This is a genomic window from Streptomyces sp. NPDC002825, assembly GCF_040295385.1.
Lineage (GTDB): Bacteria > Actinomycetota > Actinomycetes > Streptomycetales > Streptomycetaceae > Streptomyces.
The window spans coordinates 1-56198 of the sequence record NZ_JBEOVH010000021.1 but is presented as its reverse complement, the minus strand read 5'-3'; the positions used below and the strand labels follow the sequence as shown (position 1 = coordinate 56198).

Genomic DNA, 56198 nt, shown 5'->3' with positions numbered 1-56198 from the left:
GCACCGGTGCTCCCCGCAACGGGCGAGCTGTGCGGGCACCTTGGCCTCGCGGTAGGTGCGGTAGACGTCGCCGTTGAACCACAGCTGTGCGGTGGAGGTGAGCTCCTTGCCGGTGGCGTCCTTGTAGTCCTCCTTGACGCCCTTGCCGAGCGGGCTCGCGAGGATCAGCTCCAGGGCCTCGCGCAGCTCCTCGGGGTGGGCGGAGGGCTGGACGCCGCGCTGCGTGCCGGACTTCTCGACCTTGCCGGTGTCGAGGTTGACGGTCTTGGTGATGAGCTCGTCGCGCGCGTAGTCGTACTGGCGCACCTCGGCGCGGCGGGACGGGTCGCCCGGCACGGGGTCGGCGAGCCGGGTGCCGAGGCGCTGCGGGCCGCGGCCGCCGTCGACGTTCTGCTGGGCGGCGGCGGCCGGCGGGGTCTGCGCCAGGGCCTCGGCCCGTGCGAGCTCGTCGTCGGTGAGCGGGTCGCTGCCGACGCCCTTCTTCCCCTCGGCCGCGGCCGGGACCACGGTGGCCGGCGGCGGCGCGGTGCCCGGGGCCTGTGCCCCCGTCTCCCCCTGCTGGGAGGCGCTGCCCGAGCCGCCTCCCGCGGTCGTACCGGCCGCTCCCGCGATGCCGGTGGATCCCCCGGTGCCTGCGGCCCCGCTCGCTCCCGCCTGGCCGGGCAGGCTGATCGCGACGGCGACGGCGGTTCCCGTCACCGCCATGGCCGCTCCGGCCACCACCTTCCCCAGGTGGCGGCGCACTATTTCGTACACACTTCCCCCTCTTTCCCCCTCTTGGTCTTCGGTCACCCGGTAGGACGGGGCGAAGTCCTAGGTGGTTGCCCTTCTTTCGGGCAGGATCTGGCCGAAGAACACCCACAAAACCCGGACAGAAGAGGAAGAATCTATATCCATGCAGGTCTGGCCGGGACAGGCGTACCCCTTGGGCGCCACCTATGACGGAGCGGGAACCAACTTCGCGGTCTTCTCGGAGGCCGCCCACAGGATCGAGCTGTGTCTGCTGCACGACGACGGCTCGGAGACGGCGGTGGAGCTGCGCGAGACCGACGCGTTCGTGCGGCACGCCTATCTGCCGGGTGTGATGCCCGGCCAGCGGTACGGGTTCCGGGTGCACGGCCCGTACGCGCCGGAGCGGGGGCTGCGCTGCAATGCGGCGAAGCTGCTGCTCGACCCGTACGCGCGCGCGGTGTCGGGGCAGGTGAAGTGGGGCGAGGCGGTGTACGGCTACCCGTTCGGGCGGCCGGACGCGCGCAACGACCTCGACTCGGGCCCGCACACGATGACCTCGGTGGTCGTGAACCCGTACTTCGACTGGGGCGACGACCGGCGTCCGCGCACCGAGTACCACCACACGGTGATCTACGAGGCCCATGTGAAGGGCCTGACGATGCTGCATCCGGACCTTCCGGAGGAGCTGCGCGGGACGTACGCGGGGCTCGCGCACCCGTCGGTCATCGGCCATCTGAGGGAACTCGGTGTCACGGCCCTCGAACTGATGCCCGTTCACCAGTTCGTGAACGACCACCGTCTGGTGGACGCGGGGCTCGCCAACTACTGGGGCTACAACACGATCGGCTTCTTCGCCCCGCACAACGCCTACGCGTCCTGGGGCGACCGGGGCCAGCAGGTCCTGGAGTTCAAGTCGGCGGTCCGGGCGCTGCACCAGGCGGGCATCGAGGTCATCCTCGACGTGGTCTACAACCACACCGCCGAGGGCAACCACCTGGGCCCGACGCTCTCCTTCCGGGGCCTGGACAACCCCTCGTACTACCGGCTCTCGAACGATCCCCGGTACTACACGGACACCACCGGCACCGGGAACTCGCTGCTCATGCGCTCCCCGCACGTGCTCCAGCTGATCATGGACAGCCTGCGGTACTGGGTGACCGAGATGCACGTGGACGGTTTCCGCTTCGACCTGGCGGCCACCCTGGCCCGCCAGTTCCACGAGGTGGACCGGCTGTCCTCGTTCTTCGACCTGGTCCAGCAGGACCCGGTGGTGAGCCAGGTGAAGCTGATCGCCGAGCCGTGGGACGTCGGCGAGGGCGGCTACCAGGTGGGCAACTTCCCGCCGCTGTGGACCGAGTGGAACGGCAAGTACCGGGACTGCGTGCGGGACCTGTGGCGGGGCGAGCCCCGGACGCTCGCCGAGTTCGCCTCCCGGCTGACCGGCTCCTCCGACCTGTACCAGGACGACGGGCGGCGACCGCTGGCCTCGGTCAACTTCGTGACCTGCCACGACGGTTTCACCCTGCGGGACCTCGTCTCGTACAACGACAAGCACAACGAGGCGAACGGCGAGGGCAACCGGGACGGCGAGAACTACAACCGCTCCTGGAACTGCGGTGCGGAGGGCGAGACCGAGGACGTGGGGATCGCGGAGCTGCGCGCCCGCCAGATGCGCAACTTCCTCGCCACGCTGATGCTGTCGCAGGGCGTGCCGATGCTCAGCCACGGCGACGAGTTCGGGCGGACGCAGGGCGGCAACAACAACGCGTACTGCCAGGACAACGAGGTGTCCTGGGTGCGGTGGCCGAAGGAGAACAGCGAGGCGGAGGGCACGCTGCTGCGCTTCACGCGCGCGATGGTCCGGCTGCGACGGGACCATCCGGTCTTCCGGCGCCGCCGCTTCTTCCACGGCCGGCCGGTGGAGGGCACCCACGACGAGCTGACGGACATCGCCTGGTTCACGCCCGAGGGCGAGGAGATGACCTCCCGCGACTGGCAGGCGGCCAATGCCCAGGCGCTGACGGTCTTCCTCAACGGCAACGCCATCTCGGAGCCGGGCACGCAGGGCGAGCGGATCGCCGACGACTCCTTCCTGCTGATGTTCAACGCCTCGTCGAAGGAGCTGGAGTTCGCGGTCCCGGACAGTCACGGGCGCTGCTGGCGGATGGTCGTGGACACCTCCGACCCGGAGGGCATGCCGCCGCAGGAGGGCCCGGAGCTCGCGGGCGGCGAGCGGGTGACCCTCGCGCCGCTCAGCCTGACCGTTCTGCGCCGGCCGGCCTGAGCGCGCGTGCGGGGCCGTGACCCGCACGGACCAGGAGAGCACCGCGCAGGCCACGGCCGCCCCCACCGCCACCGCGAAGGCGGCGGAGGCGCCCCGGCCTTCGGCGAGCCGCCCGGAGAGGGGTGAGCCCGATCCGGGCGGGCACGGCGGCCATGGAGAGGCCTACGGCGGCGCTCATGACGCCCATCGCGGCGTAGACGAGGCCGGCCTGGGCGGGGGCGCCCAGCTCCTCGGTGAGGGCGGTGATCCCGGCCTGCGAGGCGCCGAACACGGCGCCCTGGAAGACCATCGTGCCGCGCAGGGCGTACGCGGATCCCGGCAGCCGCGTCCGTTCGGCGGCACCCTTACGGGTGGTCCTGACGGGCGCCGGGGCCTCGGCGTCGGCGCCCATGCCGGCGCCAGAGGCTTCCGCGCCTGGAGGTCACCGGCGGTGCAGCGAGCCCCTGGTGCGGGTCAAGGCGCGGAACGCGGAGGCGCCGCTGAGGGCGCGGTCCCGTGTGCCCACCCGTCCCGCCCTGCGGGACGCCTGCCCACACGGAGGGGTGGGCGGGGGCACCGCCGGGCCGGAGAGGGAGTCGCCCCCGCGAGCGCCCCGAGCACCACGAGCGGGCCGGTCGGGGCGTCGGCGAGGGCGGTGGGCAGCCGGCCGAGGAACGAGACGGCCGGCAGGGCCGGTCCGAGCAGGGACAGCGTGTCGCGATACATCCGGAGCCTCACGCGAACGTAACGCGATGCACTCGAACGGGTGCATGGGGCGATGACACAGAAGCCCTCCGACGGGGTACGTACGTTCGCATGACGCCCATTCCACCCACCTCGACCTACCGGCTGCAGCTCCAGCCGGAGTTCCCGTTCGCGGCCGCCGAGCGCGCCGTGCCGCACCTGGCCGGCCTCGGGGTCTCGCACCTCCACCTCTCCCCGGTCCTGGAGGCGGTGCCCGGCTCGACCCACGGCTACGACGTCACCGACCACCGGTCCGTACGGGCCGAACTGGGCGGCGAGGAGGGGCTGCGGGCCCTGGCGGCGACCGCGCGGGCGCACGGCCTCGGGCTCGTCGTGGACCTGGTGCCCAACCACATGGCGGCCTCCCCGCGCCACAACCACGCGCTGCGCTCCGTGCTCCGCGAGGGCCCGGACTCGCCGTACGCCCGCTGGTTCGACATCGACTGGCGGGCCGGGGACGGCCGGATGCTGCTCCCGGTGCTGCCCGCACGGCTCCCGGAGGTACGGGACCGGTTCCGGGTCTCGGACGGGTCCCTGCACCTGGACGGCCAGGAGTTCCCGCTCCGCGCGGGCACCGAGGGGATGCCGCTGGACGAGCTGCTCGACGCCCAGTGGTACCGGCTCGGCTGGTGGCGGCTCGCCCGCACCGAGCTCGGCTACCGCCGCTTCTTCACCGTCTCGGAGCTCATCGGGGTGCGGGTGGAGGACCCCGAGGTGTTCGCGGGGAGCCACGCGAAGATCGTGGAGCTGGTCGCCGACGGGGTGATCGAGGGGCTGCGGATCGACCACCCGGACGGACTCGCCGACCCGCAGGGCTATCTGGAGGACCTGGCGGCGGCGACCGGCGGGAACTGCTGGACGGTCGTCGAGAAGATCCTCACGGGCGCCGAGACCCTGCCCGCCGCCTGGCCGGTCGCGGGCACCACCGGGTACGACGCGCTGCGCCGGCTCGACGGCGTCTTCACCGACCCGGTGGGCGCCGACGAACTCGCCGACGTCTACCGGGAGTTCGTCGGGAAGGCCGGGGACAGGGGCGGCCGCTGGGAGGCGACCGAGCGCCGCGCCGCGTACGAGGTGGTCACCCATGACCTGGCGTCCGAGACGGCCGCGCTGACCCGGATCGCGGGGCGGATCTGCGCCGCCGACCCCGAGCTCCGGGACCACGCCCCCTGGGCGCTGCGCACCGCGATCCGGGAGCTCCTCGTCCGCGTCCCCGTCTACCGCCCCTACCGGACCGGCGGCGAGGAGGTGCTGACCCCGGAGGCGGCGCGCGGCGCGAAGGCCGCGTTCGCGGTGCCGGAGGAGGCGACGGCGGTCGACCTCGTCCGGGACCTGGCGCTCGGCGCGCTCGGGGACGGTCCCGAACACCGGGCGTTCCGGTCGCGGTTCGCGCAGACCTCGTCCGCGCTGCGGGCCAAGTCCGTGGAGGACACCGCCTTCTACCGGTACACGCCGCTGCTCTCGGCGAACGAGGTGGGCGGCGACGCGGGACGCCCGGCGGTACCGGTGGAGGAGTTCCACGCGTACTGCCTGCGGATCGCCCGCGACTGGCCGGCCACGGGCACGGTGCTCTCCACCCACGACACCAAGCGCAGCGCGGACGTCCGGGCCGGGATCGCGGTGCTGTCCCAGTGCCCGGAGGTGTGGGCGGAGCTCCTCGCAGAGGTCGCCGGAGTGCCCGCGCCCGACGCGCACGTGGCGTGGACGGCCTGGCAGACGGCCTTCGGCTTCGGTGCCCCGGACCCGGACCGGCTGACTCCCGCGATCCTCAAGTCCGTACGGGAGGCGGGGCTGCGGACCAGCTGGACCGAGCCCGACGAGGAGTACGAGCGGGCGGTGGCCGAGTTCGCGGCGGCCGGGCCCGGCCGGATCCCGCTCCGGGCGGCCTCGGAGGCGGCCTTCGCCCTGGAGCCGCACATCCGGGCGCACGCGCTGGGCGCCGCGCTCGCACAGCTGACGATGCCGGGGGTGCCGGAGCTGTACCAGAACACGGAGCGGGAGTACCGGGCGCTCGTCGACCCGGACAACCGGGCGCCGTTCACGGTCGGCGAGGACGACGAGCGTACGGCCCTGGTGCGGGCGGCGCTGGGGCTGCGGCGGGCGCACCCGGAGGCCTTCGGGCCGGGCGGCACGTACGTCCCGCTGACGGCGGAGGGCCCGGCCGCCGCGCACTGCCTGGCGTTCGCCCGCTCCGGCCGGGCGATCACGGCCGTGACCCGGCTCTCCCTGCGGCTCGCCCAGGCGGGCGGCTGGCAGGACACGGAGCTGGTGCTGCCCGAGGGCCGTTGGGTCGACGCGCTGGACGGCGTACGGGAGTTCACAGGAGGACCGGCGACGGAGGTCAAGCTCGCGGAGCTGTTCGCGGAGCGGCCGGTGGCGCTGCTGGCCCGGGCGGAGTGAGGAGTCGCGCCACGGCCATGACAAGCTGATGATCATGACCAAAGATCAGACCGGGCGGATCATCGGCGCCGCGTTCGGGCTCGTGTTCGTCCAGGCCAACGCGGGCAGCCTGCCGACGGCGGTCGCCACGCCTCTCCGCCTGCTGGCCCTGGCCGGCTTCCTCTGGGTGACCGTCTTCGGTCGACGCGGGAGCGGGGTGCCGACTGCGGCATCGGAGTCGGGCACGGCCACGGCCTCGTCGGGCGGACCCGGCACCCGGTTCGGCCGGGGCTACTGGTACGTGGTGGCGGCCGAGGCGCTCGGACTGGCGGCCGGGCTCATGGTGATCACCCGCGTGCTGCACGCACCCCAGGCCGCCGTGGGCTGGATCGCCTTCGTCGTCGGCGTGCACTTCTCCGGCCTGGCGGTCGCCTGGCGCAGGCCCGCGCTCCATGGGCTCGGAGCGTCGATCGCGGTCTGCGGCGCGGCGGGCCTGGTGCTCGCGGCCCTCGACGCCCCGGTCGCGGCGATCCGTGGCGTCGCCGGAATCCTCCCCGGGATCCTGCTGCTCGCCTCGGTGCTGCGGCCGGGCCGTTCGGACCCGGCCGCGGCCGAGGCACGCGTCAGGAGCGGGACACTCGGGTGACCTCGCACTTGGTGTACTCGGAGCCGTCGCCGGATCCGGGGTAGGAGGTGGAGAGTTCCTCGGTCTTGGAGGCGCCCGCCGCGACCGCGATGGCGGTCTCCGTCGCGCTCGCCGGGACGACGGTGGCGCCGGCGTCGCCCGTGAACTTCATCGTGACGGTGTAGTCGTAGTCGAGCACGCCGTCGTTCTTGATGGTGACCCGGCCGACGAGGTTCTTCGTCGCCGGGTCGTACTTGCACTCGTCGATGGTCACGTCGCGCAGGGCCTTGTTCGCGCTGCTCGAACCACCGGTCACGGAACCGCCCGTGCTGCTGCTCGACGAGCTGTCGTTGTCGCTGTGGCTGCTGCTGCCGCTGCTGTGACTGCCGGAGCTGCCGCCGCAGCTGCCGCCGTGGGAGCCGCGGGCACCGGTGAGGGCGACGACCGCGATGCCGAAGACAGCGATCGCACGGACATGACGCATCTTCATGTTTGAATCCCCGTTGAAAGTGGTAGAACGAACGCCCGTTGACGAGCGCACGTCACCCTAACAGCGGTCGGGGACCCCTCAGCCGCCCGGGCGGACGACGAGACTCCGGGGGGCCCGCGTGATGAGACCCGTGGGCGCGGGACGGAATCCGTCGGCGAGACGCAGCCGCGGCATGGCCGTGAACAGGGCCCGCAGAGCGTACTCCGCCTCGAATCCGGCGAGCAGGACCGCCGGGCAGAACCCCGGGCCGTACGTGAGCTGGCCCGGGTCGTCCCGGAACGGGTCGAAGCGGTCCGGCTCCCGGAAGCGCTCCGGGTCGCGGCCCGCCGAGCCGACGAGCAGCGCGACGGACGCGCCCGCCGGGACGACCCCGCCGCTCACCGGCACCTCGGCGACCGTGCGGCGCACGGCGATCTGCACGGGCGGGTCCCGGCGCAGCGACTCGGCCCAGGCGCGGGCGACGAGACCGGCGGGCGCGTCACGGAGGGCGGCGACGAGGTCGGGGTCCACGAGGACGTTGCCGAGGAAGGAGGCGAGCGCCTTCTCCCGTACGGCGATCTGGCCTCCGCACTCCCCCGCCAGCGCGCCGGCCGCGCGGCCGCGGACGAGCCGCATCATGTCGCGGTAGGGCACGCCGACGGCTGCGGCGACGGTGCCGGCGGGCAGCCAGTGGCAGAAGTCGGCGACGAGGTCGGCTCGCGGCCGCTCGGCGATCCGGCGGGCCAGGACGTAGGCGGTGCGCTCGGTGACCGCGCGCAGGGCCTCGACGTCGACGTCGACGTGGGCCCGCGCGCAGGGCGGGTCGCCGGGCCGGTGCCCGTGCGTGAAGCGCGCGTCGGTGAGGGCGGCGGCCACGTCCGCGTACCGGCTGAGGACCCAGGCCCGCAGCAGCGGGTCGTAGGTGAGCGGGAACTCCTCGCGCAGGGTCCGGTGGATCCCGTGCGGGTCCCAGGAGGCGCCGGGGTCGAGGGGACTGGGCGCGACGGTCCGCCCACCGGGCGGCACGGCCTCGCCGACGGCCGGGTCGACGAGGGTACGCACGTGCCCGGGGAGGGGGGCAGGTCGGGAGGCACGGGCGGGGGCCCCGGTCGCGGGGGGCGCGGGCACGGATCCGCGGGACGTGGTCACCTCGGAGGCGGCCGCTACGGAGCCGCCGGACCCGGCCGTCCCGGAGGAAGCGGCGGCCACGGAGCCGCCGGACCCGGCCGTCCCGGAGGAGGCGGCGGCCACGGAACCGCCGGACCCCCTCGGCGAGGCGGTCTCAGCCCCCGGTTCAGCCGGCTCGGCCGGTATCGCCGGTGTCATCGACGGCAGGCGGGTCCAGCGGTCCTCCGGGTCCTCCGGTCGCTCGTTCCCTGTGCCCCGGTTCGGCTCGCGGTTCGGCGCGTCGCTCATCTCGCCCCCTGTCGATCGGCGGTCGGTGCCGCGGCCGGCGATCGTGGCCCGCGTCTGCCCAGCCCATCACCGCGCGGGCCCCACCGCCCGCCGCGTACCGCCGAACGGGTGAAGATCGCCGGGAGGGGAGCAGCTCAGTCGACCGACAGCCGGAACGACATCTGGCCGAAGCCGACGACGTCCCCGGCGCGCACCACGACCGCACCGGTGACCCGCCGCCCGTTGACGGTGGTGCCGTTCGTCGAGCCGAGGTCGCGGAGCACCCACAGCCCGCCCTGCAGCGAGAGTTCGGCGTGCAGCCGGGACGCCGTCTCGTGGCTGAGCCGCAGCCCGTTGACCGGGTCGCGCCCGATCCGCAGCGGGTGCGGGCCCGGGAGCGGCAGGAGCAGCTTCGGCAGCCGCTCGGCGCTCCAGGCGCGCCCGATCCGCGCGGTGAACGCGGACATCCGCTCGACCGCGCCGACCACCCGGCGGGTCCAGGTGCCCTCGGTCCGCAGGTCGGCGGTGAGCAGGGCGAGTTCGTCGGGCCGGCGGGCCTGGAGCGCCCGCTCCATCCGGAAGAGGAACGTGTCGTGCGAGAGGCGGCCCTGGGCGGCGCCCTCACGGAGCAGCACCAGCGCGCGGTCCCGCTCGGCGTCGGTCAGCCGAGGGGTGTTCGCCGGAAGCTCGAAAGGGGTCGTCACACCCGAGATTGTCGGTCCGTCGGCCCCGACGTGTCCAGAAGGGCCCCGGGCCTGGGGAAACTCCGTACCGGTCGCGGGGAGACGACTGTTACGGTCTGCCGTCCTCACAGCAGAGATCCCCAGGGAGTAACCCACACGTGACCCCGTCCACCTCGCCCTCCTCGTCCACGGACGACCAGCACGACCCGCAGGACCCGCACGACACGCACGACTCCACGCCGCCGCCCTCTCCCTCCGCCGTCCCCGGCCTCCTCGTCCGTCCGCTCACCGGCCCCGAGGAACTCGACCTGTTCCTCGGCCTCACGTACCAGCTCGACCACGAGCTCGCCGACGACCTCGCGAACGGCCGCCGCCTCCCCGCGTGGATGTGGGTGGCGCTCGACGGCGACCGGCTCGTCGGCCGGCTCTCCTGGTGGACGCACACGGCGGGCGCCGCACCCCAGGCGCTCGACTTCTTCGACCTGGCCCCGGAGCTGTCCGCCGAGGAGCGCGCCGAGGTCGGTCTGCGGCTCCTCGTGACCGCGACGGCCTCGGTGATCCCGAAGGGCGAGCGGCGCCCCGAGTTCGGTCGGTTCCTCCCGGCGGACTGGCGCGAGGTCCCGGAGACCCGGGCCCTCCTGGAGTCCCTGTTCTCGGTCCTGGAGCGCACGGGCGCCCGCCCGCTGGTCGAGCGGCTGCGTCTGGAGTGGCGGCCCGGCGCCCCCGTGCCGGAGGCGAAGGGCCGTCTGGAGTTCCGTCCGGTACGGGACCGGGAGGACCTCCTGGCCCTGATGACGCCGGTGATGGAGGGCACGCTCGACGCACACGGCCAGGCCGATCTGGCTTCGGGGCTTTCGGCGCGGGAGGCAGCCGAGCTGCACTACGACGAGGAGCTCGGGAACTACGCCTCGCCGCGCGAGTGGTGGCGGATCGCCCAGCTGCCGGAGACGGGCGAGCCGGTCGGCTTCGTCATCCCGGCGCGCAACAACTACCACCACACCATCGCGTACATCGGTGTGCTGCCCGCCCACCGCGGGCACGGGTACATCGACGACATCCTGGCGGAGGGGACCCGGGTCCTGTCCGCCGCCGACGTGCCCCGCATCCGGGCGGCGACCGACCTCGGGAACGTCCCGATGGCGGCGGCCTTCGCCCGTGCGGGCTACGCGGCGTTCGAGCACGCGATCAACTACGTGTGGGACGCGCCGGGCGAGTCGGGGTCCTGACTGCCAGGATGGTCGCGGTAGCCGTGCTGGAGTGACGACCGTCGACGAGGGGATTCCCGTGCTCTTCGAGGTGTGGGCGCCGAGCGCCCGTGACCGGGTGACGCTGGAGCTGAACGGCTCCGCCCACGCCCTGGACCGGGACGCGGAGCGGGACGGCTGGTGGTCGGGGGTGGTGCCCGCCGGGGACGGCGACCGGTACGGCTTCTCGCTCGACGGCGGTCCCGTACTTCCCGATCCGCGCTCGCGCCGGCTGCCCGACGGGCCCGACGGGCTGAGCGCGGTCGTCGACCACTCGGCGTACGCCTGGCGGCACGAGTCCCCGCGGCTGCGGCTGCGCGGCGCGGTCCTGTACGAGCTGCACATCGGCACCTTCACGCCGGAGGGCACGCTCGACGCGGCGGCCGCGCGGCTCGGGGAGCTGGCGGGCCTCGGCATCACCCACGTGGAGCTGATGCCGCTGTGCCCCTTCCCCGGGGTGCGGGGCTGGGGGTACGACGGGGTGGCGCCGTGGGCGGTGCACGAGCCGTACGGCGGGCCGGAGGCGCTGAAGCGGTTCACGGACGCGGCGCACGGGCTCGGCATGGGCGTGGTCCTCGACGTGGTGCACAACCACCTGGGCCCGTCGGGGAACCATCTGCCCTCCTTCGGGCCGTACTTCACGGAGACCCACCACACGCCGTGGGGCGCGGCGGTGAACCTGGACGCGCCGGGTTCGGACGAGGTGCGGGCGTACTTCCTGGGCAGCGCGCTGGCCTGGCTGCGGGACTACCGGATCGACGGGCTGCGGCTCGACGCGGTGCACGCCCTCGCCGACACGCGGGCGCTGACGTTCCTGGAGGAACTGTCCGCGGCCGTGGACGAGTTGGCGAAGGAGCAGGGCCGTCAGCACTTCCTGATCGCGGAGTCCGACCTGGCCGATCCGCGCACGACGACGCCGCGCACGCTCGGCGGTCTCGGTGTGCACGCCCAGTGGAACGACGACTTCCACCACGCCCTGCACACCGCGCTGACCGGCGAGTCCCAGGGCTACTACGGGGACTTCGCGCGCGCCCCGATCGCGGCGCTCGCCAAGACGCTGACCCGCGTCTTCTTCCACGACGGCACGTACTCCACGTTCCGGGGCCGTCACCACGGGCGTCCGGTGGACCGGGAGCGCACCCCCGCCCACCGCTTCCTGGGGTACGCGCAGACGCACGACCAGATCGGCAACCGGGCCCTCGGCGACCGCCTGTCGGCCTCCCTCTCCCCCGGTCTCCTCGCCTGCGCGGCGACGCTCGTCCTCACCGGCCCCTCGGTGCCGATGCTGTTCATGGGCGAGGAGTGGGGAGCGAGCACGCCGTGGATGTACTTCACCGACCACACGGACCCGGAGCTCGCGGAGGCCGTACGGCGGGGCCGGAAGCGGGAGTTCGCGGCGCACGGCTGGTCCGAGGACGAGGTCCCGGACCCCCAGGAGCCGGCCACCCGGGACCGCTCGGTCCTTGACCGGACCGAACGCGAGCGGGACCCGCACAAGCGGCTCCTCGCCTGGCACCGCCAGCTCATCGCGCTGCGCCGCACCCTGCCCGACCTGACGGACCCGGACCTGGGGGGCGTGAAGGTGGCCTTCGACGAGGAGGCCCGCTGGCTGGTCTTCCGGCGCGGGGACCTGCGGGTGGCGGTGAACCTGGGCAAGGAGCCGACGGTGATCCCGCTCGGCTCCAACGGCCGCGACCGGGTCCTGGCCTCCTGGGACCCGGTCGAGGCCCCGGCGTCGGACGGCCTCCTCAGCCTCCCCGGCGAGTCGGCGATCGTCCTGACGGACGGCTGACCCGGCGCCTCCCGGCAAGTGGATCGGTCGTCCGGACGGACGGCTGATCCGCTCCCCCTGGGTGGATCCATCGCCCTGACGGACCGCTGATCCGCCCGTCTCAGATGGGTGGATACTCTGCCCGTGACCACCATCTACCGCACCGAGGCGGGCCGGGAGCAGATACGGGGCTGGTGCCTCGACCGGCTCGACTCATGGCCGGTGCCGCACGAGCGGGACGTCTTCAGCGCGGGAGGCGCCGCGACGCACGCGGTGATCGCGGGCTCCCCCGGCCCGTCCGGGACGACGGTCGTCCTCGTCCCCGGCACGAACTTCAACGCCGCCGCGTCCCTGCCCCTGGCCGACGCCCTGCTCACGGCCGGCCACCGGGTCGTCCTGCTCGACGTGCCCGGCCAGCCGGGCCTGAGCTCCGGCGAACGCGGCCTCGCCAAGGGCAGGCTGGGCTGGTACGGGTCCTGGCTGCATGAGGCCGTGGCGGAGACCTGCGAGGGGCGGCCCGTCACCGTCCTCGGGCACTCGTTCGGCGCGGCGATCGCCCTGTCCGCCTCCTCGGCGCCCATCGAGCGCCTGGTCCTCGTCTCGCCCGGCGGCCTGTCCTCACTGCGTCTTCCGCCCGCGCTGCTCGCCGCCTCGGCCGCCTGGTTCCTGCGGCCCACGCCCGCCCGCAGCGCCCGGCTGCTGCGCGCGATGCTCGCGCCCGGTCATGAGCCCCGGGCGGAGCTGGTGGAGTGGATGACGCTCGTGGCCCGGCACGCCCGGTCCAGCGGGGCGCCCGGGCTCGCGGAACCGGGCGCCCGGAAGGTGCCGGTCACGGCCGTGACCGGGGAGCACGACGTGTTCCTGCCGCCGGAGCGGCTTCGGCCCGCCGTCCGCACCCGCCTCGGCGGAGGCGCGGAGCTCGGGGTCGTACCGGACGCGGGTCACCTGGTGGTGGAGGAGTTCCCGGAGCGGATCGCCGCCCTGGTGTCCCCGGGGCGGTGACTACTCGACGACGGCCATCTCGTGCGGGGTGTTGTTGAAGCGGCGGCCCCCGCCGTCCTCCGTCGCCGTGACGATGTCCTCGATGCGGACGCCGAAGCGGCCGGGGAGGTAGACGCCGGGTTCGATGGAGAAGCACATGCCGGGGACGATGGGGAGTTCCTCGCCCTCGATCATGTACGGCGGTTCGTGGGTGGTGACGCCGATGCCGTGGCCGGTGCGGTGGATGAAGTACTCGCCGTAGCCGGCGTCCGTGATGACCTTGCGGGCGGCCCGGTCGACCTCCTGGCAGGCGACGCCGGGGCGTACGGCCTCGAAGCCGGCCTGCTGGGCCTCGCGGACGAGGTCGTGGACGCGCTGCTCCTCGTCGGTGGGCTCGCCGACGTGGACGGTGCGGGTGGTGTCGGAGCCGTAGCCGTGCTTGAGGCCGCCGAAGTCGAGGACGACCATGTCGCCGCGCTCGATGACCCGGTCGCCGGCCTCGTGGTGCGGGTTGGCGCCGTTGGGGCCCGAGCCGACGACGGTGAAGTCGACCTGGGAGTGGCCGAACTCCATGAGGAGCCGGGCCAGGTCGGCGGCGACGTCGGTCTCCTTGCGGCCGGCGAAGCGGACCTTGAGGATCTCGCCGTACGCCTGGTCGGCGGCGGCTCCGGCGGCCGCGATCCGGGCCAGTTCGTGGGCGTCCTTGACGCCCCGGAGCATCGGCAGGGCCTCGGTGAGGGAGACGTACGAGGTGCCGGGGAGGGCCTGCTGGAGACCGAGGAGGTGCATGGCCCAGGCGTTGTCGCTGACGCCGAACCGGCCGGAGACGTCGAGGAGCGGGGCGGTGACGGCGTACGGGTCCTTGCCGTCGGTCCAGTCGCGCAGGGTGAGCGCGGCGGCTCCCGCGGCCTTCTCGGCGTCGGGGGCCTCCAGGGTCGGGACGACGAGGACCGGCTCCTGGCCCGCGGAGAGGACGAGCACGGTGAGCCGCTCGGTGATCGCGGTCGGCTGGTAGCCGGTGAGGTAGACCAGGTCGGGGCCGGGGGCGACGAGCACGCCCGCGAGTCCGGCGTCGGCGGCGGACTCGGCGGCGCGGGCCATCCGGGCCCGGTAGTCGTCCGCGGTGAAGGGCACGACCTGTTCGAGGGCGTCCGTGCTCGGCATGGTGGCTTCTCCTCGGCGTCTTCGTCTTCGGCTTTCTCGTCCGGTGCGACGTACAGCATCCTGCCGGGCGGGGGCGCGGGCCGCGACCGGATACCGGACGGGCGTGACCGGTTCAGCGGCGGTCGGGGCCCTGGGCGATGAGCCGTTCCAGGAGCTCCTGGAAGTCGTCGCCGACGACGATCCGCAGGTCGCCGCGCTCCTCGTCGTGCTCGCTGAGCTGCGTGAGGGTGCCGCCGCGCCACCAGAAGACGTACGGGCTGATGGCGCCGGGCACGTCCTCGTACCCGGCGGCGGCGAAGGAGGCCATCGCGCCGAGGGCCGGGATGATCGAGGTGTCGCGGATGGGGTGGAAGGCGAGCTGGTGCCGGAAGGGCAGGGCGACGAGGGCGCCGTGCTCGCCGAGCGGGACGCCCGTGACGCGCTGGACGACGCCGTCGAGGTCGAGGACGCGGCTGGCGGTGTAGAAGGAGTCGCCGAGGATGATCTCGAAGCACATGCCGTCGGCGTCGCGGACGGTCTCGTGCTCCTCGACGGGCAGTCCGCGCAGGTTGCGCAGGGCCCGGTCGCGGAGCTGCGCGTGGTCGCCGAGCCGTTCGAGGGCCTCGTCGGTGAGCATCATGACGCTCTCGGGCAGGTCGAGGGCGAGGACCTCGTAGAGCCCGGGGGCGACGGTCCTGGCGTAGCCGAAGGCGCCGGCGTCGATGCCGTCGCCGGAGACGACCCGGGGGTAGAGCTGGGCGCGGATCTGCTCGGGCGGCAGGGTGTCGAGCGCGGAGGGGCCCTCCATGGCGCGGACGACGAGGCCGATGTGGCGGTGGATCAGGCCGGGCCAGACGCGGGAGCCGCGCGGGTCCTGGTGGCAGACGGCGGCGAGGTTGCCGAGGCCGTAGCGGCGGCCCTTGTCGTCGACGACGTGGTCGGCGTAGACGGTGACCTCCAGGCCGAGTTCGGCGAAGGTCGCTCGGACCCGGCCGCGGAAGAGCGCGGCCTCCCGCTGGGAGAAGTACGCGAACTCGGGGTCCCTCGGTGCGTCGTCGCCGTCACGCCTGGGTCCTCGTCGCAGCCACCTCACACCCGTCCGCCTTCCGTCGCCGTTGCGCACAGGGTAGCGACTGCGGATGTCAGCCCTTGAGCCGTCGGGCGAACTCGGCCACCGGGCCGGACGGTTCGCCGCCCGCGCCGGACGGGAGGAGGAGTTCGGTGCGGTGCACGAGGCGCGGGGCGACCAGGGGGACGGCGGCCGCGCCGGGGACGCCCCGGGCCGCGGGCAGCGGGAGCAGCGCCAGTCCGCGCCCGGCGGCGGCGAGGGCCGCGAGGGTGCGGGTGTCGGTGCCCTCGTAGCGCAGGGCGTCGCGGAAGCCGCGTCCGGAGGGGCCGCCGTGGACGGCCCGCAGCCGGTCGAGGGAGATGCCGGCGTCGGGCGCGTCCAGCCAGCGGGCGTCGACGAGGTCGTCGAGGCGGAGCCCGGTGCGGTCGGCGAGCGGGTGGTCGTCGGGCAGGACGACGGCGAGGGGTTCCTCGGCGACGCGGGTCGCGGCGAGCGGGGCGACGTCGGCGAGCCGCAGCGGGTCGCTGGGGGCGGCGATCCCGTCGACGAGCCCGGCGTCGGCCTCGCCGGTGGCGACGGCGACGGGCACCCGCTCGCGGGGCAGGGCCCGCAGGGTGACGCCGGTGGCGGGCAGGGCGGCGAGGGTACGGGGGGTGAGGGCGAGCGGGGAGGCGGCGACGTCCAGGGTCGCGCGGGGCGCGGCGGCGAACCGGCCGAGGTCGGCGCGGGCCGCGTCGAGGCGGAGCAGCAGCGCTCCGGCGTGTTCGAGGAGCCGCTCTCCCGCGGGGGTGGGGGCGACGGGGCGCCGGGTGAGCAGGGGCAGTCCGAGGTCGCTCTCCAGGGCGGCGATGTGCTGGGAGACGGCGGACTGGGTGTAGCCGAGGTCGCGCGCGGCCTCCGAGAAGGAGGCGAGGCGGGCGACGGTGACGTAGGTGCGGAGGAGGTGCGGGTCCACGGTTCAGGACCCGAAGGGGGTCTTCAGGAGGTCCTTGGCGTAGTACGCGAGGGAGCGGTTGTAGCGGGGCAGCAGGGGCGCGAGGGCGCCGAGGGCGAGGGAGGCGGCCTCGCGGTCGCGGCCGGTGTCGGCGAGGGCGAGGGCGAGGAAGGCGTCGACGGCGCCGGACAGGGCCTGCTCGTCGGCGTCGAGCCGGTCGGCGGGGAGGGCGCGCTCGGCGGTGAGGAGTTCGACGCTGCGGTCGGGGCGGCCGAGGTTGCGCAGGCTGCTGGCGAGCTGGATGACGGCCCGTCGGCGGCGCAGCCCGGTGAGTCCGAGGTGCAGGGCACGCTCGTAGTGGACGACGGCCTGCTCGGGCATGCCGGTTGAGTCGTGGGCGGCGCCCTGCTCGAAGACGGCGGCCGGGTCGTCGTCGGGCCGCTCGGCGGCGAGGGCGGCGACGGCGGCGCGGAAGTCGGCGGGCTCGAGGTCGTCGAGGCGGTCCCAGAGCGCGGTGAGGCGGGACTCCCAGTCGTGATCGTTCGTCATGGGGCCACCCTAGCGGGGTGAGGATAAGCGTCCGTGATGGAAAGTGCAGTAATCATCGTTGGACGTGAACGGGGCCGCCCGCCCAGCATGAGGGGCATGAACTCACAGACGCACACCCCCCGGATCGCCCTGGTCGGCGACCGCTCCCCGCACGTGCGCTCGCACGTCCGCATCCCGGTCCTGCTGGACGCCCTCGCCGAGCGCGACGGGCTCGCCCTCGACGCGTACTGGATCCCGACGGCCGACGCGGAGGCCCTGGCGGCGCTGAAGGGTTTCGACGCGGTGTGGGTGCTGCCGGGCAGCCCGTACGTGAGCGAGGCGGGGGCGCTCGCGGCGATCCGTACGGCCCGCGAGGACGGCATCCCGTTCCTCGGCACCTGCGCCGGTTTCCAGCACACCCTGATCGAGTACGCGCGGGACGTCTGCGGCCTGGAGCGGGCGGCGCACGCCGAGAACGACCCGTCGGCCGACCCGGAGGACCTGCTGATCGCGCCGCTCGCCTGCTCGCTGGTGGGCCACGAGGGGGTCGTACGGGTCACCCCGGGCTCGCTCGCCGAGGAGGCGCTGGGCGCGGAGCGGACGACGGAGCGGTACCACTGCAACTACGGCTTCGACAACCGTCACATGGACACCCTGCGGGCCCACGGCCTGCGCTTCACGGGCGTGGACGAGCAGGGCGGCATCCGCATCGTGGAACTCCCCTCGCACCCCTTCTTCCTGGCGACCCTGTTCCAGCCGGAACTGGCGGGCGACGGCACCCGCCCGCACCCACTGGTCAGGGCGCTGGCGGTCGCGGCGACGGAACACGCGCGCGGGGAGCTCGCGGTGAAGGCCGCGGCGCACGCGGGGGCCGGGGCGCGCTAGGAAGGGCCGGCCGCCGGTGCGCCCGTCCCGCGCGCCGGCGGTGACGCTCGGGGCCGCACGCCGGCGGTGACGCTCGGGGCCGCACGCCGGCGGGGACGCTCAGGGCCGCACGACCAGCGCCGCCAGCACGAGAAAGCGGTTTCGGCCAAGGCGAACAACAAGCCAAAAGCCGGCGTCGAACTGGTGAAATTGTCATGGACCTGTAGCCTCCGGGGAGCGCGACCGCATCACCTGCACGGCCATGACAACTGTTCACTCCCTCACTGGAGGTGTCATTTTGGCCCCCGCAAAGACAACAGTCCCGGCGCGTCTCTCCCGCATTCTCGGCACCCTCGCCCTGGGCGTCGGCCTGGGCGTCGCCTTCGTCACGCCCGCCACGGCGGCCCCCGCACCGACGTCGGAGGGAGTGACGGTCACCAGCGCGCAGAACGTGGCCGCGGACTACCCCTGTTACGGCGTGTCCACCTCGGGGGCGACGAGCTGCTTCCAGCCCTACGGCGAGCACCTCTACACCTGCGACACCGCGGGCGACGGCCACCACCCGGGCACCTGGTACCGGATCAACGGCGGCTCGTGGCACAACGTGCAGTACAACCTCGGCAGCGGCTACTGCGCCGACCTCAACCTCTCCATCGGGGAGAGCGGCTACATCGACATCCAGGCCTGCAACTACGAGGGAAGCACGGAGCTGAACTGCAGCGGTATCCGGCGAGTCAGCGCCAACGGCTGACGAAGCGCCCGTGCGGCCCCGCCCACCCGGCGGGGCCGCACGGGTGTCCGCGGGGTCACCGACGCCCCGTCGCGAAGGCGAAGGCGTCGGCGTCGGCGTCGGCGTCGGCGTCGGCGTCGGCGTCGGCGTCGGCGTCGGCGTCGGCGTCGGCGTCGGCGAGGATGAGCGCGGTGTGCGCCGCCCGGGTGCCGTCCGGTTCAGACCCGGGGCAGCTGCCGGCCCACCAGTGCGCGCAGGCGTTCCGCCTCCTCCGGTGAGGAGAGGCCGCGCAGTGGCAGCACCTCCACGAGGAGGATGTTCGGGTCGCGGCTGAAGAGGACGAGATGGTCGCGGGTCTCGCGGTGGCCGCGGAAGACCGACCAGCGCTGGAGCAGCGACACGTGCGCGGTGTCGACGGAGATCCCGGTCCCGCTGACGGTCGCGCGGTACTCGCCCTGCCACGAGATCGTGCGCAGCGCGTGGTGGGCCTGGAGGCGGGGCATCGCCCAGATCAGGACGGCGCAGAAGACGGCGAGCACGAACGACACGGCGGAGGGCCGCCGCGAGGCCAGGCTCAGCAGGGCGCCGGCCCCGAAGAGCGCGGTGAACGCCCAGCGGACCAGGTGGAGACGGCGAAGCCGCTCGCGCGCGAGGACGCCGGTGAGGATGTCGGCCCGGGTGGGCCGGTAGGAGAGCTCGACCCGGTCCGTGTCCATGTCCATGCCCATGGACCGGGATCGTAGTGCCGGGCTAGCTCATCCTCACGACCAGGTGGGCGCGGCCCCGCCCGCGGGCCACCAGGCGGGCGTTGGCCTCGTCGGAGTCGTGGACCCAGAGCTCGGCGTACGCCCGGTCCTTGCCGAAGCGGACGTGCCGCTCGACGAGCCGCGGGATACGGCGGCGGGCGTCGAGGTCCAGGTACCAGGCCTCGTCGAGGAGCGGCAGGACCCCGGCCCAGGCGCCCTCGTCGTGCAGGAGGTAGTTGCCCTCGGTGACGACGAGCGGGACCTCGGGCGCGACGGGCACCGCCCCGGCGACGGGCTCCTCCAGGGAGCGGTCGAAGACGGGCGCGTACACGGTGGTGCCGGGGACGGGGGTACGGAGCCGGGCGAGGAGCGCGGTGTAACCGGCGGCGTCGAAGGTGTCCGGCGCGCCCTTCCGCCCGGCCCGCCCGAGCCGTTCGAGCTCGGCCTGCGCCAGATGGAACCCGTCCATCGGCACGAGCACCGCGAGCCCGTCGAGCCGGGCGACGAGCCGCGCGGCGAGCGTGGACTTCCCGGCCCCGGGCGCCCCGGCGATCCCGAGCACCCGCCGCTGCCCGTCCCCGGCGAGCCCTCGCGCGCGCCGGACGAGGCGATCGAACTCCTGCGCGTCCATGCGGGGAATTGTCGCACCGGCGCGCCGGGGGGGGTCAGCCGACGGGGACCGGCTGCGTCAGGTGGGGGGTCGAGCGGTGCAGGCCCCGGCGGTCGTAGAGGCGGGTGAAGACGAGGCCGAGGGCGAGCGACGCGGCGAAGCCGATGCCGACCATGATCCAGGCGCGGCCGAGTCCGGCGTCGGTACGGGCCCCGAAGTAGAGGATGGACCGCACGCCGTCGACGACCTGCCGGAACGGTTCGAACTCGGCCAGGAAGCGGTAGAAGTCCGGCAGGGCCTGGATCGGGATGGTGGCGCCGGCCGACGGGACGGCCAGACCGATCAGGATCAGCATGGAGACGAGCGGGCCCGGGGTGCCGAAGACGGCGAGCAGGGCCAGCGCGGTGATGCCCATGGCGGCCGTGGCGCAGGTCCCGAAGAGCCACAGCATGGGCAGGTGGGAGGCGTCGATGCCGATGACGCCGACGGCCGCGGCCATGGCGAGCGCCGAGGTCAGCATCGACAGGACGACCATGAGCGCCGAGCAGACCAGGAAGTGGTGCAGGCGGGTGGCGTGCTGGACGGGCTTGAGGACGCGGAACGGGCCCTTGTCGCTGGCGGCGTAGCCGAGGTCGGTGTCCACCTGCATGTGGATGACGTTGGCGCCGAGCATGCCGCCGAGGACGAGGACGAGCGCGTAGAAGAAGGCGCTCAGGCCGAGGCCGCTGTGCTGCCCGAGGGGGTGACCTTCCTGGATGGCGGCCTTCACCGGGTCGGCGATCATCAGCTGCGCGGCGGCACCCGGGGCCGGGGCGCTGTGCGCCGTGGCGCCCTGCGCGGCCGCACGCTGCGCGGCCGCCTGACCCAGCTGCCTGCCCACCTCCGCGGACGTGGTCGCGACGACCTTGCGGTTGATCTCGGTGGCCATGGAGGAGCCGAAGCTTCCGGCGGCGGGGTTGGTCAGCACGGTCATGGTCGGCGGGTGCGGCGTGCGCTGCGCGGGCCCGGCGAGCGCGGCCACCGAGGCGGAGAAGTCGTCGGGGATGACGAGCGCGCCGAACACCTCGCCGCGGGCGAGCAGGTCGTCGGCGGTGCGGCGGTCGACCGTCTTCCAGTCGACCTTCTCCCTGAGGTCGGCGGATCCGGTGATCTTCGCGGTGATCTGCGCGCCCAGGTCGATCCGCTTCCCGGCGACCTGGGTGCCCCTGTCCGTGTCGACGAGGGCGATCGGCAGGTCCTTCGTCGCGCCGACGGGGTCGTTGTTGGCACCCAGGTAGAGCAGGGAGAGGACGAAGGACAGCAGGCCGAGGATCACCGCCGAGGGCAGCCACACGCCACGCCGGCGCAGCAGTCCGCGGGCGCTCACGCGCAGCGGGTGGGTGGGTTCGGGCATGACGGAGCTCCGCTTCGATGGGGTGTCGCCGCTGGTCGGCGGCTCGCTAGAAACTTCCACTTTCCAGTTGAAGAGTGACACTATCGAGTAATGGTGTCCATCTGAGCCCTTGGGAGACTGATCACATGCCCGGGGAGACCGACCACCCGGAACAGCCTTCGAGCGACGAGAGTGCCCATGAAGATCTCTGACCTGAGCCGTCTGTCCGGAACGCCGGTCGGAACGATCAAGTACTACCTGCGCGAGGGGCTGCTGCCGCCCGGCCGCCCGCTCGGAGCCACGCTGACCCTGTACGGGGAAGAGCACGTCCAGCGCCTGCGCCTGATCCGCGCCCTGACCGCCCGCGGCGGGCTGTCCATCGCCGCCACCCGCGACGTCCTCGCCGCGATCGACGAGCCGCTCGACCCGCTCGCCACGCTCGGCGTCGTGCACTACGCGCTCCCGACCCCCGTCGACGCCGCCGAGACGGACGCGGTGGACGAGCAGGCGCCGCGGGTCGACGAGCTCGTGCGCGCCATGGACTGGGACGTCTCCCCGGACTCCCCGCACCGCCGCGCCCTCGCCGCGAGCCTCATGGACCTCAGCCGCCTCGGCGTCGAGTACGGCACCGGGGACCTGCTCCCCTACGCCGAGCTGGCCGCGGCCGCCGCGAAGCTCGACGTCGACCAGGTGGAGGAGCTCGACGACGCCGAGGACCGGCTCAAGCTCGCCGAGCACGCCGCCATCGTCGTCCTCCTCCTGGAACCGGTCCTGGCCCTGCTGCGTCGTATGGCCCAGGAGAACGAGACCCGCCGCCGGGCGGCGTGGGCGCGCACGCCCGAAGAGGCCGCTCCGAGCCCGCCGGCCGACCCGCGCTGACGAGCCGCGCCGACGAGGGGACGGCCCTCGCTCGCCGCTCCCCCCTGGCGAGGGGGGCGAACCTCGCGCGCCGCTCCCGCGCCGGCGAGGGGACGACCCTCGTGCGCCCCTCCCCCGGACCCTCGTTCGCGCCCGCGTCCGACAAGGGGCATCCCGCACGACAACGCGGGTCGACTCGGCTGGGTTCCCACCCTTCCGCGTATTACGTTGGGGAAATGCCGTCCATCCCACTCGTCACTCTCGTCGTCCGTGACTACGACGAGGCCATCGCCTTCTACACCGACGCCGTCGGCTTCGAGCTCGTCGAGGACACCGACCGGGGCGACGGAAGCCGCTGGGTCGTCGTCCGCCCGCGCGGCGCGGCCGGTGTCGGCGGTCTCGGCAACACCGGACTGCTCCTCGCCCGCGCCAAGAACGAGGAGCAGGAGGCCGCGGTCGGCAACCAGACCGGCGGCCGGGTCGGCTTCTTCCTCCACACGGAGGACTTCGCCGCCGACCACGAGCGCATGTCCGCGGCGGGCGTGAAGTTCCTGGAGGAGCCGCGCCACGAGCCGTACGGCTCGGTCGCCGTCTTCGAGGACCTCTACGGCAACCGCTGGGACCTCCTCCAGCCCGCCGAATAATTCGCTGTCGCCCGCGCGGCGGCGCTCCCTACACTCGCGGCACGGCGCACCGACCGGTGTGCCGTGCCGCGAGTGTCCACCGAGGAGAGCCGATCGTGCGTACGCACCGCTTCGACGTGATCCTCGCCTCTCGCCCCGGCCGGTGGCGGCTGCGCGCCCGCCATCGCCGACCCGTGACGTGACATGAACTGACGCGACGTCAGTCGTCCGGGAATCGCGCTGCCCCTTCTCCACCGCAGCAGCGAAAGGCACCACCATGCGTACCCACAGCGTCCGCAACCTCGGCATCCTCGCCCACGTCGACGCCGGCAAGACCACCGTCACCGAGCGCTTCCTCTACCTCACCGGCGCCACCCACAAGCGCGGCGAGGTCCACGACGGCACGACGGTCACCGACTTCGACCCGCAGGAGCGCGACCGGGGCATCACGATCTTCGCCGCGGCCGTCAGCTGCGACTGGGCGGGCCATCGCGTCAACCTGATCGACACCCCGGGGCACGTCGACTTCTCCGACGAGGTCGAGCGTTCGCTGCGCGTCCTCGACGGCGCCGTCGCCGTCTTCGACGCCGTCGCGGGCGTCGAGCCGCAGAGCGAGACCGTCTGGCGGCAGGCCGACCGGCACGGCGTCCCGAGGATCGCGTTCGTCAACAAGCTGGACCGCGCGGGCGCGGAACTCGACTCCGCCGTGGCGTCGATCCGGGACCGCCTCGGCACCGTCCCCCTCGCCGTCCAGCTCCCGATCGGCCGCGAGGACGGTTTCACGGGCGTCGTGGACCTGGTCGGGATGCGGGCGTACGTGTGGGCCGACGGCGCCGACGGCTTCACCGACCTGCCGGTCCCCGACGAGCTCCAGGACGAGGCCCGGCACCGCAGGCGACGCCTGGAGGAGACGGTCGCGGAGCTGCACCCCGGCGCCCTGGAGGAGTTCTGCGGGGAGGACGCGCTCTCCGCGGCGACCCTGACGGCCGCCCTCCGCGACCTCACCCTCTCCGGCGAGGCCGTGGTCGTGCTGTGCGGCTCCGCGTACCGCAACCGCGGCATCGAGCCCCTGCTCGACGCCGTCGTCGCGTACCTCCCGGCCCCGTCGGACATGCCGCCCGTACGCGGCGAGGTCCCGGCGGACCCGGAGGCGCCGTTCACCGCGCTCGCCTTCAAGGTGAGCGCGACCGCCACCGGCCGCATGACCTACCTCCGCGTCTACGCGGGCACGCTCAGGAAGGGGGACACCGTGCTCGACGCCACCACCCACCGCACCGAGCGGGTCGCCCGCATCCTGCGCGTCCAGGCCGACCGGACGACGGAGGTCGACGAGGCGCGCGCCGGTGACATCGTCGCCGTCGTCGGACCGAAGACCGCCCGCGCCGGGGCGACCCTCTGCGCGCCGGACGCGCCGGTCGTCCTCGAACCGCCGACGACCGCCGACCCGGTCGTCTCGGTCGCCGTGGAGGCCCGCCGCAGCACGGACACGGGCCGGCTCGCGACGGCCCTCGCCCGGATGACGGAGGAGGACCCGTCGCTGGTCGTGCGGTCCGACCCGGAGACGGGCCAGACCGTCCTGTCGGGTCTCGGCGAACTGCACCTGGAGGTCGCGGTGGAGAAGCTGCGGCGCGACCGGGGCCTTGAGGTCACGGTCGGCCGTCCCCAGGTCGCGTACCGGGAGACGGTGACGAAGGGCGTCACAGGCCTGCTCTACCGCCATGTCAAACAGGACGGCGGCGCGGGCCAGTTCGCCCACGTGGTCATCGACATCGAGCCGACGGACGACGAATTCGTCTTCGACTCGAAGGTCACGGGCGGCCGCGTCCCGCAGGAGTACATCCGCGCCGTCGAGGCCGGCTGCCGGGACGCCCTCGTGGAGGGCCCCCTCGGCGGTCACCCGGTGACGGGCGTCCGGGTCACGCTCACGGACGGCGCCACACATCCGAAGGACTCCTCGGAGATGGCGTTCCGGACGGCGGGCAGGTTCGCCCTGCGCGAGGCGCTCCGCGCCAGCGTGATGACCCTCCTGGAACCGGTGGCCGAGGTGACGGTCACCGTCCCCGCCGAGTCGGTCGGCTCGGTCCTCGGCGACCTCGCTGCCCGCCGGGGCCGGGTCACGGACTCGACGACCCGCTCCGGTACGGCGGTGGTGTCGGCGACGGTCCCGCTGGCCGAACTCTTCGGCTACGCGTCCCGCCTCCGCGGTCGCACCCAGGGCCGGGGCACCTTCACCACCCGGCCGGCGGGGTACGAGGCCCTCCGGGGCTGAGGTCGAGCTCGGCCCGTACGGTCTTCCCGACCGGTACGCGGTCGAGCACGGCCCACCGGCTCGCGAGCGCCTCGACGAGGAGCAGGCCGCGCCCGCCCTCGTCGAGCGGCCCCGGTGCGACGGCGGCGGGCCGCCGCTCGCCCCGGGTGTCGGAGACGTCGACCCGGAGGAGCAGCCCGGGCGTGTACGAGAGCGTCAGCTCGAAGTCGCGCCCGGGCACCCGGCCGTGGGTGACCGCGTTGGCGGCAAGCTCGGCGACGAGCAGCGCGGCGGCGTCGGAGGTCTCGGAGCCGTACGGGAGCCGCCAGCGGTCGAGTTGATGGAGAGCGAGCCGCCGGGCGAGCCGGGCGCCGCGGGGGGTCGAGCTGAAGCGCTGGGTGAACACACTTACGGTGACGACGGGTTCGCGGGTCGCGGGGGAGGTCATGGGGCCAATGTGGTGATGCCTGGGGTGAGTTGCCAGGTAGCCAACTCGTACGCTGCGCAGCGTACGGGTTCACACGCTGGACCGTACCGGTGACTATCGGTGAGCATTGATGCGGTCAGCGCGAGCACACGGGTACGGAGGTGGCGGGGTGGCGGACGAGGCTCCGAAGGGCAACGAACCGGAGACGTCGGAGAGCTTGAGGGCTTTCGGGGAAGTGGTCAAGGCCTTCCGCAGACGGGCGGGCCTGACGCAGGAGGAGTTCGCCCCGATGGTGGGCTACTCCGTCCCGATGATCGCCTCCATCGAACAGGGCCGGCGCCTGCCCTCGAAGGGGTTCGTGGAGCGGGCGGAGGATGTGCTGGACGCGTTCGGGGTGATCCGGGCGGCGGCAAAGCATCTGACGCGCAAGGCTGGCCTGGCGAAGTGGTTCGAGGGGTGGGCGGAGCTTGAGCCGCTGGCGGTGACGCTGTACACCTTCGAGAACCGGCTCGTGCCAGGCCTGTTCCAGACGCCGGGGTACGCCCGGACGCTCTTCGAGGAGCAGATCCCTGCGATGAGCGACGACAAGATCGAGTCGAACCTGATCCGGCGCATGGAGCGAACGCACATCCTCACGGAACGCCCTGAGACCATCTTCAGCTTCATCATCGAGGAACACGTACTGCGCCGTCAGGTAGGCGGCCCGGAGATCATGCGTGAGCAGCTCGACCACATCCTCGCCCTCGGCGATCGGCGCAACATCGACATCCAGGTCATGGCGCAGTCGCGCGGGTACCACGCTGGCCTCGGCGGCCCCTTGTGCCTCCTGGAGACCGAGGAGAACGCGTGGTACGCGTACTGCGAGGGCCAGGAGACCGGCCAGCTCATCGCCGACCCCAAAGTGGTCAGCATCCTCCAGCAGCGATATGCCAGGATGCGGGCACAGGCTCTGTCCGTAGAAGCATCCGTGAGCCTGCTGCGGGAGATCCGAGGAGCACTATGAGCACCACTGAACTGGTCTGGTTCAAGAGCAGCTACAGCAGCGGAAGCGGCGACAACTGCGTCGAGGTCGCCCTCTCCTGGCACAAGTCCAGCTACAGCGGCGGCAGTGGCGACAACTGCGTCGAGGTCGCCACCTGCCCCACCACCGTCCACGTCCGTGACTCCAAGCGTCCCACCGGACCCCAGCTCGCCCTCTCCCCCGCCACCTGGACGGAGTTCCTCGCCCTGCTCGGCTGAGGAAGCATCACTTCCATGTCCGTGGTTCGTAACGAGCCACGGGCAGCCGGAATTTCGGCGGCAGCACCGGTGCATCATCAGCTCGACGGCACCACATTCGAGCCATGTGACGTACACGGGGGACCACCATGCGCGCTGCCCGCACGAGCTGGAAGACGTACGCCCTGGGAGCCGCGGCCGTCGCCGCGCTGCTCTCGTCCACGGCCTGCGGGCCGACCGGTGGTACGGAGGACGGGGCCGCGACCCAGGCCCCGTCCGGTACCGCGAGCGCGACCGCCTCGACCCCGACGGAAGCTCCGAGCCCGACCGAGTCCGCGAAGCCCGGCGCGACCGAGTCGCCGAAGCCCACCGGCTCAAGCTCCGGCTCCGGCTCCGGCTCCGATGGCGGCAGCAAGGGCAAGGCCCCCGCCTGCGCCGACCCGGACGTCTCGGTCGACACGTCCTACTGGCCCCACGACTCCGGTCAGCACGTCCTGATCACGGCGACGAACGTCACCGACAAGGCGTGCACGCTCTACTTCTACCCGTTCATCTACTTCGGTCAGGAGACCGAGAACCCGCTCAGCCCGATGGAGTCGCAGCCGACGGCCGTGGCCACGATCGGGCCGAAGCAGAAGGCGTACGCGGGCGTGAAGTTGTTCCTGGGGGGCGAGAAGACGAAGACGTACGAGTCGTTCGGTATCGCCTACCAGGACCCGAGCAACAACAACGACAGCGCTCCGATCGACGTCGCGTTCTCCCAGGACGTCCAGTTCGTCACCGTCGGCCAGAAGCCGTCGGTCACGTTCTGGAACCTGGACCGCAGCGAGGTCGAGAAGTTCGTGTTCAAGGCCAGGTGAGGCGGGCGGCGGGAACACGTGTGCCAGGATGCGTGTACCTGCCCGCCACTATGGACCGGTCGCCGACGCGGTCCCCGCCCGCCGGTGCCCCGAGGAGCGACCACCCATGAGCACAACCCCCTCCGGCTACCTCTCCGAGCTGTTCTCGCTCGACGGGCGCACCGCCCTGGTCACCGGCGGCAGTTCGGGGATCGGCAAGGTCATCGCCGGCGCCCTGGCCCGGGCTGGGGCGCGTGTGGTGGTCCTGGCCCGGAAGGAGGCCGAGCTCGTGGCGACCGTCGACGAGCTGACGGCCGCCGGGTGCCGGGCGGGCTGGGTGAGCGCCGACCTGAGCACCCGGGAGGGCATCAAGGCGGGTGCGGACGCGGCGGCGGCCGTGTTCGGGGAGCCGGACATCCTGGTGAACTCGGCCGGGATCAACCTCCGTCCGCCGTTCGGCGACCTGAGCGACGAGGTGTGGGACACGACGATGACGGTGAACCTGGAGGCGCCGTTCCTGCTCGGCCGGCGCTTCGGTCCCGGCATGGCCGAGCGGGGCTTCGGCCGGATCATCCACATCACGTCTCAGCAGGCGCACCGCGCGTTCGTGCAGAGCGGGGCGTACGGGGTGTCCAAGGGCGCCCTGGAGTCGCTGGCCCGCTCGCAGGCCGAGGCCTGGTCCCCGTACGGCGTCACCGCCAACACCCTGGTCCCCGGCTTCGTGATGACCCCGCTCAACCGGCGCCTCTCCTCCGACCCCGAGAAGGTCGCCGCCCTGGCCGCCCGCACGATGGTCGGCCGCAACGGTCTCGCCGAGGACTTCGCGGGCGCGGCCGTCTTCCTGGCGAGCGCCTCCTCGGCGTACGTCACGGGCCAGTCCCTCTTCGTGGACGGCGGGTTCTCGGTCCACTGAGGGGTCATCGCCCGGGTCACGGGCGTGAAGTCGATGGAGTCGTCCCGCTGGTCGTCGTGCATCACGCGCCGACACCGGGGCGCATTCCACCGCGCGGAATCGGCCACTCGCGCCCCCGGTCGCCCTACGGTTTTCGGTCATTGTCGTCCGACCCCCTGGCGGCGCACGCGTGGACCACTTGAATGGCCTCACTCGTGTGCGAGGAACAATCGGGGGTGCACATGGATCCACTGACCGCCATCGCTGCCGCGGGCGTCGCGCTCGTCGTCAAGGGTGCTCTTGAGGCCACCGGCCAGGAAGCCGGCCGCAGCGGCTGGAACGGCGGCGCCCGGCTCGTGGAGCGGATCAGGGCGCGGTTCCGCGGGGACACGGAGGCCGAGGCCGCTCTGGAGCGCGTCACGGAGGCGCCGGACGACGAGTCCGGGCAGCAGGACCTGGAGCGGATGCTGGCGTCGCACATGCTGCGGGACCGGCAGTTCGAGGCGGACCTGCGGCGGATCGTCGACGAGGCCGTCGCCGCCGGCGGGCGGGGCGGCGCCCAGGTCAGCGCCGCGCTGATCAAGAACGCCCAGGTCTTCAACGAGAAGGTCGAGATCAAGGGCGACTGGAACGTCTCCTGACGGTGTGACCGGCGACGGCGGCGCCCGGCGCCCGCCGCGCCATGCCCTCGTGTCGTCGCGCCGCCACGTCGCCGCGCCGTCTCCCGCCGTGCCGTCATCCCTCCCGGAAGTCCGTGTGCCATGAGTGAGGAAGTCACCGCCCCGTCCGGCGGGACGAAGCCGAGCCCCGAACCCACCCCGAAGCCCCCGTCGCCCGAGCCCGAGAAGGCGACGCCGGAGAGCGAGCGGCGGGGCGCCGGACCCGAACAGGACGGTCCCGTCAGCGAGTCCGACGCGCTGCGCTCCCTCGCCGAGGGGAGCGGGACGGACGATCCCGAGCGTTCGGAGGCGCAGCGCGCGGGCGCCATCGCCGACCTGATCGCCCAGCGCCTCAGCGCCGACGCCTCCGGCACCCGGATCGGCACCCTGGCGCTCTTCAACGACACCGTCAGCTTCGGCGGCGGCTTCCACACGGACGGCGGGCGGCGGCACCGGGAGCGGCCCGCCGCGGACGAGGGCTCCGTCCTGCCGCTGGACTCGGCCGAACTGGACGACCACACCGCGCGGTTCGTCGAGCCGCCCTCGTACCGCTCCGTCCTCGGTGTGCTGCGCGAGCGGCGGTTCCTCGTCCTGACGGGTCCGTCCGGCAGCGGGCGCGAGGCCACCGCCGTCAACCTGCTCGCCGAGGCACTCGCCCTGGCGGGCGCCGACGGCGGCGGGATCTGCCACCGGCTCCTCGACGCCTCCGCGCTGCTCGCGCCCGGCTGGGAGCCGCCGGTGCCGGACAGCGGCTACCTCGCCCACGTCGAGGACGGGCCCGCGGGCGCGCACGGCTTCGACGCGCTCCCCCGGCTGCTGCCCGCCGTGGTGGCGGCCCTCAAGGCCAAGGGGTGCCATCTGGTGCTCACCGGCGGCCAGGACCTCGCCGTCGCCGTCCGCGGCGACGGCGGCACGGCGGTCGCCTCGCACGTCCTCGCGCCCGTCGACCCCCTCGCCGTCCTCGAACGGCGGGTCCTCGGGCTCGGTGCCGCCCCGGAGGCGCACACCGCGCTGCGGGCCCGGCTCGCGTCGGGCGGAGTCGTGGACACGCTCAGGGAGCTGCCGGCCGCGCGGCACGCCGCACGGCTCGCCGCCGACCTCTCCGCCGGGAGGGACGTGGCCGCCGCAGCCGCCGCGCTGCGCGACCCCAGCGACCAGGTACGGGCCTGGTTCGACCGGCACCGGAACCCGGAGGCGGTGGCGTTCGCGCTCGCCGCGGCCGCCCTGGAGGACAGCGGTTACCTCACCGTCGCCGAGGCCGCCGTGAAGCTGCGGGCCTCGCTCACCGAGCCCGGACTCGCGCCCCCGGACGTGCGGTTCAGGGACCGGCTCGGCGACGAGCAGCAGTGGATCAGGCTCGACACCACGGGCGGCGGCGCGCCCCGCGTCCGCTTCCGCAACCCGCTCCTCGGCCAGGTCGTCCTGCTCTACGCCTGGACCGGCCTCGACGGCTGGCGCGAACCCCTGCTCTCCTGGCTGCGGCAGCTCCTCGGCCACACCGACCTCGAGGTCCGGGCGCGGGCCGCGGTCGCCGCCGGCGTGCTCGCCTGGGCCGACCACCACTACGCAGTGCACCGCTACCTCACCACCTGGGCGGCCGGCGAGTCCTGGCCGCTGCGGCAGGCCGCCGCGACCGCCCTCGGCGTGGCCGGCGGCGACGAGGACTCCACCGAGGCCGTCTGGGCGCTGCTGCACGACTGGGCGCGCGGCGGCAGCTCCGCCCGCGCGCGCAGGCTGGCCGGGACGGCGGCGAACACGGCGGGCGGAATCCTGGGCCGTACCGCGCCCGCCCGGGCCGTGGCCGTGCTGCGCGACGCCCTGGACCGCGACGACGACTGGGGGACCCTGCCGTCCGTCGCCTGGGGCGGGGTGCACCTCGTCCACCAGGGGCAGGCCGGGGCGCTGCTCGCCGCCTACCTCGACTGGTCCGCGCCCCGGGACCTCTCCCCCATGGTGGTGAAGTCGCTCTCCGCCTTCGTGTTCGCGACGACCCGGCCGTACGAGCCCGGCGTCGACGGGCCCGTGGACGGGATCGCGGGGGTGCCGCTGCTGCTCAGTGGGCTGCCCGCCCACCGGGCGGCGCTCGCCGAGCTGTGGGCGCGCTCCCTGGCGCGCAAGCCCGTGCAGGACACCGCGCTCCTCGCGCTGCGCGACTGGATCGACGTCCACGCCGACCGGGCGGGGCCGTCCGCGCTCGACGCGCTCGGCGGCCTCCTCGCCGACGTCGCCCGCCGCCCCGGCTCCCACCGCGCACGGCTGCTGTGGTGGCTGGAGAAGTGGGCGCACGAGCGCGAACAGCCCTCGCGCAACGCGGCCCTGCTGCACGCCCGCCTGTCCCGTACGTCCTGAACGCACCGAAGAGGAGAAGGGAGGAACCCGTGGAGGAGCAGACCTACGACCCGGTGCTGTCCTTCGAGGAGCTGCCCAAGTGGCGGCTGACGAAGCCGGTCCGGCCGCCGGAGCCGGGGCGCGCGGTCGTCCTGGTCCGGGAGAGCGGCACGTCGCTGACGATCCGCAGCGGCGAGGAGATCCCGTCCTCGCGCTTCGGCGCGTACAGCGGCATGTTCACGGTCGACCTGACCGAGCACCGGCTGATCCTGGACATCCCGCTGCTCAGCCGTGACCCCACCTTCTCCTTCCGCAGCCGCATCGACCTGGTCTGCCGGGTCGCGGACCCCGCGCAGGTGGTGGCCCGCGGCATCCGGGACATGAGCGGCGCGCTCTTCGGTCACCTGCGCAAGACGCTCCGCGAGGTCGCGCGGGAGTACGACATCGCCGAGTTCCACCAGGCCGAGCGGGCGCTGAACGGGGCGATGGCCGGGTTCACCGGCGACGACGCGATCCGCCTGCGGAACGTGCAGGTCGAACTCCTCGTCGACGAGGACGAGATCGCCACCAGCGGCCGCGAGTTCCGGGACGTCGTACGGGAGACCCGGCTCGCCGGCATGCGGCGCGGACGCCACCTCGACATGATCCGCGAGGAGGGCCTCGACGGCCTCATCGCCGAGATCATGGAGAAGGAGGGGCCGCGGGCCGCGCTCACCTGGATCGAGAAGAACGAGGCCGAGAAGCGCGAGGTGAAGCGCGAGATCATGCGCCTCGTCCTGGAGCGCGGCGACGCGGACCGCGAACCCTTCGAGCAGGCCGAGCTGGAGCGCACCGTCCTGGAGGAGGTGCTGCGCGAGAGCGACGGCCTGTTCGACGGCGCCGCCCGGCGGGGCCGGCTGCGCGGCTCCCTGGCGCGCGCCATCGAACCCGCTCCGGAGCCGGCTCCGGAACCCTCCTACGAGGAGCCCGGCCCCCGGCGGCTGCGGGGCGAGGTGATCCGGGAGGACCGCCCGCGGCCCCGGCCCCGGTCCGGACCGTCGTACGGGTCGCCCACGGGGTCGCCGTACGGACCGTCGTCCGGGTCGCCGTCGGGATCGTCGTCCCGGTCCGCGACGCGCTCGGGGTCGCCTTCCGGGCCGCCCGAGGACGAGCCGCTGCCGGAGAGCCGGGGCGCGTACTCCGGGGGCGGTGACGACTCCCGGGGGTACACGCCGCCGAAGGCCCGTCCCGCCGAGGCCCCTCCCGCCGAGGCCCGTCGCGCCGAGGCCCCCGCGGAGCCGCCGGCGCCCCGGGTCAGCAGGGTGCGGGGCGCCACCAGACGGAGCACCCCCGACCGGGACACCCCCACGCGTGACCCCAAGCGTGACACCCCCGGCCGCGGACACGACAAGGAGCACTGATGGCCGACCACGAGCGCAGGGCCCGGCACGCCGTCTCCTCGCATGCGCACCCGCACGGTGCCGGGAAGCCCCCCGTCGGGCCCGTGGGGCCGCCGCCGCCCCCGGGACCCCCCGGCCCGCCGCCCCCCGTGGCGCCGCTCGGACCGCCGCCCCCGCCGGCGGGACCCCCCTCCCCCGGCGCGCTGCGGCAGCCCTCGCCCTCGGCGGGCTTCGTGGGCCCGTCGGCTCCGTCGGTCCCCCGCGCGGACCCCGCCCCCGTATCGGCGGAGTCCCCGGTGCGGCCGGCGCCGCCGCCCCAGGCCATCTGGTCGACCGAGGGCGCCGCGCGCGGCGTCCAGGCGCTCTCGGTGTGGACCGAGCGGGTCCACGGCCACGGCGAGGACGCCGAACCCTTCGTCGCCCACCACTGGCGCACCGACCAGGGCCTCGTCGCCGTGTTCGACGGCTCGGGCGGCGCGGGCGCGGCCCCCGTCTGGCAGGACGAGGACGGCGTCTCGCACACCGGGGCCTGGGTCGGCGCCCGGATCGCCCGCCTCGCCACGGACTGCTGGTTCCGCGAGGTCGCCCAGGACAACGAACCGCTCGGCCCGGACAGCCTGCACGAGTACCTCTCCTGGTTCCTGGCCAAGGCCCCGCAGCGGCGCAGCAAGATCGGCGGCACCATGCGCCGCCAGCTGCCCACCACCCTCGCGGCGGTCCACTACCGGGTGCGCAAGACCGACTGGAGGGTCGAGCTGCGGCCGCTGTGGGCGGGCGACTCACGCGCGTACGTGCTCACCGCGACGGACGGGCTGCAGGTCCTCACCCGGGACCACACGCGCGAGAGCGACGCCCTCGAGCTGCTGCGCACCGATCCGCCGATGACCAACGTGGTCTGCGCGGACCGGGAGTTCACCGTCGACACCCACGACCTCGCCGCCTTCCCGCTGCCGTGCGTCCTCGTCGCCGCGACCGACGGCTACTTCGGTTACGTGGACACGCCCGCCGACTTCGAGCACCTGCTCCTGAGCACCCTGGGCAAGGCGAGCAACGAGTCCGAATGGGCCGACCTGCTGCGCCGCGAGGTGCAGGGCTACACGGGCGACGACGCCTCGCTCGCCCTGGTCGCCCTCGGCCACACGGACTTCCGTGCCTTGCGCGACGCCTTCGAGCGGCGCTACCGGGAACTGGCCGAGCTCCTCCAGCGGGACCGCCCGGCCGTCCTGGACCGCACCTCCGCCCGCCCGGGCGACGCGGGAGCACCGGGCGCGGCCCCGGCGGACCCGCGCGAGACCCATGCCCGCATCCGCGCCTGGCAGGACCAGAGCTGGCAGGCGTACCGCAGCGGCTACGAGACCCATCTGCCGCCCGCATCCGAGGAGCACCGATGAAGAAGGGCGACACGATCGCGGGCTACCGCATCGTCACCGACCCCACCAACGCCAACGGGGGCAAGTGCATCTGGGCCTTCGCCGAGCGGGACGGACACCAGTACTTCATCAAGCAGTTCCTTGAGCCGAAGCGCCCCAAGGACGACGCCGCCGACTCCAAGAGCGTACGGATCCGCCGCGAGGTCGCCCGCGAGTTCGAGGACCGGCACCGCACGATCATGAAGCGGCTGCGCGCGGACCGGCTCGACGGCGGCAACATCGTCCTCGCCAGGGACTTCTTCTACGAGGGCAGCACGTACTACAAGGTCACCGAGCGGATCGACACCTCCAGCCTGGACCGGCCGCAGGCGCTTGAGCCGAACCAGAAGGCGGTGCTGCTCAAGACGCTCGGCGCCAGCGTGAAGATGCTGCACGAGTTCGGGATCGTGCACGGCGACCTCAAGCCGCTGAACGTCCTGATCCAGAAGCGGGAGGGCGCCGCCTTCCACGTCGCCAAGCTGATCGACTTCGACGACTCGTACGAGTCCGGGGCGCCGCCGAAGCCGGAGGACATCTCCGGCGACTCGGCGTACGGCGCGCCCGAGTGGCGCCGCTACCTCCAGGAGGACGGCGGGACCGGCCCGAAGGACCTCACCTGCGCCGTCGACATCTTCGCGCTCGGGCTGATGACCCATCTGTACGTGACGGGTGAACTCCCCTCGCACGACGCGCGGTTCGGTTCGCCCTCGGACGCGGTGAACGCCGGGGAGGAACTCCGGCTCGACCCGCGGCTCTCCGACGAACTGCTCGGCCTCATCCGCCGGATGACGGCCGCCGACCCCCGCGCACGCCCCGGGATCGGAGTCTTCCTGGAGACGCTCGCCGACTCCGGGGTGTGCACGCTCCAGCACCGCAGGCCCGGCACGACGGCACCGCGCGCCACCGCACCGGGCGGCGCCACCGCGCCGGGCGCCACGAAACCGCCGGCCCCGCGGCCGGCGCCCGGGGCCGCGCCCGCGCCGAAGGTCAGCCGGGTGCGGTTCGGGACCCGGAAGGAGCGGCCGGCGCCGACGCCTCCGCCCGCCGAGACGCCCCCGCCCCCCGCACCGGAGCCGGCGCCCGCCCCACCGTCCACCCCCGCACCCGCGCCGGGCGTGTCCCGGGTCCGCATCAACCTCGGCGGCCGCGGCGGCGACCGCCGCACCCCCTGACAGGAGAACGCTTCATGACCGACGCCCACGGGCAGTACCAGGGCAATCTGCAGTACGCCGTCGACATCGCCCTCTGCATCGACGCGACCGGCAGCATGTACCCCGTCCTCGACACCGTGAAGTCGAGCGCCCTCCAGTTCCACCAGCGGCTGGACGACGTCATGGCGAAGAAGGGCAAGTCCATCAGCCAGCTGCGGCTGAAGGTCATCGCCTTCCGCGACTTCGGCGACGACCCGTCCAACGCCATCGAGGAGACCGACTTCCTCCACCTCCCGGCGCAGGCGCGGGAGTTCGAGCAGTTCGTCGCCGCGATCGACGCGACCGGCGGCGGAGACATCCCCGAGTCCGGTCTCGAAGCCCTCGCCCTGGCGATCAACTCCCCCTGGGAGACCGGGCTCGACCGGCGCCGCCACGTCATCGTGATGTTCACCGACGCGCCCGCCCACGCCCTCGGCACGGTCGGCGCCGACGCGCACACCTACCCCCGGCACATCCCGCGCAGCCTGGACGACCTGTTCGAGCAGTGGGGGTACGCGCGCAGCCAGACCTCCGTGATGGAGCAGTCCGCCAAGCGCCTGGTGCTCTTCGCACCGGAGGAGGCCCCCTGGTCGGACCCGATCGCCGAGGAGTGGGACCTCACCCTGCACTTCGCCTCCAAGGCGGGCGAGGGTCTGGAGGAGTTCGAGATGGACGAGATCATCGAGACGATCGCGAACAGCCTGTGATCCTGGCCTGGGACGGTTTCCGCGTGGAGTCGACCCCGGCGGGCCTGGAGTTCTCGTGGCCCGGCGGGGGCGTCTTCGAGGTGCAGTCGGCGCACTGCGTCTCGGCCTCGCTGCACCCCTCGGACGACCGGGAGGGCCGGCGGCTGGTCTTCGAGTTCGCCTTCCGGGGCGGCGCGCCGACCGAGTCGGCGCTCGCCCTGCGCGCGGAGGTGCCGCCGGGCCGGCTGGAGGACGCCGAGCGGTTCGTCGACGCGCTCTGGTCCGAGCACTCGATCCCGGACCATCCGGCGTCCGGGACGAAGCGGCACGAGGGCCCGGCCGTCGTGGCGGTGGCCCCGGCGGCACCCGCGCCCGCGCCTGCGCCCGTCCCCGTACCGGCACCCGCTCCTTCTGCCGGCGAGGCGGTCCTGGAGCGGGTGCCCGAGGGGCGTGACTGGATCGTCAGCCCGGTGGGGCCACGCTCGGAGGAACTGTTCCGGGACGTGATGGCGCGCCCCGACCTCGGCGACAACTGACAGCGGACGACGGACAGCGGAGAGAGGGACGACAGGGGTGGCGGGCTCGGCCGACTGGCGATGCGCGGACTGCGACAGCAACAACAAGGCGAAGGACGAGGCCTGTACGACCTGCTCGTCGACCCGCCGCACGAAGCTGCCGCCGCCCGCCGCACCCCCGCGCCCCGCGCCGAAGCGCCCGACCCCGAAGCGCACCCCGCCCGCCTCGGGCTCGTCCTCCTCGGGTACGACGCCGCCGAGGTCCACTCCCCGGCCGGCCCCCGCGAAGAAGGCCACACCCAAGGCCACGCCCAAGGCCACACCCAGGCCCGCGCCCGCGAAGAAGGCCACGCCCAAGCCGGCCCCGAAGCGGCCGACGCCCCGCCGGACGCCCACGACGCCGCCGCGGACGGGGACCACCGGGTCCCGTCCCACGGGCGTCTTCTATCCGCCGCCGACCACGGGCGGCTACACCCCGACGTACACCCCGCCCGCGGCCACGCCCCCGCCCCCGCGGCCCACGTACACGCGTCCCGTGTACACCCCGCCGAGCCGGCCGTCGAAGCCCAAGGAGAAGGGCTGCGGGACGGGCTGCCTCGGCGTGGCCGTCGCCATCGCGCTCGTCGGGTTCCTGGCCAACAGCTGCTCCGGGATGCTCGACTCGCTGGGCCCGGACGACTCCGAGCCGACGACCCGGCCGACCGGCAAGACGGCGGCCTCCTGCCCGTCCCGCATCGCGACCGAGCTCCCGGACGGCGACGGCGCCGAGCTCGTCAAGGCGTTCCGTACGAAGAACAAGCAGATCACCCTCTGCCGCACGGGCTCGGGGAAGCTGTTCTACTTCGGCGAGTTCAGCGACCAGCGGGAGCCGGGCATCGCCATGAAGGCGAAGGAGACGGGCGACGGCTACGAGGCGACGAACAGCCCTTACCGCTATGTGATCCGCGACGGCACGGTGACCGTCTACAAGTCGGGCACCCGGATAGGCCGCGAGGAGCTCACCCCGGAACCGAATCCGAGCTGAGCCCCTCGCACCGGGGCGGAAGCCGCTACTCCTGCGGCTCCAGCCGCAGCGAGATCGAGTTGATGCAGTACCGCTGGTCCGTCGGGGTCGGGTAGCCCTCGCCCTCGAAGACATGGCCCAGGTGGGAGCCGCAGCGGGCGCAGCGGACCTCGGTGCGGATCATGCCGTGGGAGGTGTCCGTGACGAGCTCGACGGCCTCGCTGTCCTTCGGGTCGAAGAAGGACGGCCAGCCGCAGTGCGACTCGAACTTCTCGTTCGACGTGAAGAGCTCCGCCCCGCAGGCGCGGCAGGAGTAGACGCCCTTCGTCTTCGTGTCGGTGTACTCACCGCGGAAGGCGGGCTCCGTGCCGGCGAGCCGGAGCACCTGGTACTCCGACGGAGTCAGCTGCGCCTGCCACTCCTCGTCCGACTTCTCGACCTCGTACGCCATCGTTCGTCCACTCCCTCAGTTCGACAGGCGGGCGAGGATCTTCGGACCGAGGTCCGTGACGTCGCCCGCACCCATCGTGAGAACGAGGTCACCGGGGCCGGCCATTCCCGCGACGACCTCGGGGACGGTGTCCTTGTCGTGGACCGGGGTCACGTCGGCGCCCGCGGCGACGGCCGCGGCGATGATCAGCTCGCTGGTGACGCCGGGGATCGGGTCCTCGCGGGCCGGGTAGATGTCGAGGACGACGGAGGCGTCCGCGAGGGCCAGCGCGTCGCCCATCTCCTTGCCCAGCTCCTGGGTGCGGGAGAAGAGGTGCGGCTGGAAGACGACGAGGAGGCGGGAGGCCCCGGCGGCGCCGCGCATGGCCTCCAGGTCGGCGGTCATCTCGGTGGGGTGGTGCGCGTACGAGTCGATGACCTGGACGCCCTTGGCCTCGCCCTTGAGCTGGAGGCGGCGGCCGACGCCGGTGTAGGCGGTGAGCGCCTGCGCGAGCTCGGCCGGGTCGATGCCGACGCGGGCGCCGGCGGCGAGGGCCGCGGCGGCGTTGTGGGCGTAGTGGCGGCCGGGGACGGAAACGGTGAAGGTGTGCTCGACGCCGTCGAGGAGGACCGTCACCTCGCTCTTCATCCCGTTCGGGACGATCTTCAGGATGCGGGCGTCGGAGTCCTCGGACTCGCCGACGGTGATCACGGAGAGGCCCTCGCGGTCCGCGACGCGGCGGGCCAGCTCGCGGGCGCCCGCGTGCTCGCCGACGACCAGGGTGCCGCCGGGGCGGATCTTGGCGGTGAAGGCCTCGAAGGACTCGTAGATCTCGTCCATGGAGGCGTAGTTCGCGTGGTGGTCCAGCTCGACGTTGAGGACGATCGCGACCTCGGGGTCGTACTTCTGGAAGCTGCGGTCGCTCTCGTCGGCCTCGGCGACGAAGACCTCGCCGGAGCCGTGCCGGGCGTTCGTGCCGGGGCCCGCGAGGTCGCCGCCGATGGCGTACGAGGGGTCGAGGCCGAGCTCGGTGAGGGCGACGGCCAGCATGGAGGTGGTGGTCGTCTTGCCGTGCGTACCGGCGACGGCGATCGCGCGGAGGCCGTCCATGAGGGAGGCGAGCGCGTCGGAGCGGTGGACCACGGGGATGCCGAGCTCGGCGGCGCGGGCCAGCTCGGGGTTGTCGGCGCGGATGGCGCTGGAGACGACGACGGCGGAGGCGTCGTCGGCGAGGTGCTCGGCGGCGTGCCCGATGTGCACGGTGGCACCGAGGGCGCGCAGCGACTCGGCGGTCGCGGACTCCTTGGCATCGCTGCCGGCGACCTTGGCGCCCCGCTGGGCGAGGATCTTCGCGATGCCCGACATTCCGGCACCGCCGATGCCGATGAAGTGCGGCCGTTCCATGGCGGCAGGGATGGCGGGTGCCATGCGGATCTCTCCCCGGGGTGTGTGGTTCTGGAAGACCCCAGCCTAGTGGCTCACGCGCGCGTGCCCGGCGGGGCGCGGTGGAGCGGGCGCCGGGTCCGCGCCCCCTGCACGGGGCGCGGACCGGGTGCTGCCGCTACTCGCTGTGGGCGAAGAGCTTCAGGACGGGGACCCCGACCTTGTGGCGGGCCCGGGAGGCCCAGTCGCGGTGGAAGAACTCCTCCACGTAGTGCGGGGCGGTGAGGACGATCACCTCGTCCGCCTCCGACTCCTCGACCACCGCCTTCATCTTGTCGAGCGGGTGGTCCTCCACGACCTGGCCGACCGCCTCGCAGCCGGCGTTTCTCAGGGCCTGGAGCGAGACCTCCAGGGACTTCTCGGCCAGCGGCCGGGCCTCCTTGCCCTCCGGTTCGTCGCCCTCCCGGGCGGCTTCCTTGAGTTCGCCCATGGCGACGTCGTCGATGGCACGCAGCAGTACATCGGCCTGGTCACCACGCGGCTGCATGAGAACGATGAAGGACATGCCCTCGTCGCCGTGCAGGGTGGTGACGAATTCCACGTCGACGGACGTGAGGGGCTTCTCGATCATCAGAACGCTAGTGAACACCTCAGGAGCCCTTCTGCGGAAACCATCCTTCCCCGTGCGGGCACGGGGTCTGCGACAGTAAGTGTGCCCAGCGGACGCTAAGCGGAACGACAAATTCCGCCCCTTGTCAGATCCGACGGTAGCGGGTGAAGAGGAAGCCGTCCTGCTCCAGCACGGAAGCCACCTGGAAGCGTGTCGGGACGGCCACCGAAGGGCCTCCGGCGATCCGCTGGGCGTCCCCCGCCGTCATCGTCGGGGAGACCGTCAGACACAGCTCGTCGAGGACCCCCGCCGCCACGAACTGGCCGAGCAGCCGGGGCCCGCCCTCGGTCAGCTGGCGCCGCAGCCCGCGCTCCGCGAGCGCCGCCACCGCGCGGGCCGGCTCCACCCCGGGCCCGTCGCCGGCGATCAGCACCACGGCGCCCGCCGCCCGGGCGTCGGCGATCCGGTCGGGGGGCGCGGCCGCCCCCGTGAGGACCAGGGTCGGCAGGAGCGGCTCCGTGAAGAGCGGCAGTGAGAAGTCGAGGTTCAGGGAGGCGCTGACCACGGCGATCACGGGCGCCGGGCCCTGTCCGGCGGTGGCCCGGCGGGCCGCGAAGGCCTCACGCGCGCGGGCCGGGCGGTAGCCCTCCAGGCGGACCGTTTCCGCGCCCACCACGACCACGTCGGCGAGCCCGCGCAGGACGCCGAAGATCCGCATGTCCGTCTCGGAGGAGAGCGGCTGGGAGCGCCCCTCGTGCTGGCCGGCCCCGTCGAGCGAGGAGACCATGTTGGCCCGCAGCCACGCGCCCTCCCCCTCGGCCTCCGGATAGGCGTAGGCGTCGGCGAGGGCGTCGAGCGACCACTCCTGGTCGGCGGCGGCGGTGGCTGTCGTGTCCGTCACAGGGAAGAGCTGGCGCATGATCGAAGTCTGACACGGCGCTTACAGTGGGGAACTGTGTCGACCCGTGCCCTCACCGAAGCGGCTTCCCCCGAAGCGGCCCCGCTCTCGCTCTGCTCCCGAGAGCCCCACGTCCCCGCCGACCGTCTCGTCGCGGAGATGGTGCCGCCGCCGCGCTTCGACTCCGTACGTTTCGACACGTACCTCCCGGACCCGAACCAGCCGAGCCAGACGGACGCCGTCAAGGCCCTGAGCACCTTCGCCGAGGGCCTCGGCGGGGCGCACGCCACCGGCGCGGGCAAGCGCCGCTGGTTCGCGAAGAAGCCCGCCGCCCCCAGCGGCCCGCGCGGGGTCTACCTGGACGGCGGGTACGGCGTCGGCAAGACCCACCTGCTGGCCTCGCTGTGGCACGCGACCCCCGCGGAGCCCGCGCTGAAGGCCTTCGGCACCTTCGTCGAGCTGACCAATCTGGTCGGCGCGCTCGGCTTCCAGCAGACCGTGAAGACGCTGAGCGGACACCGTCTCCTCTGCATCGACGAGTTCGAGCTGGACGACCCGGGCGACACCGTCCTCGTCTCCAGCCTCCTCGGCAAGCTCGTGGAGTCGGGCGTGGCCCTCGCCGCCACCTCGAACACGCTGCCGGGCAAGCTCGGCGAGGGCCGGTTCGCCGCCGCCGACTTCCTCCGCGAGATCCAGGGCCTCTCGGCGCACTTCCGGCCGCTGCGGATCGACGGCGAGGACTACCGCCACCGCGGTCTGCCCGAGGCCCCGGCCCCGTACTCCGACCAGGTGGTCACCGAGACCGCGTACGCCACGCCGGGCGCGTCCCTCGACGACTTCCCGCACCTGCTCGAACACCTGGCCAGGGTTCACCCGAGCCGGTACGGCGCCCTCACCGACGACCTCGCGGCCGTCTGCCTCACCGACGTCCAGCCGGTCCCGGACCAGTCGACGGCCCTGCGGCTCGTCGTCCTCGCCGACCGTCTGTACGACCGCGAGATACCCGTGCTCGCCTCCGGACTCCCCTTCGACCGGCTCTTCAGCGACGAGATGCTGAACGGCGGCTACCGCAAGAAGTACTTCCGGGCGATCTCCCGGCTCACCGCGCTCGCCCGCGACGCGAAGGGGCTCGTCGCGCAGTAGCTTGGTGGCCGTACCCGATCGAAAGGGATCCACCATGGCCACCGTGCGTCACGCCCACACCGTCTGGCAGGGCGACCTGCTCAAGGGCTCCGGCGTCGTCACCCTCGACTCCTCCGGTCTCGGCTCGTACGACGTCTCCTGGCCGGCCCGGTCCGAGGAGCCCAACGGCAAGACGAGCCCCGAGGAGCTCATCGCCGCCGCGCACTCCTCCTGCTTCTCGATGGCCTTCTCGAACGGTCTGGCCAAGGCGGGCCACGCCCCCGAGCGCCTGGAGACGAAGGCCGACGTCACCTTCCAGCCGGGCGAGGGCATCACGGGCATCCACCTGACCGTGCGCGGCACGGTCTCCGGCCTGGACGCGGACGAGTTCCAGGCCCTCGCCGAGGACGCCAAGAAGAACTGCCCGGTCAGCCAGGCGCTCACGGGCACGACGATCACCCTCACCGCCGAACTGGCCTGACGCAGGGTCAGCCTCCGCGCCACATGAGGCCGTTGTGGCCCGCATGGTTCACCTGCCACCACAGTGCGTGATACACACATGCGGGTCACACGTCACACACCTGTCCGCCAACAGGAAAAGTGGGTTGCCTCATGTCCGCAACACGACGTCAGATCCTCTCCCGCACCGGCGCGTCCGTCGCCGGGATCGCCTTCACGGGCGCCCTCTCCGAACTCTTCGCCGGAACCGCCGCGGCGGCCCCGCCGGCCCGGGGCGGCTACGGCCCCCTCGTACCCGACCCGGACGGTCTCCTCGACCTCCCGGCCGGCTTCCGCTACAAGGTCCTCTCCCGGCAGGGCGACCCGCTGCGCTCCGGCGAGGGCCTCGTCCCCAGCAACCACGACGGCATGGGCGCCTTCGCCGGCCGCCGCGGCCGGGTGCACCTCGTCCGCAACCACGAGAACCGGGTCACCGGGAAGATCCCCGTCCCCACCGTCCCCGGCCTCACGTACGACCCGGCCGCCAAGGGCGGCTGTACGGCGCTCGAACTCGACGGCCGCAACAACGTCCTCGGCGAGCGGGTCGCGATCGCCGGTACCGCCGTCAACTGCGCCGGCGGGCCCACCCCCTGGAACACCTGGCTGACCTGCGAGGAGACCGAGGACCGGGCCGGCACCAACGGCTACACCAAGGACCACGGCTTCATCTTCGAGGTCGACGGCGCCGACCCGCACCGCACCGGAGCCGTCCCGCTCACCGCGATGGGCCGCTTCCAGCACGAGGCGATCGCCGTCGACCCGGCGAGCGGCATCGTGTACGAGACGGAGGACGCCTTCCTCCAGCCCTTCGGACTCTTCTACCGCTTCCTGCCCGACAAGCCGCTCGGCGGCACCGGCTCGCTGCGCGCGGGCGGCGCCCTGGAGGCCATGCGGGTGCCCGGCGTACCCGACCTGTCCGCCGTCCAGGAGACCGGCGCCCGCTTCGACGGCATCGAGTGGGTCCCCGTACCGGACCCGCTGGCGACGTCGACCCCCGTCCGGCTCCAGGACTTCGGACCGAAGGGCATCACGCACGCCCAGAAGCTGGAGGGCTGCTACTGGGGCGGGCGGGCCGTCTACTTCGTGTCGTCCTTCGCGCGGGCCAAGGACGGCTCGGCGGCCACCCACTTCGGCCAGGTGTGGAAGTACGAACCGCACAGGCGCCGGCTCACCCTCGTCGTGGTCTTCGGCCCGAGCACCGACGTCCAGCTCCCCGGCGAGTCCCCGGACAACATCTGTCTGGCGCCGACCGGGGGCCTGATGGTCTGCGAGGACGGCGACGGGGCGCAGCACGTCTTCGGGGTGAGCAGGGAGGGCGAGGTGTACGCGGTGGCCCGGGGCGCCCAGAACATCGGGACGCCGGAGGCCCCGGAGTGGGGCGAGTTCGCGGGCGTCACGTTCTCCCCGGACCGCTCGACGATGTACGTCAACTGCTACACGCCCGGCACGACGTTCGCGGTGACGGGCCCGTGGTGCTGAGCTGACGGGCGCTCATGCGGCCGCGCTACGCGCGTTACACGCCCGTAGCGCGGCCGCCCCACGCCGACAACGCGCGCTTGCGTGAATGCGCGGGTGACCCTTCACCCAGTCGATCAGAAGCCCCCGCTCGGGCGGCTCGCCGCCCTCGGCGCGCAGCACGTCCTCATCATGTACACCGGCTGCGTCACCGTCCCGCTGGTCTTCGGCGGCGCGGCCGGACTCGATCCGGCGGCCATCGCGCTCCTCATCAACGCCGACCTGCTGATCGCCGGTCTCGTGACCCTGGTGCAGAGCCTCGGGGTCGGCCGGATCCTCGGCATCCGGCTGCCGGTCGTCACGGGCGCGACCTTCGCGGGCGTGACCCCGATGATCCTCGTCGAGCAGGAGTACGGCATGCCGGCCGTGTACGGCTCGATGCTGGCGGCCGGACTCTTCGGGCTCCTGGTGGCGGTGCCGTTCGCCCGGCTCGTACGGTTCTTCCCGCCGCTCGTCAGCGGCACCGTCATCACCGTCGTCGGCCTCTCGCTCATCGGTGTCGCGGCGGGGCTGATCACCGGCAACGACCCGAAGGCTCCCGACCACGCCTCCGGCGAACGCCTCGCCCTCGCGGCGGGGGTCCTGCTGTTCATCGTGCTCTTCACCCGTTTCACCCGGGGGTTCCTCGGTCAGGTCGGCATCCTGCTCGCGCTCGTGCTCGGCACCCTGGCGGCCGTACCCCTCGGGCTCACCGACTTCTCCCGGGTCTCCGGCACCGACTGGGTGGGCCTCGCGGCCCCCTTCCACTTCGGGGCGCCGCAGTTCCCGCCGACCGCCGTCATCGCGATGTGCGTGGTGATGCTGGTGATCTTCACCGAGTCGACGGCCTCCATGCTGGCGGTCGGCGAGGCCACCGGCCGGCCGGTCACGGACCGGGACCTGGCGCGCGGTCTGGCGGCCGACGGGCTCTCCGGGGTGCTCGGCGGCGCGATGAACTCCTTCATGGACACCGTCTTCACGCAGAACGTCGGCCTCATCGGGATCACCAAGGTCGCCAGCCGGTACGTCACCGCCGTCGCGGGCGGCATCCTCGTCGTCCTCGGCCTCCTCCCCCGGCTCGGCGCCGTCGTCGCCGCGCTGCCGGGCCCGGTCGTGGGCGCGGCGGGCCTGGTGCTCTTCGCCACGGTCACCATGGTCGGCGTGAACACCCTGCGCCGGGCCGACCTGGACCGGGGCCACAACCTGACGATCGCGGCGGTCGCGCTCGGCGTCGGCCTGCTGCCGGAGGTCGCCGACGGCATCTACGACGGCTTCCCCGCCTGGTCCCGGATCATCCTCGGCAGCGGCATCACGAGCGCGGCCCTCGCCGCCTTCCTCCTGAACCTCCTCTTCCACCACACGCCGGGCAGCCGCGCGGGTGCGGAGGCCCTGGTTCCGTCGCAGGATCGGGAGAGGACGAGCGGTGCGGCGGAAGGGGCCCGAGGTGGCGAAGAAGGACGGCGAGAAGAAGAAGCCGAAGGCCCCCGAACCCGTACTGCGTGAGCTCCTCCGTCTCCCGGAGGGCGAGCGGATCGACCTCACCGCGTACGACGCGGGGGCGACGCCCGCCGGACCCACCGACAAGGCGGCGGGGCTCGAAGCCACCACCGCCCTCGGGCCGCGCCTCGCCGACCTCCAGGAACGCCTCTACGCGGCGAGCACCGCCGGCGACCGGCGGCGCATGCTCCTCGTCCTCCAGGGCATGGACACCAGCGGCAAGGGCGGCACGGTCAAACACGTCATCGGCCTCTTCAACCCGTCCGGCTGCCGGATCCGGGCGTTCAAGGCGCCGACCCGGGAGGAGCTGAACCATCCCTTCCTCTGGCGGGTCATGCGGGCGCTCCCCCAGCCGGGCGAGATCGGCATCTTCGACCGCTCGCACTACGAGGACGTCCTCATCGCCCGGGTCCGCGAGCTGGTCCCGCACCGCCGGATCGGCCGCCGCTACGGCCAGATCAACCGCTTCGAGCAGTCCCTCGCGGAGGACGGGGTGACCGTGGTGAAGGTCTTCCTCCACCTCTCGTACGAGGAGCAGCGCGCGCGGCTCCTCCAGCGCCTGGACAACCCCGAGAAGCACTGGAAGTTCAGCCCGGGCGACATCGAGGAGCGGGCGCTGTGGCCGGAGTACCGGCGGGCGTACGAGATCGCCCTGGAACGCTGCTCGACGGACGAGGCCCCCTGGTACCTGGTCCCGGCGGACCGCAAGTGGTACCGCAACTGGGCGATCAGCAAGCTGCTGCTCGAACACCTGGAGGCGCTGGACCCGAAGTACCCGCCGGGGGACTTCGACGTGGAGGAGTGCAGGGCGCGGCTACTGGCCTCGTGAGTCCCGCGCGATGGCGCGTCGGCTCGGCGTGTGGACTCGGGTGCTGCTGCTGTCGCGTCGCGAGCGTTAATCACTTTGATCGGATAACTTCCGATCGTGAACAGTTCTGTACGAAAAATGGCGGCGCTCGGTCTCCTGGGCGCCGCCCTCGTCGGCTGCGGCACCGGCGCGGCCGACAGCCCGGCGCCGAAGCCGAAGGCGGCCGTCACCGAGAGCCCTACGCCCAGGGCCAGCGCCGCCGCCCCCGGCCCGAAGCCCGCGCGCGTCCCTGCCGCCCCGCCCACCATGGCCCCCGGCCCCGGCGGCCTCACCCCCGTCTACTCGCGCCGGGCGAAGGGCACCGAGAAGGTCGTCGCGCTCACCTTCGACGCCGACATGACGGCCGATCAGGGGCCCAGGGCCGCGCGCGGCGAGCACTTCGACAACCCCGAGCTCATCGCGACCCTGCGCCGGCTCAAGGTGGACGCGACCGTGTTCATGACGGGCCGCTGGGCGGAGGAGTACCCGGACCAGGCCAAGTCCATCGGCGGCGACCCCCGCTTCGAGATCGCCAACCACTCCTACAGCCACTACGCCTTCGCGACCCCCTGCTACGGCCTGCCGACCGTCCCCGGCCCCGACATGGCCTCCGACGTGCAGCGCGCCTTCGACTCCTTCCGGGACGCCGGGGCGCTCAACGTCGTCCCGTACTTCCGCTTCCCCGGCGGCTGCTACGACGACGCCGCCCTGCGCGCCCTCGCCCCGGTCGGCGTCACCGCCGTCCAGTGGGACGTGGTCAGCGGCGACGCCTTCGCGAAGGACGCGGACGCCGTCGCCGAGCAGGTCGTCGACGGGGTGAAGCCCGGCTCGCTCGTCGTCATGCACTGCACCCGCAGCGCCGCCCCCGTGACCGAGCAGGCGATCCGCCGCATCGTCCCGGAGCTCCGCGCCCGCGGCTACCGCTTCGTGAAGGTCTCGGAGCTCATGAGCCGCTGACCCGGCCTCACTCCAGGCGAGCCGTGGCCCGGCACGCGAGCGCCGCCGTCGCCGCCGCGAGGAGCAGCGCGCCGCCGCAGGCGAGCCAGGGCGGCTCGGCGGTGGCCGTACGGGCGCCGGTGACCAGGGCCGTCATGGCGTGCTTCGCCGGGGAGCCGGTCGCCACGAGCGCCAGGAGGGAACCGAGCACGAGCGCGGCGAGCGACCAGCCGGGGGCCTGGAGGAAGGGGCGGGAGGCCAGCGCGCCGACCGCGGCCCCCGTCAGGGCGCAGGCCAGGGCCGCGAGCAGCCCGGCGGTGGCCGCGGCGAGGACGGTGACCCCGCGCCGGTCGCCGATCGCCGTCACCACGAGAACGGCGACCGTGCCGACGAGGACCGGCCAGACGGTGCCGGTGAGCAGCGCCGCGAGATGCGCGCGGCTCCGGCCGGCCGCCGCCGCGACCACGCCCCGGGCGGCGGGCGGCTCCTGGGTGAGGCAGATCCGTACGGACCAGGCGGACACCGGGAGCAGGGCGGCGGCGGTGAACCCGAGCGCGCCGAGCACCGGTTCCCCGGCCTGGATGCCGACGCCGATGAAGGCCGCGTAGAGGAGCAGCGGTGCGAGCCAGCGCTGGGAGCGGAGGAGCAGACCCGACTGGTAGCGCAGGAGCGCCGTCATACCCGTACGCCTTCGGTGCCGAGGTGGTGGATGTGCCAGGACGCGGCGAGGAGGACGCCCAGAAGGGCGTCGGAGTGCGCCGCGTCGACGGTGAGGAGGGTGGTGCCGTCGGGGCCGGGGGCGGCCAGGGGGTCGCCGGGCAGGCGGGCGGGGAGCGGCCGGCCGCCGGATGCGACGATACGGACGGAGGCCCGGGAGCCGACGGGACCGGCCGCGGAAGAGGACACGGCGTGACCGGGCCCGGTCCTCCCCGTCAAGACACCGCCCGCCCTCGCCCCGGGCTCGCGCCGAGCCTCCCGAAGCCCCCCGCCCGTCGCCGCGGACTCCGGCCCGGTCGGCGGACGTCCCTCCGGCCCCACGACCACCGGCGCCCTCTCCCGTACCCGGCCGCCCTCCACCCCGTACACCACGGCCGCCTCCCCCTCCAGGCGGCGGGGGTCGTGGTCGACGAAGACGACCGTCGCGCCCGCAGCGAGGCGTTCGCGGACGGCCGCGTCCAGTTCGTCGCGGGCGCCGGCGTCGAGGCCGGTCCAGGCCTCGTCGAGGACGAGCAGGGCGGGGTCGGCGAGGAGGGCCTGGGCGACGGCGACCTTCTGGCTGGTGCCCTTGGAGAGCTCCGCCAGGGCGGTACGCGCGTGCGTGCCGGCCCCGAACCGTTCCAGCCACTCCTCCGCCCGGGCCCGCGCCGCCGGGGGCCCGAGGCCCTGGACGCGGCCCAGGTGGACCAGGTAGTCGAGGGCCGTGAACGGCAGGGCGACGGGGAAGCGTTCGGGGACGTACGCGGTGCGGGCCGGGCGGCCGGTGACGCGGCCCTCGGTGGGCGCGTCGATGCCGGCGAGCAGCCGGAGCAGCGTGGACTTGCCGGTGCCGTTGGTGCCGGCGACCCGGACGAGGGCGGCGGAGGGCAGGTCGAGGGAGACCTGCCGCAGCACCCACGGCCCGCGCGGGCCGTGCCGCCGCCCGACGTGCTCCAGCCTCAATTCGACGCGTTCTTCTGCGGGGTGAGCTCGCTCGGCCGGACGACGACGAAGCCCTGGCCCTCCAGCTTGAGCTGCACGGCCTCGCCCGAGCCGCCACGGAGCATGGAGCCGAGCGACTGCGAGCGGTGCAGGGAGGTGTGGAGCTGCTCGCTCCAGCCGACGACGGCGTCGGTGTCGACGTACACCGGGGCCTGCGGGGTGACGGGGATGACGATCGGGTTGCCCTCGCACATCAGGGCGATCTTGCCGTAGCCGGAGAAGACGGAGTTGAAGAGGCCGCCGCCGGTCATGCCGGCGCCCTTCACCGTCCTGATGTCGTAGTGGAGGGTGGCGTCGAAGCAGAGGACGTTGCGGCCGTTGACGGTGAAGGCCTCGCCCTGCTCGATCTCGACGATGAAGCAGTTCTGCGCCTCGTGCGCGAACCAGGCCTCGCCCTGTCCCCGTACGGCCATCAGCGCCAGGCCCTCGCCGGTGACGGCCCGCTTGAGCATGCCGCCGATGCCCTGGCCCTTGCGCTCGAACTGCAGGTCACCGCGGAAGGCGATCATCGAGCCCTGGCGGGCGTGCATCTCGCCGTTCACGGTGTACTTGACCGATTTGGCGTTCTGGAGGGTCATCCCCGGGAAGGTCGCCGCCTCGGCGAGGTGCTCACCGGCAAAAAGATCGCTCTTCATGAGGGGCATCCTGGCCCGGAAGCGATGATTCCCACAAGAATCGCTCCTCAGGGCGATGGCAGACTTGCCGGGTGAGCAGCAACGAGACCGATCTCCGCGATGAGAAGCCCCAGTTCGTCCTCCCCCTGGTCGTCCGGATCGAGCGCGACGCGCCCCCGGCCCGTACCGACGCGCTGGAGACCGCGGCGCGGGCCGTCCTGGAGATCCTCACCGACGACCGTTCCCTCGGCGAGGGCGAGTGGGCGCAGGCGATCACCGACTGGCAGGACGCCCGGATCCGCAAGGTGGTGCGCCGGGCGCGCGGCGCGGAGTGGCGCCGGGCGAACACGCTGCCGGGGATCACGGTGACCGGTGCGGAGGCCGAGGTACGGGTCTTCCCGCCGGTCCCGCTGGACGGCTGGCCCAAGGACCTCGCGAAGCTCCAGGTGTCCGGCACGGACCTCGACGACCCGGCGGCGCCCGGCCCCGTGGCGCAGGGGGCGCCGGTGCTGTGGATGAACCCGGAGCTCGACATGTCGGCGGGCAAGGCGATGGCGCAGGCCGGCCACGGGGCGCAGCTCCTGTGGTGGGCGATGGCGGAGGCCGACCGGAAGGCGTGGCAGGAGGCGGGCTTCCCGCTCGCGGTGCGCACGGCACCGGCCGGGGACTGGGCGGCCCTGACGACGAGCGGGCTGCCGGTCGTCCGTGACGCGGGCTTCACGGAGATCGCGCCCGGCTCGTGCACGGTGGTGTCGGAGGGCAGCGCCCTCTTCGCCCCCGAGCTGCGTCTCGCCCGGCCCTGACGGCGGCCGGGGCGGCTGTCGGACCCGTGCCGTAGTGTGCGGCCGCGTCCTCAGCACCTGGGAGATCCACATGTCCGTACAGGCCCGGCTCCTCACCACCGTCCCCGCTCCCCTGCCCCCGACAGCGGCCGGTCCGCCGGAGATCGTGGGGAGGCCGGGGCGCCGGCTGCTCGTCCAGCGGAGCGACGAGGAGGTCGTGGCGCGGCCACTGGACGACGCCCACGCGGCCCGGCCGGGAGCGGAGGTCCGTTTTCCCGCGCCCTGGCCGCGTCGCCGCGGGACCTGGGAGGTGTCGCCCGACGCGGGCCTGGCCGTCTTCGCCGGGGTGCACGCCGTGCGGGCGGTGGAGACGTCGGGGGCGACGCGCTGGGAGGTCCGGCACGGCTGCTGGTACGGGGCGTGCGGGAAGCTGCACGAGTCGTACGACGAGTACGCGGAGGACCGGGACCACCGATACCCGGACGACGGCTCCGTCGGTTTCTCCGCGGACGGAAGCCTCGTCTGGGCCCACGTCCGCGGCCCGCTGGCCGAGGGCGAACTCACTCCGGACACCGTCGACGAATGGCTGGTGATCGACGCCGCCGACGGCCGGGTCCTCGCACGGGCCGACGCGCGGGCCGCGGCGGCCGGCAGCATCCACGTCCCCCACCCGACCGACCCCCGCCGGATGGGCCTCAGCATCGGCGAGGGCCAGGACGGCGCGCCCCTGCGGCTGGGCACCTGGGACGGGGAGAAGCTGAACGTCACGTACGTGGAGGGCGACCTCTGCCTGCTGAGCGTGAGCCCGTCGGGCGACCGCCTGATGACGGTCTCCCACGACCAGGACGCGCTCGCCGTCCGCGACTCCGGGGGGCTGGTCGTGGACGGCCTGGAATGGGACGCGGAGTCGGTGGTGCCGCCCCATCCTGACGCCCCGTCCGACGACGCGGAGGACGAGATGCCGGTCTGCTGGGACTGGGCGGGCGGCTTCGTGCACGAGACGACGCTCGTCGTGTCGACCGCGGAGAGCGACGACGAGTGGGGCGAGGCCCGCCATTGGCTACTCGACACGACGACCCCGGACGACCTCCACCCGATCACCTACCCGGCCCCGCCCGGCACCCGGCCGACGGCCCTGGGCAACGGCGTCTGGGCGACCCTCTCCGAGTCCGGCGAGGCCTTGCACGCCTGGGTGCTGGAACCAGTCCAGTGACTGGCCGTGCGGGCCGGTGAAGGCCACGGGCCTCTCGTCCAGGGCCAGGGCGAACACCGCCCGGTCCTGCGGTGCGGGGTGCGGGAGGCGGGCCGCCACGGACGGCAGGACGCTCGTGGCCTCGTTCGAGATCCAGTGGGCCGGGAGGCCGCGCATCGTCTCGGCGAAGGCCTCCCGGGCCTGCGTCGGGAGGTAGTACAGGACCGCGCTGTGGAAGACCACGGGCGTGGCGCCCGGCGGCGCCTGAGCAACCAGCTCGCGGACCGTCTCGTTGAGGTCGCCGCGGACGAGGTGCGGGGGCTCCGCGCGCGCGACGCGCACGGCGTCCCGCAAGCGGTCCGCCCGCTCGCGCTGCTCCGGCCAGACCAGGGACTCCAGCCAGCGCATGTCGTCGGCGTCGCGAACGTCGAGAGGGTTCAGGTCGATTCCCGCCCGCCACACGACCTCGGGCAACGTCTCGGGCAGCGGTACCGGGCCGGAGGTGCGGCACGTGAGCGTGACCGGGCTGCCGGCCGGGCCGAACGAGGGGCGGTCGTCGTACGCGTACCGGTAGCGGTCCGGGTACAGGCACAGTCCCGCGGAGGCACCGACCTCGATCAGGGCCAAAGGCCCGGGCAGCGACGCCAGGAGCGGCAGCAGGGTGGCGCAGCGGCCCGCCTCGTTCGTCTGGGTGCGGCGTCGCAGCATCGTCTCCCTCACCCGGCCCCAGTTGCCGATCACCCAGCTCCGGAACTCCTCGGGGTCCTCCGTGGGCCCGTCGAGGAAACGCACGGCGGCCAGGAGCAGGTTCGGCTGCCGACGGGGTTCCGGGAGCTGCTCGATCAGGGCCGTCAGCTTCTCGTCCTCCGCCACGGCGGCGGCCAGCTCCTCATAGCGGGCGGAGTGCCCCCGGGCCTCCCTCGTGGCGAAGTGCCGGTACAGGTCTGCGGTGTCCACCGTCATCCCTTCGTCGTCCCTTCGTCATCCCTTCGCCGGCGAAGATCCAAACGAAGCGCACGCCGACTGTCTCGAAGCTCACAGCGGCCGAACCTCAAATGAAGCTCTGAACCTCGGCCTCGGGAGGTTCGAGTGGAGCCGCTCGGGTCATCAGGGGAGGGACTGAGGACCGAAGGAGGGGGACATGACGGAACTCGGCATCGGCATCGGCTGGCGTCCCGAGATCGCTGAGGCGGTGGAGGCCCTGCACGGCGTCGACTGGGTGGAGGTCGTCGCGGAGAACATCTGCGCCGACCATCTGCCCGACTCCCTGACCCGGCTCCGCGAGCGCGGCGTGACGGTCGTCCCGCACGGCGTCTCGCTCGGGCTCGGCGGGGCCGACCGCCCGGACCCGGCGCGGCTCGCGGCGCTCGGGGAGAAGGCGGTGGCCCTGGGGGCGCCGCTGGTCACGGAGCACATCGCGTTCGTACGGGCCGGGGGGCCGCTCACCGCGACCCCGCTGCTCGAAGCCGGCCACCTGCTGCCCGTGCCCCGGACCCGGGACGCGCTCGACGCGCTCTGCGAGAACGTGCGCATCGCGCAGGACGCCCTGCCCGTCCCGCTCGCCCTGGAGAACATCGCGGCCCTGATCGCCTGGCCGGGCGAGGAGATGACGGAGGGACAGTTCCTGGCGGAGCTGGTGGAGCGTACGGGGGTACGGCTCCTCATCGACGTCGCCAACCTGCACACCAACCACGTCAACCGCGGCGAGGACCCGGCCCGTGCCCTGTCCGAGCTGCCGGTCGAAGCGATCGCCTACGTCCACGTGGCGGGCGGGATCGAGCGGGACGGCGTCTGGCACGACACCCACGCCCACCCGGTCCCCCGCAAGGTCCTCGACATCCTGGCGGACCTCGCCTCCCGAGTGACCCCGCCGGGCGTCCTCCTCGAACGGGACGACGACTTCCCGCCGGCGGAGGAGCTGGCGCTGGAGCTGGATGCCATCCGGACCACTGTGGGCGGGCGTTCCGCGACGGCCGTGGCCGCAGCCCACGCGCACGGCGCCCTTCCCCTGGTGCCCGCGCCCCGACGCGCCCCGCTGCTCATCGGCGCCGGCGCCCGCGTCTCCGGAGGCCCCATGCCCGGCGCGGCGCCCACCCTGGAGGACCCCACACCGCGACCCGGCGCGCGTCAGCGCCTCGCCGTCACCCAGGCCTCCCTCCTCTCCGCGCTCGTCGCCGGCACCCCCGTCCCCGAAGGCTTCGACACCCGTCGGATCGCCGTCCAGAGCCGCGCCCTCGCCGCCAAGCGCGCCGGGGTCGTCGCGAAGGTCGCGCCGGAGCTGCCGGAGATCCTCGGCAAGGACTTCCGGCCCGCGTTCCTCGCGTACGCCCGTTCCCGTCCCATGAGCGGCGGCTACCGCCGTGACGCCCTCGACTTCGCCGAGCACCTGCTGCTCGCCGAGCGCCCCGAGGACCCGGCGGCTCGGCGGCGGCTCACGGAGTGGTGGCAGGACCGTTCCGGCAGCCGCCCGCCCGGCCGCGCCACCCGGCTCGTTCGGGCCGCCCGCCACGCTCTCGTCCGGAGATGACCATGGACCTTCTCGTCGTGCTCGTCTATCTCGCGGGCGCCGTCGGCGTCACGCTCGTCATCACCCGGGTCGTCCGGACGCGGGGCGGCCCCGGCGGGCCCGTCCACGACCGGTACGAGGTGGCCTTCCTCAACGGCGGCCCGGCCCGTGTCGTCGACACCGCACTCGCCGCCCTGCAGGCCGACGGCCGGCTCGCGATCGGCGGCCCCGGCATCGTCGCGGTCGTCCGGCCCACCGCGTACGACCCGGTGGAGCGCGCCGTCCTCCAGGAGCACGCCGCCGCCCCGCACGGGGCCCTGCACCACCTGCGCCTGGGCGTGATGCGGCACCCGGCGGTCCAGGAGATCGGCGACGGTCTCGCGGCGCGCGGTCTGGTCGTCGCCCCGGCGACGCGACGGACCACGGCGCGCTGGTGCGGCGCCCTCGCCCTCGCGGCCTTCGCCCTCTTCCCCGTCTCGATCGTCCTCACGGTGATCGACCTCGCCGGCTCCCCGGAGTTCCGGGTCCCGTTCGTCTTCAAGGTGGCGCCGATGCTGTTCGCCGCCTTGATCACCGGCATCGTCTGCGGGTCGGTCGCCGCCCGGCAGGTCACTTCGGCCGGCCGCCGCGCGGTCCTCGCGTACGGCAGGGAGCACGGCCCTCTCGCGGACGCCGGCCATCTCGTGGCCCTGCACGGGCTGCGGGCCCTGCCGGACCCGGTCCTCCGGGAACAGCTGGTCGCCGCCGCCCGGTTCTACGGGCCGCCCCGGCGGAACGGGCGCGGCGGCAGGCGGCCCTCGCCGTCGCACTTCTCGTCCTCGGACGCGGCCGCCCTCGGCGTGGCGACCGAGTGGTGCGCGACCAACAGCTCCTGCGGAGGCGGAGGCGGGGGCAGTAGCTCCTGCTCGGGCGCCGGGACCTGCTCCTCGGGCTGCGGCGGCTCCGGCGGCAGCTCGTGCTCCGGCTCCAGCTGCGGTGGCTCCGGCTCCAGCTGCGGCGGGTCGAGCTCCAGCTGCGGTGGCTCCGGCTCCAGCTGCGGCGGGTCGAGCTCCAGCTGCGGCTCCAGCTCCAGCTCGTGTTCGAGTTCCAGCTCCAGTTCGTGCTCCAGCTCCAGTTCCAGCAGCTGAGGGGCCATTCGGGTGGCGGCCCCGGCCGTCCTCCCGTACAACCGGGGCATGATCTGGGTTCCGCTGCTCCTGGTGGCGTTCGTCGTGGCCGGTGCCGGCTGTGCGCGGGTCTGCCGTGCCTCGCTCGCCGCCGCCCGGCCCCTCGGGTCGTCCGGCGGTACGGAGGAGCTGACCGTGTGCGAGGCGGCCTACCTCGCCGGCGGGCCGTTCCGGGTCACCGATCTGACCCTGGTGTCGATGCACCGGGCGCGGCGGCTGCTGCTCGCGCACACCGGCTGGGCGACGGTCGTGGACGCCACGGGCGCCGGGGGTGACGAGCTGGAGCGCGCGGTGCTGGGTGCGATCGGGCCCGCCGGGCAGTCGCCGGTTCCGGCCGTCCGTCCGGTGGTCGCCGCCGCCGATTCCGTACGGCTCCTCGCGGAGGGGCTCGTCCAGCGGGGGCTCGCCGTCTCCGAGGAGGCGCGCCGGGAGATGGCGGCCGGGGTGCGGGCGGTACGGGCGGGGTTCCTGCTGACGCTGGTGCTCGGGACGGTCTCGGCGCTGCTCGTGGCCGAGCCGGAGCGGTCCCTGGTCGTCGCCGGTTTCGCGCTGCCGCTCGTCGGCTCGGGGCTGTGCCTGCTGATCGGGGGGATCGAGGTGTATCCGTACACCCGCTGGGCGTCCCCGGCCGGGCAGCGGCTGCTCTCGGGGCTGTCGCCGGCCGATCCGCTGACCGCCCTCGCGACGCGCGGCCCCGCCGTCCTGGAGCCGGAGCTCCGCGCGGCCCTGAAAGGCCGAGGCCCAGGAGAGGCCCCGCCGGAAAGGCCCTGAAATGACGCCGGTGCGGCGCGCATGACGCGCGCCGCACCCGGAGCCGGACCCGGTGTCGCTGGAGCAGCGGGCAATGGTGCCGCCCGCCGTCTGATCTTCCGGGTCAAGGGGTGGCGCGCCCGGCCGCCGCCGTACGCGTCCGTGCGGTGGTTGCTGTGCGGGGAGAGGACCTCGCCGATGAGGTAGCCGTGCGCACCG

Annotated in this window: 54 protein-coding genes and 1 pseudogene (1 of these 55 running past the window's edge); 33 read left to right on the top strand and 22 right to left on the bottom strand. The window is 73.6% G+C overall.

Annotation, left to right across the window (positions count from 1 at the left end; translation table 11 throughout):
* Positions 1-756, bottom strand: the 5' portion of a protein-coding gene (locus ABT041_RS24810) for a Tat pathway signal sequence domain protein (RefSeq protein ID WP_351187921.1). It extends 96 nt beyond the left edge of the window; only the first 756 of its 852 coding nucleotides appear in the window; its start codon is at positions 754-756; the stop codon falls past the left edge of the window.
* A gap of 139 nt (positions 757-895) precedes the next feature.
* Between ABT041_RS24810 and glgX the strand changes: the two genes are divergently transcribed.
* On the top strand, positions 896-3016 hold the full coding sequence (glgX, locus tag ABT041_RS24805; RefSeq protein ID WP_351187919.1) for a glycogen debranching protein GlgX: 2121 nt from the start codon (positions 896-898) through the stop codon (positions 3014-3016).
* Here glgX and ABT041_RS24800 read toward each other — a convergent pair.
* Positions 2985-3407 (bottom strand): hypothetical protein, encoded by a 423-nt coding sequence (locus ABT041_RS24800; RefSeq protein WP_351187917.1) that lies wholly within the window; start codon positions 3405-3407, stop codon positions 2985-2987. The genes glgX and ABT041_RS24800 overlap by 32 nt on opposite strands.
* A 413-nt stretch (positions 3408-3820) precedes the next feature.
* Between ABT041_RS24800 and treY the strand changes: the two genes are divergently transcribed.
* Both treY and ABT041_RS24790 read left to right on the top strand, forming a co-directional pair.
* Positions 3821-6139, top strand: a complete 2319-nt coding sequence (gene treY / locus ABT041_RS24795; protein ID WP_351188063.1) for a malto-oligosyltrehalose synthase — start codon at positions 3821-3823, stop codon at positions 6137-6139.
* A 34-nt stretch (positions 6140-6173) separates the two neighbouring features.
* A complete protein-coding gene (locus ABT041_RS24790) occupies positions 6174-6764 on the top strand; it encodes a hypothetical protein (RefSeq protein ID WP_351187915.1) in 591 nt (196 codons plus the stop codon).
* On the opposite strand, the gene ABT041_RS24785 is transcribed toward ABT041_RS24790, so the two are convergent.
* From ABT041_RS24785 to ABT041_RS24775, 3 genes are all read right to left on the bottom strand, one after another.
* Entirely contained in the window at positions 6742-7233 is a 492-nt protein-coding gene (locus ABT041_RS24785) for a hypothetical protein (protein ID WP_351187913.1), read from the bottom strand. The genes ABT041_RS24790 and ABT041_RS24785 overlap by 23 nt on opposite strands.
* A 78-nt stretch (positions 7234-7311) precedes the next feature.
* Positions 7312-8274 carry a cytochrome P450 gene (locus ABT041_RS24780; RefSeq protein ID WP_351187911.1) on the bottom strand — a complete coding sequence of 321 codons (963 nt, stop codon included), beginning with the start codon at positions 8272-8274 and terminating at the stop codon, positions 7312-7314.
* A gap of 488 nt (positions 8275-8762) precedes the next feature.
* On the bottom strand, positions 8763-9311 hold the full coding sequence (locus tag ABT041_RS24775) for an FHA domain-containing protein (RefSeq protein ID WP_351187909.1): 549 nt from the start codon (positions 9309-9311) through the stop codon (positions 8763-8765).
* A gap of 287 nt (positions 9312-9598) precedes the next feature.
* Here ABT041_RS24775 and ABT041_RS24770 point away from each other — a divergent pair, with 287 nt between their 5' ends.
* The 3 genes from ABT041_RS24770 to ABT041_RS24760 all read left to right on the top strand — a co-directional run bounded on the left by ABT041_RS24770 (position 9599) and on the right by ABT041_RS24760 (position 13307).
* Positions 9599-10516, top strand: a complete 918-nt coding sequence (locus tag ABT041_RS24770; RefSeq protein ID WP_351188061.1) for a GNAT family N-acetyltransferase — start codon at positions 9599-9601, stop codon at positions 10514-10516.
* A 58-nt stretch (positions 10517-10574) separates the two neighbouring features.
* The gene (gene treZ, locus ABT041_RS24765) at positions 10575-12326 is read left to right on the top strand and encodes a malto-oligosyltrehalose trehalohydrolase (protein WP_351188059.1); all 1752 of its coding nucleotides are present in this window, start codon (positions 10575-10577) and stop codon (positions 12324-12326) included.
* Positions 12327-12449: 123 nt separating this feature from the next.
* Positions 12450-13307: an alpha/beta fold hydrolase gene (locus ABT041_RS24760; RefSeq protein ID WP_351187907.1), complete on the top strand. Its 858-nt coding sequence runs from the start codon at positions 12450-12452 to the stop codon at positions 13305-13307.
* Here ABT041_RS24760 and ABT041_RS24755 read toward each other — a convergent pair whose 3' ends face one another.
* The 4 genes from ABT041_RS24755 to ABT041_RS24740 all read right to left on the bottom strand — a co-directional run bounded on the left by ABT041_RS24755 (position 13308) and on the right by ABT041_RS24740 (position 16981).
* On the bottom strand, positions 13308-14450 hold the full coding sequence (locus ABT041_RS24755) for an aminopeptidase P family protein (protein WP_351187905.1): 1143 nt from the start codon (positions 14448-14450) through the stop codon (positions 13308-13310).
* A 112-nt stretch (positions 14451-14562) separates the two neighbouring features.
* The gene (locus ABT041_RS24750) at positions 14563-15522 is read right to left on the bottom strand and encodes a DUF1444 domain-containing protein (protein WP_351187903.1); all 960 of its coding nucleotides are present in this window, start codon (positions 15520-15522) and stop codon (positions 14563-14565) included.
* A 49-nt stretch (positions 15523-15571) separates the two neighbouring features.
* Positions 15572-16453 carry a LysR family transcriptional regulator gene (locus ABT041_RS24745; RefSeq protein WP_351187901.1) on the bottom strand — a complete coding sequence of 294 codons (882 nt, stop codon included), beginning with the start codon at positions 16451-16453 and terminating at the stop codon, positions 15572-15574.
* 3 nt (positions 16454-16456) lie between these two features.
* Positions 16457-16981, bottom strand: coding sequence for a tetratricopeptide repeat protein (locus tag ABT041_RS24740; protein ID WP_351187899.1), 525 nt, complete (start codon positions 16979-16981; stop codon positions 16457-16459).
* 96 nt (positions 16982-17077) lie between these two features.
* Between ABT041_RS24740 and ABT041_RS24735 the strand changes: the two genes are divergently transcribed.
* Both ABT041_RS24735 and ABT041_RS24730 read left to right on the top strand, forming a co-directional pair.
* A complete protein-coding gene (locus ABT041_RS24735) occupies positions 17078-17845 on the top strand; it encodes a CTP synthase C-terminal region-related (seleno)protein (RefSeq protein ID WP_351187897.1) in 768 nt (255 codons plus the stop codon).
* 277 nt (positions 17846-18122) lie between these two features.
* On the top strand, positions 18123-18575 hold the full coding sequence (locus ABT041_RS24730) for a hypothetical protein (protein ID WP_351187895.1): 453 nt from the start codon (positions 18123-18125) through the stop codon (positions 18573-18575).
* A 197-nt stretch (positions 18576-18772) separates the two neighbouring features.
* Here the strand turns inward: ABT041_RS24730 and ABT041_RS24725 are convergent, their stop codons facing one another.
* Genes ABT041_RS24725 through ABT041_RS24715 form a run of 3 tightly spaced genes read right to left on the bottom strand, consistent with a single transcriptional unit; the run spans position 18773 to position 21303 of the window.
* Positions 18773-19282 carry a YcxB family protein gene (locus tag ABT041_RS24725; protein WP_351187893.1) on the bottom strand — a complete coding sequence of 170 codons (510 nt, stop codon included), beginning with the start codon at positions 19280-19282 and terminating at the stop codon, positions 18773-18775.
* A 22-nt stretch (positions 19283-19304) separates the two neighbouring features.
* Positions 19305-19931: a nucleoside/nucleotide kinase family protein gene (locus ABT041_RS24720; RefSeq protein WP_351187891.1), complete on the bottom strand. Its 627-nt coding sequence runs from the start codon at positions 19929-19931 to the stop codon at positions 19305-19307.
* Between the two features lie 34 nt (positions 19932-19965).
* Positions 19966-21303 carry a YhgE/Pip domain-containing protein gene (locus ABT041_RS24715; RefSeq protein ID WP_351187889.1) on the bottom strand — a complete coding sequence of 446 codons (1338 nt, stop codon included), beginning with the start codon at positions 21301-21303 and terminating at the stop codon, positions 19966-19968.
* Positions 21304-21480: 177 nt separating this feature from the next.
* Here ABT041_RS24715 and ABT041_RS24710 point away from each other — a divergent pair, with 177 nt between their 5' ends.
* From ABT041_RS24710 to fusA, 3 genes are all read left to right on the top strand, one after another.
* On the top strand, positions 21481-22161 hold the full coding sequence (locus tag ABT041_RS24710) for a MerR family transcriptional regulator (protein ID WP_351187887.1): 681 nt from the start codon (positions 21481-21483) through the stop codon (positions 22159-22161).
* Between the two features lie 215 nt (positions 22162-22376).
* Positions 22377-22784 carry a VOC family protein gene (locus ABT041_RS24705; protein ID WP_351187885.1) on the top strand — a complete coding sequence of 136 codons (408 nt, stop codon included), beginning with the start codon at positions 22377-22379 and terminating at the stop codon, positions 22782-22784.
* Positions 22785-23040: 256 nt separating this feature from the next.
* Positions 23041-25032 (top strand): elongation factor G, encoded by a 1992-nt coding sequence (gene fusA / locus ABT041_RS24700; RefSeq protein ID WP_351187883.1) that lies wholly within the window; start codon positions 23041-23043, stop codon positions 25030-25032.
* Here the strand turns inward: fusA and ABT041_RS24695 are convergent.
* On the bottom strand, positions 24992-25459 hold the full coding sequence (locus ABT041_RS24695; RefSeq protein WP_351187881.1) for an ATP-binding protein: 468 nt from the start codon (positions 25457-25459) through the stop codon (positions 24992-24994). The genes fusA and ABT041_RS24695 overlap by 41 nt on opposite strands.
* Positions 25460-25568: 109 nt before the next feature.
* On the opposite strand from ABT041_RS24695, the gene ABT041_RS24690 reads away from it, so the two are divergent.
* From ABT041_RS24690 to ABT041_RS24635, 12 genes are all read left to right on the top strand, one after another.
* Positions 25569-26441 carry a helix-turn-helix domain-containing protein gene (locus ABT041_RS24690; RefSeq protein WP_502976587.1) on the top strand — a complete coding sequence of 291 codons (873 nt, stop codon included), beginning with the start codon at positions 25569-25571 and terminating at the stop codon, positions 26439-26441.
* Complete coding sequence (locus tag ABT041_RS24685; RefSeq protein WP_351187877.1) at positions 26438-26677, top strand: DUF397 domain-containing protein; 240 nt, start codon at positions 26438-26440, stop codon at positions 26675-26677. The genes ABT041_RS24690 and ABT041_RS24685 overlap by 4 nt, the downstream gene beginning before the upstream one ends.
* Before the next feature lie 128 nt (positions 26678-26805).
* Positions 26806-27516 (top strand): DUF4232 domain-containing protein, encoded by a 711-nt coding sequence (locus tag ABT041_RS24680; protein ID WP_351187875.1) that lies wholly within the window; start codon positions 26806-26808, stop codon positions 27514-27516.
* A gap of 106 nt (positions 27517-27622) precedes the next feature.
* Positions 27623-28408: an SDR family NAD(P)-dependent oxidoreductase gene (locus ABT041_RS24675; protein WP_351187873.1), complete on the top strand. Its 786-nt coding sequence runs from the start codon at positions 27623-27625 to the stop codon at positions 28406-28408.
* A 221-nt stretch (positions 28409-28629) separates the two neighbouring features.
* On the top strand, positions 28630-29028 hold the full coding sequence (locus tag ABT041_RS24670) for a hypothetical protein (RefSeq protein WP_351187871.1): 399 nt from the start codon (positions 28630-28632) through the stop codon (positions 29026-29028).
* Between the two features lie 120 nt (positions 29029-29148).
* On the top strand, positions 29149-31395 hold the full coding sequence (locus ABT041_RS24665) for a hypothetical protein (RefSeq protein ID WP_351187869.1): 2247 nt from the start codon (positions 29149-29151) through the stop codon (positions 31393-31395).
* Between the two features lie 29 nt (positions 31396-31424).
* Complete coding sequence (locus ABT041_RS24660) at positions 31425-32774, top strand: hypothetical protein (RefSeq protein ID WP_351187867.1); 1350 nt, start codon at positions 31425-31427, stop codon at positions 32772-32774.
* 275 nt (positions 32775-33049) lie between these two features.
* On the top strand, positions 33050-34144 hold the full coding sequence (locus ABT041_RS24655; RefSeq protein WP_351187865.1) for a serine/threonine protein phosphatase: 1095 nt from the start codon (positions 33050-33052) through the stop codon (positions 34142-34144).
* Entirely contained in the window at positions 34141-35334 is a 1194-nt protein-coding gene (locus ABT041_RS24650) for a protein kinase domain-containing protein (protein WP_351187863.1), read from the top strand. Before ABT041_RS24655 ends, ABT041_RS24650 begins: the two co-directional genes overlap by 4 nt.
* Before the next feature lie 14 nt (positions 35335-35348).
* Positions 35349-36059 (top strand): vWA domain-containing protein, encoded by a 711-nt coding sequence (locus ABT041_RS24645; RefSeq protein WP_351187861.1) that lies wholly within the window; start codon positions 35349-35351, stop codon positions 36057-36059.
* A gap of 23 nt (positions 36060-36082) precedes the next feature.
* Entirely contained in the window at positions 36083-36574 is a 492-nt protein-coding gene (locus ABT041_RS24640) for a hypothetical protein (protein WP_351187859.1), read from the top strand.
* Between the two features lie 37 nt (positions 36575-36611).
* The gene (locus ABT041_RS24635; RefSeq protein ID WP_351187857.1) at positions 36612-37577 is read left to right on the top strand and encodes a hypothetical protein; all 966 of its coding nucleotides are present in this window, start codon (positions 36612-36614) and stop codon (positions 37575-37577) included.
* A gap of 25 nt (positions 37578-37602) precedes the next feature.
* Here ABT041_RS24635 and msrB read toward each other — a convergent pair whose 3' ends face one another.
* The 4 genes from msrB to ABT041_RS24615 form a co-directional block, all read right to left on the bottom strand.
* Positions 37603-38007 (bottom strand): peptide-methionine (R)-S-oxide reductase MsrB, encoded by a 405-nt coding sequence (msrB, locus tag ABT041_RS24630; protein ID WP_351187855.1) that lies wholly within the window; start codon positions 38005-38007, stop codon positions 37603-37605.
* A 15-nt stretch (positions 38008-38022) separates the two neighbouring features.
* Complete coding sequence (murC, locus tag ABT041_RS24625; RefSeq protein WP_351187853.1) at positions 38023-39414, bottom strand: UDP-N-acetylmuramate--L-alanine ligase; 1392 nt, start codon at positions 39412-39414, stop codon at positions 38023-38025.
* 133 nt (positions 39415-39547) lie between these two features.
* Positions 39548-40000, bottom strand: coding sequence for an indole-3-glycerol phosphate synthase (locus tag ABT041_RS24620; protein ID WP_351187851.1), 453 nt, complete (start codon positions 39998-40000; stop codon positions 39548-39550).
* A 124-nt stretch (positions 40001-40124) separates the two neighbouring features.
* Positions 40125-40898, bottom strand: a complete 774-nt coding sequence (locus ABT041_RS24615; protein WP_351187849.1) for a pyrimidine reductase family protein — start codon at positions 40896-40898, stop codon at positions 40125-40127.
* A gap of 36 nt (positions 40899-40934) precedes the next feature.
* On the opposite strand from ABT041_RS24615, the gene zapE reads away from it, so the two are divergent.
* The 6 genes from zapE to ABT041_RS24585 all read left to right on the top strand — a co-directional run bounded on the left by zapE (position 40935) and on the right by ABT041_RS24585 (position 47292).
* Positions 40935-42020 carry a cell division protein ZapE gene (gene zapE, locus ABT041_RS24610; protein ID WP_351187847.1) on the top strand — a complete coding sequence of 362 codons (1086 nt, stop codon included), beginning with the start codon at positions 40935-40937 and terminating at the stop codon, positions 42018-42020.
* Between the two features lie 34 nt (positions 42021-42054).
* Positions 42055-42480 (top strand): OsmC family protein, encoded by a 426-nt coding sequence (locus ABT041_RS24605; protein WP_086831840.1) that lies wholly within the window; start codon positions 42055-42057, stop codon positions 42478-42480.
* A 131-nt stretch (positions 42481-42611) separates the two neighbouring features.
* On the top strand, positions 42612-43976 hold the full coding sequence (locus tag ABT041_RS24600) for an alkaline phosphatase PhoX (protein WP_351187845.1): 1365 nt from the start codon (positions 42612-42614) through the stop codon (positions 43974-43976).
* Between the two features lie 93 nt (positions 43977-44069).
* Positions 44070-45494: a nucleobase:cation symporter-2 family protein gene (locus tag ABT041_RS24595; RefSeq protein ID WP_351187843.1), complete on the top strand. Its 1425-nt coding sequence runs from the start codon at positions 44070-44072 to the stop codon at positions 45492-45494.
* Positions 45436-46317: a PPK2 family polyphosphate kinase gene (locus tag ABT041_RS24590; protein ID WP_351187841.1), complete on the top strand. Its 882-nt coding sequence runs from the start codon at positions 45436-45438 to the stop codon at positions 46315-46317. The genes ABT041_RS24595 and ABT041_RS24590 overlap by 59 nt, the downstream gene beginning before the upstream one ends.
* A gap of 117 nt (positions 46318-46434) precedes the next feature.
* Positions 46435-47292 carry a polysaccharide deacetylase family protein gene (locus ABT041_RS24585; RefSeq protein WP_351188057.1) on the top strand — a complete coding sequence of 286 codons (858 nt, stop codon included), beginning with the start codon at positions 46435-46437 and terminating at the stop codon, positions 47290-47292.
* Between the two features lie 7 nt (positions 47293-47299).
* On the opposite strand, the gene ABT041_RS24580 is transcribed toward ABT041_RS24585, so the two are convergent.
* From ABT041_RS24580 to ABT041_RS24570, 3 genes are read right to left on the bottom strand one after another with little or no spacing between them, the layout of a single operon-like run.
* Positions 47300-47950, bottom strand: coding sequence for an ABC transporter (locus ABT041_RS24580; RefSeq protein ID WP_351187839.1), 651 nt, complete (start codon positions 47948-47950; stop codon positions 47300-47302).
* The gene (locus tag ABT041_RS24575; protein ID WP_351187837.1) at positions 47947-48930 is read right to left on the bottom strand and encodes an ATP-binding cassette domain-containing protein; all 984 of its coding nucleotides are present in this window, start codon (positions 48928-48930) and stop codon (positions 47947-47949) included. Before ABT041_RS24575 ends, ABT041_RS24580 begins: the two co-directional genes overlap by 4 nt.
* Positions 48927-49604 carry an AIM24 family protein gene (locus ABT041_RS24570; RefSeq protein WP_351187835.1) on the bottom strand — a complete coding sequence of 226 codons (678 nt, stop codon included), beginning with the start codon at positions 49602-49604 and terminating at the stop codon, positions 48927-48929. Before ABT041_RS24570 ends, ABT041_RS24575 begins: the two co-directional genes overlap by 4 nt.
* 71 nt (positions 49605-49675) lie before the next feature.
* Between ABT041_RS24570 and ABT041_RS24565 the strand changes: the two genes are divergently transcribed.
* Positions 49676-50386, top strand: a complete 711-nt coding sequence (locus ABT041_RS24565; RefSeq protein WP_351187833.1) for a peptidyl-tRNA hydrolase — start codon at positions 49676-49678, stop codon at positions 50384-50386.
* A gap of 1039 nt (positions 50387-51425) precedes the next feature.
* Here ABT041_RS24565 and ABT041_RS24555 read toward each other — a convergent pair.
* A complete protein-coding gene (locus ABT041_RS24555) occupies positions 51426-52520 on the bottom strand; it encodes a DUF2332 domain-containing protein (protein WP_502976586.1) in 1095 nt (364 codons plus the stop codon).
* Between the two features lie 178 nt (positions 52521-52698).
* Here ABT041_RS24555 and ABT041_RS24550 point away from each other — a divergent pair, with 178 nt between their 5' ends.
* From ABT041_RS24550 to ABT041_RS24540, 3 genes are read left to right on the top strand one after another with little or no spacing between them, the layout of a single operon-like run.
* Positions 52699-54084, top strand: a complete 1386-nt coding sequence (locus tag ABT041_RS24550; protein ID WP_351187829.1) for a multinuclear nonheme iron-dependent oxidase — start codon at positions 52699-52701, stop codon at positions 54082-54084.
* 2 nt (positions 54085-54086) lie between these two features.
* A complete protein-coding gene (locus ABT041_RS24545) occupies positions 54087-55190 on the top strand; it encodes a TIGR04222 domain-containing membrane protein (RefSeq protein ID WP_351188055.1) in 1104 nt (367 codons plus the stop codon).
* 48 nt (positions 55191-55238) lie between these two features.
* Positions 55239-56000: a TIGR04222 domain-containing membrane protein gene (locus ABT041_RS24540; protein WP_351187827.1), complete on the top strand. Its 762-nt coding sequence runs from the start codon at positions 55239-55241 to the stop codon at positions 55998-56000.
* A gap of 113 nt (positions 56001-56113) precedes the next feature.
* On the opposite strand, the pseudogene ABT041_RS39095 reads toward ABT041_RS24540, so the two are convergent.
* Positions 56114-56198, bottom strand: a pseudogene (locus ABT041_RS39095) (oxidoreductase); the annotation flags it as partial.

Bases quoted from the DNA above. Each gene is read 5' to 3' on its own strand.
- ABT041_RS24715 (WP_351187889.1), bottom strand. From the start codon at position 21,303: ATGCCCGAACCCACCCACCCGCTGCGCGTGAGCGCCCGCGGACTGCTG.
- ABT041_RS24735 (WP_351187897.1), top strand. From the start codon at position 17,078: ATGAACTCACAGACGCACACCCCCCGGATCGCCCTGGTCGGCGACCGC.
- ABT041_RS24680 (WP_351187875.1), top strand. From the start codon at position 26,806: ATGCGCGCTGCCCGCACGAGCTGGAAGACGTACGCCCTGGGAGCCGCG.
- msrB (WP_351187855.1), bottom strand. From the start codon at position 38,007: ATGGCGTACGAGGTCGAGAAGTCGGACGAGGAGTGGCAGGCGCAGCTG.
- ABT041_RS24675 (WP_351187873.1), top strand. From the start codon at position 27,623: ATGAGCACAACCCCCTCCGGCTACCTCTCCGAGCTGTTCTCGCTCGAC.
- glgX (WP_351187919.1), top strand. From the start codon at position 896: ATGCAGGTCTGGCCGGGACAGGCGTACCCCTTGGGCGCCACCTATGAC.
- ABT041_RS24600 (WP_351187845.1), top strand. From the start codon at position 42,612: ATGTCCGCAACACGACGTCAGATCCTCTCCCGCACCGGCGCGTCCGTC.
- ABT041_RS24645 (WP_351187861.1), top strand. From the start codon at position 35,349: ATGACCGACGCCCACGGGCAGTACCAGGGCAATCTGCAGTACGCCGTC.
- ABT041_RS24785 (WP_351187913.1), bottom strand. From the start codon at position 7,233: ATGAAGATGCGTCATGTCCGTGCGATCGCTGTCTTCGGCATCGCGGTC.
- ABT041_RS24670 (WP_351187871.1), top strand. From the start codon at position 28,630: ATGGATCCACTGACCGCCATCGCTGCCGCGGGCGTCGCGCTCGTCGTC.
- ABT041_RS24720 (WP_351187891.1), bottom strand. From the start codon at position 19,931: ATGGACGCGCAGGAGTTCGATCGCCTCGTCCGGCGCGCGCGAGGGCTC.
- murC (WP_351187853.1), bottom strand. From the start codon at position 39,414: ATGGCACCCGCCATCCCTGCCGCCATGGAACGGCCGCACTTCATCGGC.
- ABT041_RS24620 (WP_351187851.1), bottom strand. From the start codon at position 40,000: ATGATCGAGAAGCCCCTCACGTCCGTCGACGTGGAATTCGTCACCACC.
- ABT041_RS24580 (WP_351187839.1), bottom strand. From the start codon at position 47,950: ATGACGGCGCTCCTGCGCTACCAGTCGGGTCTGCTCCTCCGCTCCCAG.
- ABT041_RS24540 (WP_351187827.1), top strand. From the start codon at position 55,239: ATGATCTGGGTTCCGCTGCTCCTGGTGGCGTTCGTCGTGGCCGGTGCC.
- ABT041_RS24570 (WP_351187835.1), bottom strand. From the start codon at position 49,604: ATGAAGAGCGATCTTTTTGCCGGTGAGCACCTCGCCGAGGCGGCGACC.
- ABT041_RS24705 (WP_351187885.1), top strand. From the start codon at position 22,377: ATGCCGTCCATCCCACTCGTCACTCTCGTCGTCCGTGACTACGACGAG.
- ABT041_RS24800 (WP_351187917.1), bottom strand. From the start codon at position 3,407: ATGGGCGCCGACGCCGAGGCCCCGGCGCCCGTCAGGACCACCCGTAAG.
- fusA (WP_351187883.1), top strand. From the start codon at position 23,041: ATGCGTACCCACAGCGTCCGCAACCTCGGCATCCTCGCCCACGTCGAC.
- ABT041_RS24755 (WP_351187905.1), bottom strand. From the start codon at position 14,450: ATGCCGAGCACGGACGCCCTCGAACAGGTCGTGCCCTTCACCGCGGAC.
- ABT041_RS24685 (WP_351187877.1), top strand. From the start codon at position 26,438: ATGAGCACCACTGAACTGGTCTGGTTCAAGAGCAGCTACAGCAGCGGA.
- ABT041_RS24695 (WP_351187881.1), bottom strand. From the start codon at position 25,459: ATGACCTCCCCCGCGACCCGCGAACCCGTCGTCACCGTAAGTGTGTTC.
- ABT041_RS24555 (WP_502976586.1), bottom strand. From the start codon at position 52,520: ATGACGGTGGACACCGCAGACCTGTACCGGCACTTCGCCACGAGGGAG.
- ABT041_RS24650 (WP_351187863.1), top strand. From the start codon at position 34,141: ATGAAGAAGGGCGACACGATCGCGGGCTACCGCATCGTCACCGACCCC.
- ABT041_RS24550 (WP_351187829.1), top strand. From the start codon at position 52,699: ATGACGGAACTCGGCATCGGCATCGGCTGGCGTCCCGAGATCGCTGAG.
- ABT041_RS24605 (WP_086831840.1), top strand. From the start codon at position 42,055: ATGGCCACCGTGCGTCACGCCCACACCGTCTGGCAGGGCGACCTGCTC.
- ABT041_RS24545 (WP_351188055.1), top strand. From the start codon at position 54,087: ATGGACCTTCTCGTCGTGCTCGTCTATCTCGCGGGCGCCGTCGGCGTC.
- ABT041_RS24690 (WP_502976587.1), top strand. From the start codon at position 25,569: ATGCGGTCAGCGCGAGCACACGGGTACGGAGGTGGCGGGGTGGCGGAC.
- ABT041_RS24615 (WP_351187849.1), bottom strand. From the start codon at position 40,898: ATGCGCCAGCTCTTCCCTGTGACGGACACGACAGCCACCGCCGCCGCC.
- ABT041_RS24740 (WP_351187899.1), bottom strand. From the start codon at position 16,981: ATGACGAACGATCACGACTGGGAGTCCCGCCTCACCGCGCTCTGGGAC.
- ABT041_RS24725 (WP_351187893.1), bottom strand. From the start codon at position 19,282: ATGGGCATGGACATGGACACGGACCGGGTCGAGCTCTCCTACCGGCCC.
- ABT041_RS24710 (WP_351187887.1), top strand. From the start codon at position 21,481: ATGAAGATCTCTGACCTGAGCCGTCTGTCCGGAACGCCGGTCGGAACG.
- ABT041_RS24790 (WP_351187915.1), top strand. From the start codon at position 6,174: ATGACCAAAGATCAGACCGGGCGGATCATCGGCGCCGCGTTCGGGCTC.
- ABT041_RS24665 (WP_351187869.1), top strand. From the start codon at position 29,149: ATGAGTGAGGAAGTCACCGCCCCGTCCGGCGGGACGAAGCCGAGCCCC.
- ABT041_RS24585 (WP_351188057.1), top strand. From the start codon at position 46,435: ATGGCGGCGCTCGGTCTCCTGGGCGCCGCCCTCGTCGGCTGCGGCACC.